Annotated in this window: 44 protein-coding genes, 4 tRNA genes and 2 pseudogenes (1 of these 50 running past the window's edge); 24 read left to right on the top strand and 26 right to left on the bottom strand. The window is 64.1% G+C overall.

Annotated features, from left to right (window positions below):
- The 3 genes from Q0T48_RS06885 to nirB form a co-directional block, all read right to left on the bottom strand.
- Positions 1-1,244, bottom strand: partial view of a nitrate reductase gene (locus Q0T48_RS06885; protein ID WP_295954237.1) — the 5' portion only. 1,558 nt of this gene lie to the left of the window's left edge; 1,244 of the gene's 2,802 nt are visible here — the first part of the coding sequence; it begins with the start codon at positions 1,242-1,244; its stop codon lies off the left edge, out of view.
- A 12-nt stretch (positions 1,245-1,256) separates the two neighbouring features.
- Positions 1,257-1,637 carry a nitrite reductase small subunit NirD gene (gene nirD / locus Q0T48_RS06880; protein WP_295954234.1) on the bottom strand — a complete coding sequence of 127 codons (381 nt, stop codon included), beginning with the start codon at positions 1,635-1,637 and terminating at the stop codon, positions 1,257-1,259.
- A gap of 66 nt (positions 1,638-1,703) precedes the next feature.
- Entirely contained in the window at positions 1,704-4,163 is a 2,460-nt protein-coding gene (gene nirB / locus Q0T48_RS06875) for a nitrite reductase large subunit NirB (RefSeq protein ID WP_295954231.1), read from the bottom strand.
- Positions 4,164-4,598: 435 nt separating this feature from the next.
- Here nirB and Q0T48_RS06870 point away from each other — a divergent pair, with 435 nt between their 5' ends.
- The 7 genes and pseudogenes from Q0T48_RS06870 (at position 4,599) to Q0T48_RS06840 (ending at position 13,327) form a co-directional block, all read left to right on the top strand.
- Positions 4,599-5,816 carry an ANTAR domain-containing protein gene (locus Q0T48_RS06870; RefSeq protein WP_295954229.1) on the top strand — a complete coding sequence of 406 codons (1,218 nt, stop codon included), beginning with the start codon at positions 4,599-4,601 and terminating at the stop codon, positions 5,814-5,816.
- A gap of 4 nt (positions 5,817-5,820) precedes the next feature.
- On the top strand, positions 5,821-7,572 hold the full coding sequence (locus tag Q0T48_RS06865; protein WP_295954225.1) for a bifunctional protein-serine/threonine kinase/phosphatase: 1,752 nt from the start codon (positions 5,821-5,823) through the stop codon (positions 7,570-7,572).
- Positions 7,573-7,639: 67 nt separating this feature from the next.
- Positions 7,640-8,020 (top strand): annotated as a pseudogene (locus tag Q0T48_RS06860) (hypothetical protein); the annotation flags it as partial.
- Positions 8,021-8,142: 122 nt separating this feature from the next.
- Positions 8,143-8,616, top strand: coding sequence for an EVE domain-containing protein (locus tag Q0T48_RS06855; protein ID WP_295954224.1), 474 nt, complete (start codon positions 8,143-8,145; stop codon positions 8,614-8,616).
- 9 nt (positions 8,617-8,625) lie between these two features.
- Positions 8,626-9,093 (top strand): effector binding domain-containing protein, encoded by a 468-nt coding sequence (locus tag Q0T48_RS06850; RefSeq protein ID WP_295954221.1) that lies wholly within the window; start codon positions 8,626-8,628, stop codon positions 9,091-9,093.
- Positions 9,094-9,168: 75 nt separating this feature from the next.
- Complete coding sequence (locus Q0T48_RS06845) at positions 9,169-9,855, top strand: YafY family protein (RefSeq protein ID WP_295954218.1); 687 nt, start codon at positions 9,169-9,171, stop codon at positions 9,853-9,855.
- A gap of 280 nt (positions 9,856-10,135) precedes the next feature.
- Complete coding sequence (locus tag Q0T48_RS06840; RefSeq protein ID WP_295954216.1) at positions 10,136-13,327, top strand: EAL domain-containing protein; 3,192 nt, start codon at positions 10,136-10,138, stop codon at positions 13,325-13,327.
- A gap of 225 nt (positions 13,328-13,552) precedes the next feature.
- On the opposite strand, the gene Q0T48_RS06835 is transcribed toward Q0T48_RS06840, so the two are convergent.
- The 3 genes from Q0T48_RS06835 to Q0T48_RS06825 form a co-directional block, all read right to left on the bottom strand.
- Positions 13,553-14,011, bottom strand: coding sequence for a chemotaxis protein CheX (locus tag Q0T48_RS06835; RefSeq protein ID WP_295954213.1), 459 nt, complete (start codon positions 14,009-14,011; stop codon positions 13,553-13,555).
- A gap of 3 nt (positions 14,012-14,014) precedes the next feature.
- Positions 14,015-14,386, bottom strand: a complete 372-nt coding sequence (locus tag Q0T48_RS06830) for a response regulator (RefSeq protein ID WP_295954210.1) — start codon at positions 14,384-14,386, stop codon at positions 14,015-14,017.
- 140 nt (positions 14,387-14,526) lie between these two features.
- A complete protein-coding gene (locus Q0T48_RS06825) occupies positions 14,527-16,527 on the bottom strand; it encodes an ATP-binding protein (protein ID WP_295954206.1) in 2,001 nt (666 codons plus the stop codon).
- Positions 16,528-16,753: 226 nt separating this feature from the next.
- Between Q0T48_RS06825 and ypfH the strand changes: the two genes are divergently transcribed.
- Positions 16,754-17,428, top strand: a complete 675-nt coding sequence (gene ypfH, locus Q0T48_RS06820; RefSeq protein WP_295954203.1) for an esterase — start codon at positions 16,754-16,756, stop codon at positions 17,426-17,428.
- Between the two features lie 3 nt (positions 17,429-17,431).
- Here ypfH and Q0T48_RS06815 read toward each other — a convergent pair whose 3' ends face one another.
- The 5 genes from Q0T48_RS06815 to Q0T48_RS06795 form a co-directional block, all read right to left on the bottom strand.
- Positions 17,432-18,268, bottom strand: a complete 837-nt coding sequence (locus Q0T48_RS06815) for an ABC transporter ATP-binding protein (RefSeq protein WP_295954200.1) — start codon at positions 18,266-18,268, stop codon at positions 17,432-17,434.
- A complete protein-coding gene (gene ntrB / locus Q0T48_RS06810; RefSeq protein WP_295954197.1) occupies positions 18,265-19,197 on the bottom strand; it encodes a nitrate ABC transporter permease in 933 nt (310 codons plus the stop codon). Before ntrB ends, Q0T48_RS06815 begins: the two co-directional genes overlap by 4 nt.
- An 11-nt stretch (positions 19,198-19,208) precedes the next feature.
- On the bottom strand, positions 19,209-20,453 hold the full coding sequence (locus Q0T48_RS06805; RefSeq protein ID WP_295954195.1) for a CmpA/NrtA family ABC transporter substrate-binding protein: 1,245 nt from the start codon (positions 20,451-20,453) through the stop codon (positions 19,209-19,211).
- Between the two features lie 459 nt (positions 20,454-20,912).
- Positions 20,913-23,078, bottom strand: a complete 2,166-nt coding sequence (locus tag Q0T48_RS06800) for a bifunctional diguanylate cyclase/phosphodiesterase (protein WP_295954193.1) — start codon at positions 23,076-23,078, stop codon at positions 20,913-20,915.
- Between the two features lie 200 nt (positions 23,079-23,278).
- Complete coding sequence (locus Q0T48_RS06795) at positions 23,279-23,926, bottom strand: ANTAR domain-containing protein (protein ID WP_295954190.1); 648 nt, start codon at positions 23,924-23,926, stop codon at positions 23,279-23,281.
- Positions 23,927-23,998: 72 nt separating this feature from the next.
- Here Q0T48_RS06795 and tsaD point away from each other — a divergent pair, with 72 nt between their 5' ends.
- On the top strand, positions 23,999-25,027 hold the full coding sequence (tsaD, locus tag Q0T48_RS06790; protein ID WP_295954186.1) for a tRNA (adenosine(37)-N6)-threonylcarbamoyltransferase complex transferase subunit TsaD: 1,029 nt from the start codon (positions 23,999-24,001) through the stop codon (positions 25,025-25,027).
- Positions 25,028-25,036: 9 nt separating this feature from the next.
- On the opposite strand, the gene Q0T48_RS06785 is transcribed toward tsaD, so the two are convergent.
- Positions 25,037-25,393 (bottom strand): Hsp20/alpha crystallin family protein, encoded by a 357-nt coding sequence (locus tag Q0T48_RS06785; RefSeq protein WP_295954183.1) that lies wholly within the window; start codon positions 25,391-25,393, stop codon positions 25,037-25,039.
- A 92-nt stretch (positions 25,394-25,485) separates the two neighbouring features.
- On the opposite strand from Q0T48_RS06785, the gene Q0T48_RS06780 reads away from it, so the two are divergent.
- On the top strand, positions 25,486-26,757 hold the full coding sequence (locus tag Q0T48_RS06780) for a branched-chain amino acid ABC transporter substrate-binding protein (RefSeq protein WP_295954181.1): 1,272 nt from the start codon (positions 25,486-25,488) through the stop codon (positions 26,755-26,757).
- On the opposite strand, the gene Q0T48_RS06775 is transcribed toward Q0T48_RS06780, so the two are convergent.
- The gene (locus tag Q0T48_RS06775; protein WP_295954177.1) at positions 26,754-26,972 is read right to left on the bottom strand and encodes a hypothetical protein; all 219 of its coding nucleotides are present in this window, start codon (positions 26,970-26,972) and stop codon (positions 26,754-26,756) included. The genes Q0T48_RS06780 and Q0T48_RS06775 overlap by 4 nt on opposite strands.
- A gap of 58 nt (positions 26,973-27,030) precedes the next feature.
- Here Q0T48_RS06775 and Q0T48_RS06770 point away from each other — a divergent pair, with 58 nt between their 5' ends.
- The 7 genes from Q0T48_RS06770 to Q0T48_RS06740 all read left to right on the top strand — a co-directional run bounded on the left by Q0T48_RS06770 (position 27,031) and on the right by Q0T48_RS06740 (position 29,996).
- Positions 27,031-28,188: a pyridoxal phosphate-dependent aminotransferase gene (locus tag Q0T48_RS06770; protein WP_295954175.1), complete on the top strand. Its 1,158-nt coding sequence runs from the start codon at positions 27,031-27,033 to the stop codon at positions 28,186-28,188.
- Positions 28,189-28,289: 101 nt separating this feature from the next.
- Positions 28,290-28,365, top strand: a tRNA-Gly gene (locus Q0T48_RS06765).
- 93 nt (positions 28,366-28,458) lie between these two features.
- A tRNA-Cys gene (locus Q0T48_RS06760) sits at positions 28,459-28,532 on the top strand.
- A 66-nt stretch (positions 28,533-28,598) separates the two neighbouring features.
- Positions 28,599-28,674 (top strand) — tRNA-Gly (locus Q0T48_RS06755).
- Positions 28,675-28,864: 190 nt separating this feature from the next.
- Positions 28,865-28,949, top strand: a tRNA-Leu gene (locus tag Q0T48_RS06750).
- Between the two features lie 47 nt (positions 28,950-28,996).
- Complete coding sequence (locus tag Q0T48_RS06745) at positions 28,997-29,218, top strand: hypothetical protein (protein ID WP_295954173.1); 222 nt, start codon at positions 28,997-28,999, stop codon at positions 29,216-29,218.
- 142 nt (positions 29,219-29,360) lie between these two features.
- Positions 29,361-29,996 carry a DUF6806 family protein gene (locus Q0T48_RS06740; protein WP_295954171.1) on the top strand — a complete coding sequence of 212 codons (636 nt, stop codon included), beginning with the start codon at positions 29,361-29,363 and terminating at the stop codon, positions 29,994-29,996.
- On the opposite strand, the gene Q0T48_RS06735 is transcribed toward Q0T48_RS06740, so the two are convergent.
- From Q0T48_RS06735 to Q0T48_RS06720, 4 genes are all read right to left on the bottom strand, one after another.
- Complete coding sequence (locus Q0T48_RS06735) at positions 29,997-31,379, bottom strand: efflux transporter outer membrane subunit (protein ID WP_295954169.1); 1,383 nt, start codon at positions 31,377-31,379, stop codon at positions 29,997-29,999. It lies immediately after the preceding gene.
- Complete coding sequence (locus Q0T48_RS06730) at positions 31,369-34,479, bottom strand: multidrug efflux RND transporter permease subunit (RefSeq protein ID WP_295954167.1); 3,111 nt, start codon at positions 34,477-34,479, stop codon at positions 31,369-31,371. The genes Q0T48_RS06735 and Q0T48_RS06730 overlap by 11 nt, the downstream gene beginning before the upstream one ends.
- 106 nt (positions 34,480-34,585) lie before the next feature.
- The gene (locus Q0T48_RS06725) at positions 34,586-37,675 is read right to left on the bottom strand and encodes an MdtB/MuxB family multidrug efflux RND transporter permease subunit (RefSeq protein ID WP_295954164.1); all 3,090 of its coding nucleotides are present in this window, start codon (positions 37,673-37,675) and stop codon (positions 34,586-34,588) included.
- An 18-nt stretch (positions 37,676-37,693) separates the two neighbouring features.
- On the bottom strand, positions 37,694-39,190 hold the full coding sequence (locus tag Q0T48_RS06720) for an MdtA/MuxA family multidrug efflux RND transporter periplasmic adaptor subunit (RefSeq protein WP_295954162.1): 1,497 nt from the start codon (positions 39,188-39,190) through the stop codon (positions 37,694-37,696).
- A 222-nt stretch (positions 39,191-39,412) separates the two neighbouring features.
- Between Q0T48_RS06720 and Q0T48_RS06715 the strand changes: the two are divergent.
- Positions 39,413-39,874 (top strand): annotated as a pseudogene (locus tag Q0T48_RS06715) (GNAT family N-acetyltransferase).
- 18 nt (positions 39,875-39,892) lie between these two features.
- Positions 39,893-40,336 (top strand): VOC family protein, encoded by a 444-nt coding sequence (locus tag Q0T48_RS06710; RefSeq protein WP_295954158.1) that lies wholly within the window; start codon positions 39,893-39,895, stop codon positions 40,334-40,336.
- 24 nt (positions 40,337-40,360) lie between these two features.
- On the opposite strand, the gene Q0T48_RS06705 is transcribed toward Q0T48_RS06710, so the two are convergent.
- Positions 40,361-41,248, bottom strand: a complete 888-nt coding sequence (locus tag Q0T48_RS06705; RefSeq protein WP_295954155.1) for a LysR family transcriptional regulator — start codon at positions 41,246-41,248, stop codon at positions 40,361-40,363.
- Between the two features lie 128 nt (positions 41,249-41,376).
- On the opposite strand from Q0T48_RS06705, the gene Q0T48_RS06700 reads away from it, so the two are divergent.
- Together Q0T48_RS06700 and Q0T48_RS06695 are read left to right on the top strand one after the other, a co-directional pair.
- A complete protein-coding gene (locus tag Q0T48_RS06700) occupies positions 41,377-41,760 on the top strand; it encodes a DoxX family protein (protein ID WP_295954152.1) in 384 nt (127 codons plus the stop codon).
- The gene (locus tag Q0T48_RS06695; protein WP_295954150.1) at positions 41,757-42,611 is read left to right on the top strand and encodes a pirin family protein; all 855 of its coding nucleotides are present in this window, start codon (positions 41,757-41,759) and stop codon (positions 42,609-42,611) included. The genes Q0T48_RS06700 and Q0T48_RS06695 overlap by 4 nt, the downstream gene beginning before the upstream one ends.
- A gap of 9 nt (positions 42,612-42,620) precedes the next feature.
- Here the strand turns inward: Q0T48_RS06695 and murI are convergent, their stop codons facing one another.
- Both murI and Q0T48_RS06685 read right to left on the bottom strand, forming a co-directional pair.
- A complete protein-coding gene (murI, locus tag Q0T48_RS06690; RefSeq protein ID WP_295954147.1) occupies positions 42,621-43,460 on the bottom strand; it encodes a glutamate racemase in 840 nt (279 codons plus the stop codon).
- Complete coding sequence (locus Q0T48_RS06685) at positions 43,457-45,007, bottom strand: fumarate hydratase (protein WP_295954144.1); 1,551 nt, start codon at positions 45,005-45,007, stop codon at positions 43,457-43,459. The genes murI and Q0T48_RS06685 overlap by 4 nt, the downstream gene beginning before the upstream one ends.
- Before the next feature lie 268 nt (positions 45,008-45,275).
- Between Q0T48_RS06685 and Q0T48_RS06680 the strand changes: the two genes are divergently transcribed.
- The 3 genes from Q0T48_RS06680 (at position 45,276) to Q0T48_RS06670 (ending at position 52,361) form a co-directional block, all read left to right on the top strand.
- Positions 45,276-47,219 (top strand): alkaline phosphatase PhoX, encoded by a 1,944-nt coding sequence (locus tag Q0T48_RS06680; RefSeq protein ID WP_295954143.1) that lies wholly within the window; start codon positions 45,276-45,278, stop codon positions 47,217-47,219.
- Positions 47,220-47,289: 70 nt separating this feature from the next.
- Complete coding sequence (gene fumC, locus Q0T48_RS06675; RefSeq protein WP_295954141.1) at positions 47,290-48,675, top strand: class II fumarate hydratase; 1,386 nt, start codon at positions 47,290-47,292, stop codon at positions 48,673-48,675.
- Positions 48,676-48,851: 176 nt separating this feature from the next.
- The gene (locus tag Q0T48_RS06670) at positions 48,852-52,361 is read left to right on the top strand and encodes a metallophosphoesterase (RefSeq protein ID WP_295954138.1); all 3,510 of its coding nucleotides are present in this window, start codon (positions 48,852-48,854) and stop codon (positions 52,359-52,361) included.
- Between the two features lie 42 nt (positions 52,362-52,403).
- On the opposite strand, the gene Q0T48_RS06665 is transcribed toward Q0T48_RS06670, so the two are convergent.
- From Q0T48_RS06665 to Q0T48_RS06640, 6 genes are all read right to left on the bottom strand, one after another.
- Positions 52,404-53,054, bottom strand: coding sequence for a TetR/AcrR family transcriptional regulator (locus tag Q0T48_RS06665; RefSeq protein WP_295954135.1), 651 nt, complete (start codon positions 53,052-53,054; stop codon positions 52,404-52,406).
- A 39-nt stretch (positions 53,055-53,093) separates the two neighbouring features.
- Positions 53,094-53,933, bottom strand: a complete 840-nt coding sequence (locus Q0T48_RS06660; protein ID WP_295954128.1) for an alpha/beta hydrolase — start codon at positions 53,931-53,933, stop codon at positions 53,094-53,096.
- A gap of 85 nt (positions 53,934-54,018) precedes the next feature.
- On the bottom strand, positions 54,019-54,912 hold the full coding sequence (locus Q0T48_RS06655; RefSeq protein WP_295954124.1) for a sugar phosphate isomerase/epimerase family protein: 894 nt from the start codon (positions 54,910-54,912) through the stop codon (positions 54,019-54,021).
- Positions 54,909-55,871, bottom strand: coding sequence for a VOC family protein (locus Q0T48_RS06650; RefSeq protein ID WP_295954121.1), 963 nt, complete (start codon positions 55,869-55,871; stop codon positions 54,909-54,911). Before Q0T48_RS06650 ends, Q0T48_RS06655 begins: the two co-directional genes overlap by 4 nt.
- Positions 55,872-55,885: 14 nt before the next feature.
- On the bottom strand, positions 55,886-56,632 hold the full coding sequence (locus tag Q0T48_RS06645; RefSeq protein ID WP_295954118.1) for an ABC transporter ATP-binding protein: 747 nt from the start codon (positions 56,630-56,632) through the stop codon (positions 55,886-55,888).
- Positions 56,633-56,634: 2 nt separating this feature from the next.
- Positions 56,635-57,393, bottom strand: coding sequence for an ABC transporter ATP-binding protein (locus tag Q0T48_RS06640; protein ID WP_295954115.1), 759 nt, complete (start codon positions 57,391-57,393; stop codon positions 56,635-56,637).
- Between the last annotated feature and the right edge of the window lie 116 nt (positions 57,394-57,509).

Genomic DNA, 57,509 nt, shown 5'->3' with positions numbered 1-57,509 from the left:
CAGGCGATCCACAAGGCCTTGATTTCACCGTCAGCGGCGGCCTGGAACATCTCGATGGCGGTTTTGCCGGGCTTGGATGGCACATCGGCCACGCCCCACAGCGCGGCGACTTCGGCGCGGTGCGCGGGGTTGGCCAGGTCGCGGTGACCGCTGAGCAGGTTTGCCATGCCACCCACCTCGCGCCCGCCCATGGCGTTGGGCTGGCCGGTGAGCGAGAACGGGCCCGCGCCGGGCTTGCCGATCTGCGCGGTGGCCAGATGCAGGTTGATCAGCGCAGCGTTTTTGGCCGTGCCGCTGCTGGACTGGTTCATGCCCATGCAGTACAGGCTGAGCGTGGCTTTGCGACGCTGCGGGTCGCCTGATGCTCCCGTGGCAAACCACTGGGCGGCCTGGTGCAGCGCCTCTTTGGTGATGCCGCAGATCTGCGCCACCAGCTCGGGCGTGCAGTCGCGCACCGTGGCTTTCAGGGCCTCGAAGTCGTTGGTGTGGGCTGCTATGTAGGCGGCATCTGTCCAGCCTTCCCACAGCATGATGTGCAGCATGCCGTTGAACAGCATCACGTCGGTGCCGGGTTGGATGGGCAGGTGCAGGTCGGCTATCTCAGCCGTGTCGGTACGGCGCGGGTCGGCCAGGATGATCTTCATCGCCGGGTTCGCGCGTTTCGCGTCTTCGATGCGGCGAAACAGGATGGGGTGCGCCCAGGCCGTGTTGCTGCCGACGATGAAGATGCACTGCGTGTGGTTCACATCGTCGTAGCAGGCCGGGGGCGAATCCGCGCCCAACGTGGTTTTGTAGCCCGCCACCGCGCTGCTCATGCACAGGCGGGAATTGGTGTCCACGTTGTTGGTGCCGATCAAGCCCTTGGCCAGCTTGTTGAAGACGTAGTAGTCCTCGGTGAGCAACTGGCCCGAGATGTAGAAACCCACTGCGTCCGGCCCATGGTCGCGAATCACTTGGGCGAATTTGCGCGTGGCCATGCCCAGGGCGTGGTCCCACGAGACGCGCTTGGGTGCCTGGCCGCGCTGCAGCCGCTGCATGGGGTGGAGCAGGCGGGTTTGCATCGTCACCGCCGCCGTGGCGGTGTGGTGCAGGGTGGATCCCTTGGTGCACAGGCGGCCAAAGTTGGCCGGGTGGTCGGGGTCGCCGCGCACGCCGGTGATTTGCGCGCCGGTGGATTCGATGATCACGCCGCAACCGACACCGCAGTACGGGCAGGTGGACTTGGTTTCTGTGGGGCTGGTCATGGAGCGGGAGAGTTAGGCAGATTGCAAAAGTTTTGGTCCAGCAGTGGGAGGCACACATTCCAGGGCCAGCGTGGCCAGCTCTTCGGGCATCAGGTGCACATTGCCGTTGTCCACCTTGACGCTGAACTTGGGGGTGCAGCCCACGTCGGGCTCGCGCACGCAGCCGTCTTGCAGGTTGATGTTCCAGTTGTGCAGCGGGCAGGCCACGCTGGTGCCGAAGACGATGCCCTGGCTCAGCGGGCCGCCTTTGTGCGGGCAGCGGTCGAGTACGGCAAAAATTTCGTCCTGGTCGTTGCGGAACACGGCCACGTCCATGCCCTGGGCGCGGGTCACGCGGCGGGCGCCGAGTACGGGGATGTCATCGACGCGGCAGATGATTTTCCATTCGCTCATTTTGCTATTCCTTTCGTAGCTGCTAGCGCAGGTACTGCCTGCGCCAGTTGTTGATTTTTTATAAATTTAGGCGGGCAGGGCGGTGAACTGGCGCGTATCCACTTGCGCGTCCTGGAAGTCAAACCAGGGATCGGGCTCGCCATCCAGCGCAAACTGCAGGCGTTCCCACAGGGCTTTGCGGCCGGCGTGGTCTTCCAGAATGCGCTGCTTGATGTGCTCCATGCCGACCCGGGCCACGTAATGCACGGTGCGCTCCAGGTACCAGCCCTCTTGCCGGTACAGCTCGCAGAACGCGCCGGTGTATTCCAGCACTTCGGCCGAGGTTTTCACCTTCACCAGAAAGTGCGCCACCTCGGTCTTGATGCCGCCATTGCCCGCGACATACATCTCCCAGCCCGAATCCACGCCGATCACACCCACGTCCTTGATGCCCGATTCGGCGCAGTTGCGCGGGCAGCCCGACACCGCAAACTTCACCTTGTGCGGGGCGTACATGCGCCACATGGCACGCTCCATGTCCTTGCCCATTTGCGTGCTGTCTTGCGTGCCCATGCGGCACCACTCGGAGCCCACGCAGGTCTTCACCGTGCGCAGCGCCTTGGCGTAGGCGTGGCCGCTGGGCATGCCGATGTCTTTCCAGACGTTGACCAAATCCTCTTTCTTCACGCCCAGCAGGTCGATGCGCTGGCCGCCGGTGACCTTGACGGTGGGGATTTTGTACTTGTCCACCACGTCGGCAATGCGGCGCAGTTCGCTGGCGCTGGTCTCGCCGCCCCACATGCGCGGCACCACCGAATAGGTGCCGTCCTTCTGGATGTTGGCGTGGCTGCGTTCGTTGATGAAGCGGCTTTGCGGGTCGTCTTTGGCCTCTTTGGGCCAACTGCTGATCAGGTAGTAGTTGACGGCCGGGCGGCAGGTGGCGCAGCCGTTGGGGGTCTTCCAGCCCATGCTGTTGAACACCGTGGCGACGGTGAGAAATTTGTTTTTCACAATCGCATCGCGCACCGCCTGGTGGCCCTGCTCGGTGCAGGCGCAGATCGCTTTGGTCTTGGGCGTGGCCGAATAGTCGCCGCCCGCGGTGAACATCAAAATCTGCTCCACCAGACCGGTGCAGGAGCCGCAGGAGGCGCTGGCCTTGGTGTGCTTTTTCACCTCTTCCAGGGTGAACAGGCCTTTTTCCTTGATGGCCTTGCAGATGGTGCCCTTGTTCACGCCGTTGCAGCCGCAGACCTCGGCGCTGTCGGGCATGGTGGCGGCCTTGCTGTGGCCCTCGTGGCCGGTGTCGCCGATGTTCGATTCGCCAAACATCAGCCTGTCGCGCACCTCGCCGATGCTGCGGCCATCGCGCAGCAGCTTGAAGTAGTAGCTGCCGTCCACCGTGTCGCCGTACAGGCAGGCACCGATGAGCTTGTCGTCTTTCAGCACCAGCTTTTTGTAGACCCCGCCAAACGGGTCGCTCATGACGATTTCTTCTGTGCCTTCGCCGCCGGTGAAGTCGCCCGCGCTGAACAAGTCAATGCCGGTGACCTTCAGCTTGGTGGAGGTCAGCGAGCCCATGTAGCGGCCAATGCCGAACTCGGCCAGGTGGTTGGCCGCCACCTTGGCCTGCTCGAACAGCGGTGCCACCAGGCCGTAGGCAATGCCGCGGTGGGCTGCGCATTCGCCCACCGAGTAGATGCGGCCATCGGTGACGGTCTGCATGGTGTCGTTGACCACGATGCCGCGGTCGATGTGCAGGCGCATGCTGGCGGCCAGCTCGGTGTTGGGGCGGATGCCCACGGCCATCACCACCAGGTCGGTGGCAACCTGGGTGCCGTCCTTGAATTTGACGGCGGTGACCCGGCCTGGCGCACCGTCGATATCCGGTCCACCCAGCAGCTCTTGCGTGTGCGCGCCGAGCAGAAACTTGAGGCCGCGCTCTTCCAGCGACTTCTGCAGCAGCTTGCCCGCCACCGCGTCCAGCTGGCGGTCCATCAGCCAGGGGTTGGTGTGCACCACGGTGACTGTCATGCCGCGCAGCATCAGGCCGTTGGCCGCCTCCAGGCCCAGCAGGCCGCCGCCAATCACCACCGCGTTCTTGTACTGGGTGGCGGTGGCAATCATTTCGTTGGTGTCGGCAATGTCGCGGTAGGCGATCACGCCCTTCAGGTCCTTGCCGGGGATGGGCAGGATGAAGGGATTCGAGCCGGTGCACATCAGCAGGCGGTCGTATTCGGCCTCGACCACGCTGCCGTCGGGGGCTACCGCGCGCACCACGCGGTTCACACGGTCTACCTCGGTGACTTTTTTACCGGCGTGCAGGGTGATGTGGTTGTCGCTATACCACTCCCAGGAGTTCAGCACGATCTCGTCCAGCGTCTGCTCACCGGCCAGCACGGGCGACAGGAGGATGCGGTTGTAGTTGGGGTGCGGCTCGGCACCGAAGACCGTGATGTCGTACAGGTCGGGCGCCACCTTGAGCAGTTCTTCAATCGTTCGCACACCGGCCATGCCGTTGCCAACCATCACCAATTTGGATTTTTTCATCGAAGATACTCCAGAAATGCTTTGAAGTTGCAGTGCTAAACCGGGGGCCTTAGCGCAAGCTGTATGCCAAATCCAGAAAAATATCCAGGACCGGCGACGCTGCAGTGGCATAAAAAAACAAGAGTGAAAAATACGAATTTGCCGAAGCCAAATCGGAAAAATTGGCTTCAAGCCAGACATGCTGAAAAGCACATCCTTGGGAAACACATGCGTGCACACGGCGTTGTGTGCGGGCTCCGCTGCGCATTGGCGGCGGCTGGGCGCTTCGTTACGCCCGACGTAAACAATGCAAAACTTGTGCCATATGATTGGCCGCCTTCTGGTAGGCCCCCCGTGGATCTGCCGTGCGGCGGCCCGGGCTTCCAATTCCTCTCTAAGTGGTTGATTTGCATGACATCTGTGTTGTTTTTTGGGGCGAAACTGGGGAGTGGGGTGGTGCAGGCTGCCCACCTGCAAGCCGCCAGCCTGGACCTGCTGGGCGAGGTCACAGAGCGCAATAAGTTGGTGCACGGTGTGGTTCGGCATGCACCAGATGTGCTGGTCTGCGAGTTGGCCCGCCCGGATGCGGCCTTCTTCAAGCTTATCCAGACCCTGGCCGACACCGCCCCCTGTGCCGTGCTGCTGTTCACCATGGATGCCGATGCCGAGCACATCCAGAGCGGCGTGGCCAGCGGCGTGCACGCCTACATCGTCGATGGCTACGCCCCGCAGCGCCTGCGCGCGCTGGTGCAGCTGGCCCAGGCTCGCTTCCAGCACGAGCACGGCCTGCGCCAGGCGCTGCAAGATGCGACCACCCGCTTTGAAGAGCGCAAGGTGGTAGACCGCGCCAAAGGTATCCTGATGCGCGCCCGGCATCTGTCGGACGACGATGCCTTTCGCATCCTGCGCACCGCCTCCATGCACACCAACCAGCGCCTGGGCCAGGTGTCGCAAAGCATCGTCTATTCGGCCCTGTACGCCGATGGGGTGAACCGCGCCGGGCAGTTGCGCATGCTGTCGCAGCGCTTGGTCAAGCTGTATCTGCTGCAGCTGGCTGGGTGCCCACAGCGCACGTTGCTGCAAGAGTCCATCCAGCGCGTTGATGCCAATTTGGCGCTGCTGGGCAAAAGCCTGTCGCAAGCCACCTTTGGCGACCTGGTGGAGCGGGCAGGGCAGACCTGGGCCCGCTTGCAACAGGCCCTGCAAGCCCCGCCCAAGGCGGCCACTACCCAGGCCACCCAGGCCACCCAAGCCATCGACGCACTGGCCGAGCAGTTGCTGCAAGAAGCCGAACGCCTGACCGCTGCGCTGGAGAGCTCCGGCGGTGCCCCTCCGCTGCACATCCTCAACACCGCAGGCCGCCAGCGCATGCTGTGCCAGCGCTTTGCCAAATGCGCGCTGCTGGGGCCCACGGTTGCAGCCGCCATGGTCGAGGCCCAGCTTGCTTTTGAGCAGGCGCAAACCTACCTGCAGCAAGTCCCGCTGGGCACGCCCGAAATCCGCCGCCTGTTAGAGGCCGCCGCTTTGGGTTGGCAGCAGTTGCAGGCAGGCAGCGCTGAACTGCAGCGCCCGGCAGGCCTGGAGCGTCTGGCGCAGGCCAGCGAAGATTTACTCGACGTGTACGAGCAGCTGTCCAACCAATTTGAAACCAGCATGCAGATGCTGATGGGGTAGCCAGGTGGCATTCCAACTCGATATCGGTTTTACGTCGCTCGCAGGCACCAAGCCCGTCAACGAAGACTTTTGCGCCGCCATGCTGCCCGAGGCGGGCCAGGTGGACATGGGCTGCATCGTGGCCCTGGCCGATGGCGTGAGCACCGGCGGCATGGGCAAGGAGGCGGCGCAAACCACGGTGACCAGCCTGGTGCGCGACTACTACTGCACGCCCGAGACCTGGGACACCACGGTCGCGCTGGACCGCATCATCGGTGCGCAAAACGCCTGGCTGGCGGGCATCAACCGCCGCCGCAAACCGGCCCTGGGCCTGACCACGCTGACGGCCGTGGTGCTGCGCGGCCAGTCATATACGGTGGCCCATGTGGGCGATTCGCGCGCCTATCTGCTGCGCGGTGGCCTGTGCACCCAGTTGACCCACGACCACGTGCCCGACCACCCCGACCTGCGCCACCAGTTGCTGCGCTCAGTGGGTGTGGACGACCGGCTGGTGGTGGACTACTTTCAGGGCGACCTGCAGGTGGGCGATGTGTTTGTGCTGGTCACCGACGGCGTGCACGGCGTGCTGGACGATGCGCAGATGGCGTTGCTGGCCCGCGGGGATGATGCCAAAACCGCTGCCGAAACCTTGGTGCAGGCGGCCCTGAAAGCGGCCAGCCGCGACAACATCACCGCCATCGTGGTGCGCGTGCTGGGCCTGCTGGATGCCACGCTGGAAGACGAAAACCGCGCCGCCCGTGCGCTGCCCATCCCCGGCCCGTTCCGCGTGGGCGACCATCTCGACGGCCTGACCGTCACCGCCCCCGTGGCAGACAACGGCATCAACGTCGTCGTCCAAGTGCGCCACCCCGGCACCCAGACCCTGTACGCCCTCAAAACCCTGCACCCCAGCCGCGCCCACGACCCGCAAGAGCGCGCCATGCTGGCCCACGAAGCCTGGCTGGCCAAGCGCATGGGCTCCAGCCGCGCGGCCGAATACCTGGTGGCCTTGCACGACACGCACCCCGTCAACAGCACCACCGGCCAGGCCGCCAGCGCCTTCTACCTGCTGTACGACTGGCACGGCGGCGAAACCCTGCAGCAGATGCTGGACCGGCAGAATAAGTTCACCGTCCACCAGGCCGTCAGCGCGGCCCGCCAGGTGGCCCTGGCCCTGGGGCGGCTGCACCAGCAAAACGTCATCCACCGCGACATCAAACCCGCCAACCTGCACCAGGGCGAAGATGGCGTGCTGCGCCTGCTCGACCTGGGCGTGGCCCTGAGCGGCCGCGAGCCCGAAGCCATGCGCAAACTGCACGCGGGCACGCCCAGCTACGTGAATCCCGAGCAATGGGGCTTTAGTGCCTTCGGTGGCGACGCGGTAGAGGAACTGCCCACCACCCAAAGCGACCTGTTCGCCCTGGGCGTCACGCTGTACCAGCTGCTGACCCACAAGCTGCCTTATGGCGAAGTGCTGCCCTACCAGGTGGGCCGCTACTACCGCGACCCGATCCCGCCCAGCCGCCACAACCCCGAAATCCCCATCTGGCTGGACCACGTGGTGCAAAAAGCCGTGGCCCGCGACAAGCGCCTGCGCTTCGAGACCGGTGAAGAGTTTCTGCTGGCGCTCGAACGCGGCGCATCCCGCCCCTTGTCGGCCCCCGCCCCCTCGACACTGTTGCACCGCGACCCGACCTCGGTGTGGAAACTGGCCCTGGTGGTCTCGCTGCTGTTGAATTTCTTGCTGGTGTTCTGGCTGCTGTTCTTGCCGAAGTAAGGGTTTAAGCCTTTTCGGGCATTTGCGTAGGATCTACCTGCGCGAGTAGCTATGGTTATGGGAGCGTATGGGCCTGCCCTGGATGCCTACTGACACACCGTTGTCAGCAGCAGGCGGGCACCATGCAGGTCTTCTTCAACTGCACCGAAAGGCCCACCCCATGTCCAACCCCAACGCCCCCCTCAGCGCCATCAGCTGGTTCGAAATTCCCGTCACCGACATCGACCGCGCCCAGCCGTTTTACGAAACTGTTCTGGCCCAAACCCTGCACCGTGAAGTCTTCCCCATGGGCGGGCAGAGCTACACCCTGGCCATCTTCACCGCGCCGGACGAGGGCGTGAAAGGCTGCCTGCAAAGCGGGGCCGACACACCGAAAGCCAGCACCGACGGCACCCTGGTCTACCTGGACTGCTCGCCCAGCATCGACGCAGCCCTGGCCCGCGCCCAAACCCTGGATGCCAAGATGCTCAAACCCAAAACCGCGCTGCCGCCTGGCATGGGTTTCATCGCCCACAACAAGACCCGGACGGCAACCGCGTGGGCCTGCACTCCCTGGCCTGAGGATCCGCCATGGACCGTTTGCCCCAAAACTGGATTGCCGTGGCCAGTGCCCAGCATGCCCGGCGCGGCTGTGCGCCCAGCTTTGGTCCGGGCTACATGCAGGTTTGCCACGGCAAGGCTGCGCCGCTCAAGCGGGTGCGGGCGGGCGACCGGCTTGCCTACTACGCGCCCACGCTGACCATGGGCGGCAAGGACCGGCTGCAGTGCTTTGTGTCGATCGGCTTGGTGCTGCAAGGCGAGCCTTATAGTTTCGATATGGGTGGCGGCTTTGTGCCGTTTCGCAAGGACGTGGAGTACGTGGCAGCACGGGAGGCGTCCATCCTGCCGCTGGTGCCGCATTTCGAGTTTGTCGAGTCCCCACAGCGCTGGGGTTATAAATTCCGCTTTGGCTTGTTTGCCATCAGCGACCATGACATGCGGCTGATCGCCCAGGCCATGCAGGCCGATATGGGTTTGCTGCATTTAGACTCCGCCCCTCTTTGAAATGGCTTTATGACCCCTCACCTCATCCACCGCGACCAGCCCCTGCACCTGGCGGGCATCACCACCCGCACCACCAATGCGGTCGAGTTTTCACCCGCCACGGCCAAGATCGCGCCGCTGTGGCAGCGGTTTTTCTCGGAACGGGTGGCGCAGTCGGTGCACGGCTACACGCCGCAGTCGGCTTTGTACGGCGTGTACAGCGGCTATGCATCGGATGCCATGGGCGCGTTCGACCTGAGCGCTGCCGTGCTGGCCACCGAAGTGCCCGAGGGCCTGGATACCGTGACCGTGCCCGCCAGGCCCTACCTGGTGTTTGAGGCCCAGGGCCCTATGCCGGCCACCGTGATTGCGCTGTGGGCGGCGGTGTGGCAATACTTCCAGGGTGAACCTGCTTACGCGCGCCGCTATGCCAGCGACTTTGAGGAATACAGCGGGGAAGGGCGGATTGCCATCTCCATCGGTGTGATGCTGCCCTGAACTGAATTGCTATATTTTCAATAGCTGATGGCGTAGGTTCCATATGCGCTAGAGGCCTAAAAATTTTATAAAACCATGCGCCGTGCCGACCGCCTTTTTCATCTGGTGCAGTTGGTGCGTGGGCGGCGTTTGTCCACCGCCAGCTTTTTGGCAGAGCGGCTGGAGATCTCCGAGCGCACGGTGTACCGCGACGTGGCCGATTTGCAGCGCCAGGGCGTGCCCATCAAGGGCGAACCGGGCGTGGGCTACCGCTTTGGCGCGGGTTTCGAGCTGCCACCGCTGATGTTCAGCCAGGACGAGGCCAAGGCCTTGGTGGCGGCGGTGCGCCTGTCGCAGCCCTGGCTGGATGCACCGCTGGCTCTGGCGGCCGAGGATGCGCTGGGTAAGATGCTGTCCATCTTGCCACCCGCCGCCCGCGCCGCCGCCGAAAGCCTGGCCCTGTACGCGCCGCCCGCCAGCTACAACGGCCTGACGGCCCCGGTGCGCGCGCATCTACAGACCCTGCGCGAGGCCATCGGCCTGCGCCGCAAAATCCACATGGACTACTTTGACGCCAAGGAGGCCAGCAGCCAGCGCACGGTGCAGCCGCTGGGCTGTTTTTACTGGGGCCGCACCTGGACGCTGGTGGCCTGGTGCGAGGCGCGGAAGGATTTTCGCAGCTTCCGCGTGGACCGCATGCAGAGCGTGGCGGTGCTGGACACGCCGTTCCGCCCCGAGGCGGGCCGCACCCTGGCCGACTTTTTGCGTACGGTGGCGTGTTAGTGTGTTGCGTGGTGAGCTTTTAGGCCTGCTGCACTTTTAGGCGCTACTGGCGCAGGCGGCATCTGCGCTACAGGCCTCAATCTTTTGAAAATGGGAGGCTTGGCTGGATGCGCTGGTGGGGTCTCTGGCTGGGCCTGTGCGCGGCATGCGGTTACAGTTCGACTACGTCGATTCACATCGTAACTTCTTGAGGTTTTGAGTCCGCGGCCCATGCACTGGTTACCCAGGGCACAGGCTTGGTACTGACCGCACCCAACGGAGAGGTTTTGCATGGATTGGAATGTTGAGTAGAGATATTGCCGCGCTCCGGGTTTTTCCGTGGCGCTCGCTGAAAACCCGCATCACGTTGAGCACCCTGGCGATCTTTCTCGCGGGCATCTGGTCGCTGTCTTTCTACGCCAGCGATGTGCTGCGCGACGACATGACGGCCATGCTGGGCGAGCAGCAGGTGGCCGCCGTCAGCGCCGCCGCCGTGGCAGTGGACAGCGAACTGGACCAGCGCTTACGCCCCCTGGCCACCTTGGCCACCATGCTCACCCACACGTCGCCCGCGCAATGGGGCGTGCTGCAAAGCTACCTGGACACGCGCCCGGTGCTGGTCAGCCTGTTCAACGGCGGCTTCATTGTGTATGGCCTAGATGGTCTGCCCATGCATGCCGACGGGCTGCCTGTGGGTCTGGTGCCCGGCCCGCCGGTGGGGCAAGATGCCATCCAGGCGGCGTTACAACGGGGCGAGTCCAGCGTGGGCCACCCCAGTTTCTACCCCCCGTTGCAGGCCCCGGTGTTCCCGGTGGTGGTGCCCATCGTCGATGCCGAGGGCGCAGTGGCGGGCGTGCTGGTGGGGCTGACTAATCTGCACCGGCGCAACTTTCTGGACCGCATCACCGACAACCGCTACGCCAAAACCGGTGCCATTTTGTTCACTGCGCCGTTGTCGCGGAAAATCGTCACCGCCAGCGACAAAACCCGCATTCTGGAGGCCCTGCCCGCACCGGGTGCCGACCCGGTCACCGACTACATGCTGCAAGGCCACGAGGGCTTCAACCTCATGCACAACCGCGCGGGCATGGAGGTGATGGTGTCCAGCAAGCTCATTACCGAGTCGGGCTGGACAGTCGCTGCCGAGCTGCCCACCGACGTGGCTTTTGCGCCCATCCGCACCATGCAGCAGCGCATGCTGCTGGCCACGCTGGGGCTGACCCTGCTGGCCGGTGTGCTCACCTGGTGGATGCTGCGCCGCCAACTGGCGCCGATGCTGGAGGCCGTGCACACCCTGGCCCGCCTGGCCGACCCGGCCCAGCGCGAACTGCCCCTGCAGCCGCTGGCCATCCAGCAGCAGGACGAGGTGGGCGAGCTGATCGGCGGGCTCAACCACCTGCTGGCCACGCTGGGCCAGCGCGAACATGCCCTGCGCGACAGTGAGGAGCGCTTTCGTACCCTGGTGGAATGGTCGCCCGAGGCGGTGGTGGTGCACGTCAAAGACCGCATCGTCTATGCCAACCCGGCCGCGGTGCTGCTGTTTGGTGCCACCGCGCCCCAGGATCTGGTGGGGCGGCTGATGGCCGATCTGCTGCACCCCGAGTCGCTGGCGCTGGCCCACCAGCGCGCGCGCTACGTGGCCCAAAGCGGCCAGCGCGTCGGCTTGGTGGCTTTGCGCTTTTTCAAGCTGGATGGCACGCTGATCGACGTGGAAGTGCAGGGCACGCCGATCCAGTTTGACGGAGCCAAGGCGGTGCACACCGTGCTCAGCGACATCACCGGACGCAAGCTGGCCGAGATTGAGCTGCGCATCGCAGCCACAGCTTTCGAGTCGCAGCAGGGCATGCTGGTCACCGACGGCAACTGGCAAATTTTGCGGGTCAATCAGGCGTTTTGCGACATCACCGGCTATTCGGCGCAAGAGGCTGTGGGGCGTACCCCCTCGGACCTGTTGCGCTCGGGTCTGCACGATGCGGCTTTTTTTGAGGCCATGTTGGCCAGCCTGGAGCGCACTGGCACCTGGCAGGGCGAAATCTGGGACCGGCGCAAAAACGGCGAACTGTTTCCCGGCTGGTTTGCCGTTACCGCCATCAAGGACGAGCACGGCCAGGTGACCCATTACGTGGATACCTTTACCGACATCACCGACCGCAAGGCCGCCGAAGACCAGATCCAGAACCTGGCCTTTTTCGATCCGCTGACCGGCCTGCCCAACCGCCGCCTGCTGATGGACCGCCTGGCCCTGACCATGGCCAACCACGCCCGCGACAAACGCAGCGGTGCGCTGCTGTTTGTCGACCTGGACAACTTCAAAACCCTGAACGACAGCTACGGCCACCACATGGGCGACCTGCTGCTGCAAGAGGTGGCCAGGCGCCTGTCCACCTGCATCCGCAAGGGCGACACCGTGGCCCGGCTGGGCGGCGACGAGTTTGTGGTCATGCTGGAAGACCTGGGCCAGCTGCCGATGGAGGCCATCACCCATGCCGAGGCCGTGGGCGAAAAAATCCTGGCGGTGCTGAACCAGAACTTTCTGCTCGGCAATACCGTGCACCACAGCACGCCCAGCATCGGCATCACCCTGTTTGGCGAGATGGACGAGGGCATTGAAGAACCCCTCAAGCGCGCCGACCTGGCCATGTACCAGGCCAAGGGCGCTGGCCGCAACACCCTGCGGTTCTTCGACCCCCACATGCAGGCCGTGGTGACCGCCCGCGCCGCGCTGGAAATGGGCCTGCGCGAGGCGCTGCTGGGTAACCAGCTGCAGCTGTACTACCAGCCCCAGGTGGTGGGCGAATGCCAGCTGACCGGCGTGGAAGCTCTGGTGCGCTGGCAGCACCCCGAGCGCGGCATGATTCCCCCGGCCGAATTCATTCCGCTGGCCGAAGACACCGGGCTGATCCTGCCGCTGGGCCTGTGGGTGCTGGAAACCGCCTGTACCCAACTGGCCCGCTGGGCCTGCCAGCGCGCCTTGGCGCACCTCACGGTGGCCGTCAACGTCAGCCCGCGCCAGTTCCAGCAAAGCGACTTTGTCGACCAGGTGCTGGCCGTACTGGCCCGCACCGGTGCCCGCCCGCAGCGCCTGAAGCTGGAGCTGACCGAGAGCATGCTGGTCGCCAACATCGAAGGGGTGATCACCAAGATGGACGCGCTCAAGGCCGTGGGCGTGGGCTTCTCGCTGGACGACTTCGGCACCGGCTACTCGTCGCTGTCGCACCTCAAGCTGCTACCGCTGGACCAGTTGAAGACCGACCAGGGCTTTGTGCGCGACATCCTGACCGACCCCAACGATGCCGCCATCGCCAAAATGGTCATCGCCCTGGGCGACAGCCTGGGCCTGGCCGTGATGGCCGAAGGCGTAGAAACCGAAGCCCAGCGCCTGTTCCTGGCCCACCAGGGCTGCCACGCCTACCAGGGCTACCTGTTCAGCCAACCGCTGCCGATTGCGGAGTTTGAAGCGTTCGTAGGGACGATGGCGCGGATGCGGGGGTGAGTTAGATAGATGCTACAAAATAAAGAGCTACTACCGTAAACCATGTAAGCGCTAGAGGCATAAAAAGCATAAATCCATCACAAAGACACCCGTTCCAGAGACCGCGCGGATCTGGCTCCGCCAGGCCGCTGCTGTTGCCCCCTGCATGTCGCATCGGTTTTTGCAAACCGATGCGAGGGGGGTGGGCAAAAGATGCGAAGCACTGCAGCCTGGGGGTGCGCTTAATTACTCCCGCCGCTCCATATCCACCAGCACCAGCGCCGGTTGGTGGTTCCAGCGCAGGGTGATGGCGTAGGGGTGGAGGCGCACGGTGGGGTGCAGGTCGGCGCTACCCTGGCGGGTGGTGGGTACCGAAATTTTCAAGCCCTCGCCCAGCGCTTTGCGGGCATTGCCGGCCAGGGTGTTGGCGATTTCGCCGACGGCATCGAGCAGGTTGGCATCGCTGAAGTCGGTGGCGTGCTGCAGCACCAGCAGCTCGCGCAGCAAGGGGCTGGGCATGGAGACCAGCACCTGGCCGTGGTAGCTGCCCGAGAACTGCACGGTGCCGGTGAATTGGTGGCTGGGCACCGGGGCGGTGCCCAAAAAGGCCGAGGTGATCTGCGGTGTCTGGGCGGTGGTGGTGTCGAAGTAGCGGCGCACCGAGTCGACGAAGAGGCGGAGTTCGCTGTCGGACAGGGTCTGCATGGCTCAGTGCCCCTCCACCATGTCCAGCAACGCCAAACGCAGCTCGTCGTCGGTAAAAGGCTTGGCTACAAAGCCGCGTGCGCCGAGCTTCAGGGCGGCGATGGCGGTGGCTTTGTCGTTCAGCGCGCTGACCACCAGGATGCTGGTGTGGGGCAGCAGGCGCAGCATTTCGCGGATGCATTCCACGCCGTCCATCTCGGGCATGGTCAGGTCCATGGTGACCACGTCGGGCTGGGTGGCTTTGGCGATGCGCAGGGCCTCCACGCCGTTGCGGGCCAGGCCGACGAGCGCGATTTTGCCCAGACCACCGGCTTGCACGATCTTGCTGATGCGCGTGCGGATCATGTTGGAGTCGTCTACGACCAAAAGGCGCATATTTGGCTCACCCCCAGGCTGCAGTGCTGCGCATCTTTCGCCAACCCCCTTGCAGGGGGCAATACCAGTGGCCCGGCAAAGCCGGTTCCACGGTATTCCTGGAAGGCGTGCGTTCTGTCTGTTGCGTGGTGGGTGTCATTTCAAACTTCAAATCGAACCGTTATTTCTGTAAATTCCCCGGGCGTGGAGGCCAGCGTCAAGCGTCCGCCCAGGCGCTGCACGTTGGCCTGTACTACGTCCAATCCAATACCACGACCGGCATGTACATCGGCCGCGTCGGCGGTGGAAAAGCCGGGCTTGAAGATGTGGCCGATGATCTGGCGGTCGTCGAAGCTCTCCAGCTGCAGGGCGGTGTACCAGCCCAGTTCGAGCAGCTTTTGCCGCAGGCTGCTGGCGTTCAGGCCCCGGCCATCGTCCCGCACACGCAAGATCCATTCCGCACCGCTTTTGCCCAATTGCACTTCCAGCCGACCAGCGGCGGCCTTGCCGGAGGCCTGGCGGGTGGCGGGTGCCTCGATTCCGTGCACTACGGCGTTGCGGGCCAGCTGGGTGCTGATTTCGCGCACCAGATCGGCCGCATCGGCACCCAGCTCGCCGTGGTGGTCCATCTGCACCACGGGGGCAATGCGTTTGCCGAGGGCGCTGGCGGTGTCCAGGGACAGCCGGGTCAATGCGGCGTTCAGGCCGATGCCCGACAGACGGCTATTGCGCTGGATGCCCGCCAGGCTTTTCAGCGCCGCCATCCGGGTCAGCAGCGCCTCCAGCGGCAAGGGCAGGGCCAGCAGCGGGTCGCCGCTTATGTCGTCGAGGTTTTGGCCGCGGGCCAGCAGCAGGGCGGACTCGAAGGCATGTGCCTGGTGTACCAGCGAGTCCAGCCCCAGCGCGCCCGCGTCGCCTTTCAGGGCGTGGATGCGGCGGGCGGCCTGGTCCAGCGCATGCCGCAAGGCGGGCTTGCCCTGGGCACTGCCACGCAGCAGGTCGTTGATCTCCAGCAGGCTGGCCTCGGAGCGGGCGACAAACTGGCGCAGCAGGGCCGGGTCGGTCTCGCAGGCGGCCAGCAGCAGGGCCAGCTCTTTTTGCGAGCGCAGGCGTTCGGCCTGCAACTGGGTTTGCAGCAGGGTGCGGTCGGAAATGTCTTGCACCGTGACCAGCACGTGGTGGATGACCGCGCCTGCGCGCACCCGGTTAAACCGAAAGGCCAGAGTGCGGGGGACGGCCTGCCCGAGCCGGTTGGTGACCAGCGCGTGCACCTCCAGCAGCGGGTTGATGTCTTGCACCAGCGCCTCTTTGACGTGCGGGGCAAACAGCAGCGCCACGTAGTCTTGGGCATCCTGCAGGGCCTGGCCGTCCACCATGTGGGCCAGCAGGTCGAAGAAGCCTTCGCCAGGCTGCAGCGGGCGGCCAAACAGCACCTGGGCCGATTGCGATACCTGCGAGCCGAGCCGGAAGTCCGGGGTGATCAAAAACAGGCCTTCGCGCACGCTGGCCAGGATTTCGCGGTTCTCACGGGTCACCGCCTCCATGCCCGCGTCCAGGCGGCGCAGGCGGCGCAAAAACTTGAACAGGATGAAGGCAAAGTTCAGCAACGCCAGCACGATGCCCGCCGTCTGCACCTGGCGCAGGGTGGTGGCGCGCTGGGACGCGGTGGCTTCCAGCGCGCTGGTCAGGCGGTTCATCAGGGTCAGCAACTCCAGGTTGTGGGCCTGGGCGTAGGCGCTGGCGGCCTGTAAGGTAGCCGGGTTGGCCTGGCCGTTCAGTACCTGCGACAAGGCCTGCTGGAACGGTGTCCACAGGGCCTGGGCCTGTTGCAACGCCTGGACCGCTACCGGGCCTTCGGCGGCTTTTAAAAACACCGGCTGGCCGCCACCGCTGGGCAAGATGGCACCGTGCTGAAAGCCCTGCAGCGTCGCGTCGAACAGGCTGACGGCATCGCGCAGCTCGGCCAGGTCCTGGCTGGCCGACAAGCCTTTGGCGCGCGCCGACTCCACCGCCAGCAAGGCTTTGGCCGTGCGCTGCGACAGCATGCGCTGGCGGCCGGCCAGGTTGATGCTGCGCGCGTCCTCGCTGATTTGGTACGAAATGGCAAAGTTCAGCACCAGCACGCCCAGGTCAAACAGCAAGAACAGCGCTACCGCCAACACGATGCCTCGGTATTTTTCAGAAGAAAAAAGGCTGCTAGCGCTTGCTGTATCTGTAGATGTAGCTACGTTTTTGGTAGTGATGGGATGGATGAGAATGCGGGACATGCACAGAGCAGGCAAAAACAGGGCCAGCCCGCGGACCACCGGCTGCACCAGAAAGGGTCGGCCTGTACGCACCGTGGGCGGGTTTAACATGCTGGGCTGCCCATTTTTCTGAATCCACTCCATGCCCGCATCCCTTACCGTCCAAATGCCCGCCAGCGCGCCGCGCCAGTTGTTTTTGTTGTTCCATGGCGTGGGCGGCACGCCGCACAACCTGGTACCGCTGGGCCAGCGGCTGGCGCTGGATTTCCCGCAGGCGGCGGTGGTCTGCGTGGCCGGACCGGATGTGTCAGACCTGGGCGCTGGATTCCAATGGTTCTCGGTGCAGGGCATCAGCGAGGACAACCGGGCACAGCGCATTGCCGACACCATGCCGCGCTTTGTAGCGACCGTGCGCGGCTGGCAGCAACGCACCGGGTTGACGGATGCCGAGACGGCGCTGGTCGGTTTTTCGCAGGGCGCCATCATGGCGCTGGAAGCCACGCAGCTAGGGGAGTCGCTGGCGGGCCGCGTGGTGGCGCTGTCGGGGCGGTTTGCCCAACTGCCGCAGCAGGCATCGGCCACCACCACGCTGCACTTCATCCATGGCAAGAACGACGAGGTTGTGCCCTACGGCCACACTGTCGCCGCCGCCGAGCGGCTGGTGCGCCTGGGCGGCGACATCACGGCCGATGTGATTCCCTTCCTGGGGCATGCGGTCAATGAGGCGGTGGTGGAGCTGCTGGTTGAACGGCTGAAGGGCCATATCCCCAAGCGCATCTGGGCGCAGGCCGAGCAGAGCGCCCTACCGCAATCCTGAAGCTCAGGCCGTGATCTTCTCGACGTGCGCCTGGCGGGTGTACAGGAAGTCGATCACCGCCTTGCGGTAGCCCTGGTAGTTGCTGCTCTCGGCCAGTTCCACGCGGTTGCGCGGGCGGGGCAGGTCCACGCTGAGCACCTCGCCGATGGTGGCGGCGGGTCCATTGGTCAGCATCACGATCTTGTCGGACAGCAGCACGGCTTCGTCCACGTCGTGGGTCACCATCACCACCGTGCTCTGGGTTTTTTGCACGATGGCCAGCAGCTCGTCCTGCAGCTTGGCGCGGGTCAGTGCATCCAGCGCGCCGAAGGGCTCGTCCATCAGCAAGACCTTGGGCTCCATGCTCAGGGCGCGGGCAATGCCCACGCGCTGCTTCATGCCACCCGAGATTTCGCCAGGGCGTTTTTGCGCCGCGGCGGTCAGGCCCACCAGGGCCAGCACCGCGTCGGTGCGGGCTTTGAGCTGGGCCTTGTTTTCCGACGCTGCGCCAGTGGATTTATTGGCCGCGCCGAAGACGCGCTCTACCGCCAAATACACGTTCTCGTAGCAAGTCAGCCAGGGCAGCAGCGAGTGGTTCTGGAACACCACGGCGCGCTCGGGGCCGGGGCCCTTGATCTCGCGGTTGGCGCACAGCAGCGTGCCGTTGGTGGGTTCGGTCAGGCCGGCAATCAGGTTCAGCAGGGTGGACTTGCCGCAGCCCGAGTGGCCGATCAGCGCCACAAACTCGCCCTTGGCAATGGTCAGGTTCACGTCGCGCAGGGCGGGGAAGATGCCCTTGGCGGTCTTGAAGGTCTGCTCCACGCCCTGGATTTCGATGTACTTGGTGTTCAGGGAGCTCATGACTTCACCTCTTCAAAAGTAAATGCGGTTGCGAGTTTGATCAGCGCGTATTCCAGCATCAGGCCGACGATGCCGATGACGAAGATGGCGATGATGATGTTCTTGACGTTCAGGTTGTTCCACTCGTCCCAGACCCAGAAGCCGATGCCCACGCCGCCGGTCAGCATCTCGGCGGCCACGATCACCAGCCAGGCGGTGCCCACGGCCAGGCGCACGCCGGTCAGCATGTAGGGCAGCACGGCGGGGAACAGGATCTTGGTGACGATCTTCCATTCGCTCAGGTTCAGCACGCGGGCCACGTTCATGTAGTCCTGCGGCACGCGCTGCACGCCCACCGCGGTGTTGATGACCATGGGCCAGATCGAGCAGATGAAGATGGTCCAGATGGCCGCCGGGTTTGCACCTTTGAACACCATCAGGCCGATCGGCAGCCAAGCCAGGGGCGACACCGGGCGCAGCAGGCTGATCAGCGGGTTGAACATGCGGCCCAGGAACTCAAACCGGCCGATCGCAAAGCCCGCCGGAATGCCCACCAGCGCCGCCAGACCAAAGCCCAGCGCCACGCGCTGCAGCGATGCCAGCACGTTCCAGCCCACGCCCTGGTCGTTCGGGCCCTTGCGGTAGAACGGGTCGCTGAACAGCACTACGGCCTGCTGGAAGGTGTCGTAGGGCGAGGGGATGTTGCTGGCGGTGGTGATGGACACAATCGCCCAGATGCCGATCAGCAGGCCCAGGCCCAGGATGGGCGGCACCACCTGGCGCCAGAAGCCGCGCCAGTCAAAAGGTATTTTGGGGGTCGCCATTTTTACGTCTTTCAGGGTACTAGCGCTTGTATCCATTGTGGCGGTAGCTATCATTTTTGGAGCAAGCGGACTGTCGGCGGCATCCAACGATGCACCGCGCGGGGAATGGAATACGGCACTGACCATGGGGTTCTCCTTCAGGCGTGGACTTTGAAGCTGTCGGCGTACTTTTTAGGGTCTTTGCCGTCCCACACCACGCCGTCCATCAGCTTGCTGCTGCGCATGTCGCTTTTGGGCAGGGGCGTGTTGCTGGCGGCGGCGGCCTGCTTGTAGATGTCGATCTGGTTGATCTGCTTGGCCACGGCCAAGTAGTCGGGGTGGTCTTTCAGCAGGCCCCAGCGTTTTTGCTGGGTCAGGAACCACATGCCGTCGGAAAGGTAGGGGAAGTTGACCGTGCCTTCGTTGTAGAACTTCATGTAGTTCGGGTCGTCCCAGGTCTTGCCCAGGCCGTTTTGGTAGCGGCCCAGAATGCGCTGGTTGATGGCATCCACGCTGGTGTTCACGTAGCTCTTGTCGGCGATGGTTTCGGCCATCTTGTTCTTGTTGGCCAGGCCGGAGTCGATCCAGCGGCCAGCTTCCAGGATGGCGGCGGTGACAGCGCGGCAGGTGTTGGGGTTCTTCTTGACGAACTCGGCGGTGGTACCCAGCACCTTTTCGGGGTGGTCCTTCCAGATGTCTTGGGTGGTGGCGGCGGTGATGCCGATGCCGTCGATGATGGCGCGGTGGTTCCAGGGCTCGCCCACGCAGTAGCCGTCCATATTGCCGACGCGCATGTTGGCCACCATTTGCGGTGGCGGCACGGTGATGACCTTGGCATCTTTGATCGGGTCAATGCCGTTGGCGGCCATCCAGTAGTACAGCCACATGGCGTGGGTGCCGGTGGGGAATGTCTGGGCGAAGGTGTATTCGCGCTTCTCGGCGGCCATCAGCTTGGCTAGGCCGGGGCCATCGACCGCGCCTTTTTCAGCCAGCTTTTTGCTCAGTGTGATGGCCTGGCCGTTCTGGTTCAGGGTCATCAGCACGGCCATGTCTTTCTTGGGGCCGCTTTCACCCATGTGCACGCCATAGACCAGGCCGTACAGGGCGTGGGCAAAGTCCAGCTCGCCGTTGACCAGCTTGTCGCGCACACCGGCCCAGCTGGCTTCCTTGCTGGGGATAATTTTCACGCCATATTTTTTGTCGATGCCCAGCACCGAGGCCATCACCACGCTGGCGCAGTCGGTCAGGGGGATGAAGCCGATTTTGACTTCTTCTTTTTCGGGTTTGTCGGACCCGGCGGCGTACACCAGGGCGCGCAGGGCAGGGCTGACACCCACGGCACCCACGGCGGCGGTTTGCAGCACCGAGCGGCGGCTGAGTTTGGTTTTCAAGAGATCGGTCATCAAAGGGCTCCCATAAAAGAAATTTCAAGTAAGGCACCTATCCAGGCCCCAAGCAACGCAGTGAACAAGCCTTCCAGAAACACCGCAGAACTGGCTTTGCCAGGCTGCTGGTGTTGCCCCCTGCAAGGGGGTTGGCGGAAAGCGCTTGCGCTGCAGCCTGGGGGTGAGCAATACCCCAGAACGGAAAAAGGCGTCCTCACCGCGCAGCGCGCTGCAAATTGCAGCCTCTAACGGGTGGGGACGCCTTTGTCCGAATACGTGGCGCTTCGCACCCGCCATTGGGTGCTAGCTGCCATGGGACCATCGGTGGTCTTGCTTCTGTTATGCAAGCACCGTGCCAGCAACTTTACAATCTGCGTGCTATTGAATAAATAGCTGCTAGTGCAGGTGAATACTGCGCTAGCGGCCTATTTTATTTGTAAGTAAAGGTTTTGCACTGTTTGTGTGCGGTGCACCATTTCAGCGGCTGGGGTGTTTCACGGTAGGCGCGCGGATGAAGCCACCGTCTTGCGCCAGCAGTTGGCAAAAGGCGGTGTTGGCCATCGGCTTGGCCAGCAGGTAGCCCTGGAATTCGTCGCAGCCCTGGCCGCGCAGCAGGTCGAACTGGGCCTGGTTTTCCACACCTTCGGCGACCACGGTTTTACGCAGGTTCTGGCACAGCCCGACCATGGCGCGGGCGATCATGGCTACGTCGTCATCGAACTCGATGTCGGTGATCAAAGAGCGGTCGATCTTCACCGTGTCCAGCGGCAGATGGCGCAGGTACGACAGGCTGGAGTAGCCGGTGCCAAAGTCGTCCATCGCCACCCGAAACCCCTGCGCCTTGAAGGCATTGAGCACACTGATAGCGCGTGCGCTGTCGTCCAGGAACACGCCTTCGGTGATCTCCAACTCCACGCGCTCGGGCGGCAGGCCGCTGTCGCGCACCAGCGCGGCCACGCGCAGCACCAGGTCGTCGGCCAAGAACAGCCGGGCCGACAGGTTGACGGCGATCACCAGGTGCGCGCCTTGCGGCCCGTCCCACAGCGCGGCGGCGGCAAAGGCCTGGCGCAAGATCACGTCGGTCAGCTCGCCAATCAGCCCGGTTTCCTCGGCAATCGGGATGAAGCGGTCAGGCCCCACCATGCCGATGCTGCCGCTGTGCCAGCGGGCCAGGGCTTCCACGCCCACGATGCGCCGGTGCTGGTCTACCTTGGGCTGGTAGGCCACGGAAAATTCGTTTTGCTCCAGCCCCACGCGCATGGCGGTGGCCAGGTCGAGCCGCTCGTCGGCCACCTTGTTCAGCTCGGGGGTGAAAAACTGGAAGTTGTTGCGGCCGCGCTCCTTGGCGGCGTACATGGCTACGTCGGCGTGCTTGAGCAGGCTTTGCGCGTCCTCGCCGTCCTGCGGGTACAGAGCCACGCCCATGCTGGCACCTACCTGGAACTCGCGCCCCAGCAGGCTCACCGGCTGGTTGATCTGCTTGAGCACGCGCTGCAGGTGCGAGATGACGCTGTTGGCGCGGAAGTGTTCGTTCAGCAGTAGCACAAATTCGTCGCCGCTGTGGCGCGACACGGTGTCGCTGGCGCGCACGCAGTTGCGCATGCGCTGGGCAATCTCGACCAGCAGCTGGTCGCCCGCGTCGTGGCCCAGGCTGTCGTTGATCAGCTTGAAGTGGTCTAGGTCGATGAACACCACGGCCAAAAAATGGCCCATGCGCTCGGCGTGGGCAATGGCCGGGCCGATGCGGTCGCGCAGCAGGTTGCGGTTGGCCAGGCCGGTCAGGCCGTCGTAGTTGGCTTGGCGCTCCAGCTGTTTGCGCTGGCTGCGGCGCTCGGTAATGTCTTGCACTGTGCCTTCGAAGCAGATGAAGCCGCCCTGGGCATCGCGCACGCTGTGGGCGTTTTCCGAGATCCAGATGGTGCTGCCGTCGCGCCGGTAGACCTCGGACTCGAAGTTGCGCACCTCGCCGTGCGCCGCCATCAGCTTTTGGAAGCGCTCGCGCCGCTGCGGCTGCACGTACAGGCGGCGGTCGATGTCGGACAGGTCGGTAATCAGCTCCTCGGCAGAAGCGTAGCCGTACAGCCGGGCCAGCGCCGGGTTGGCCGACAGATAGCGGCCTTCTTGTGAGGTCTGAAAGATGCCTTCGCGCGCGTGCTCAAAGATTTGCCGGTAGCGGGCCTCGGCATGGGCCAGCGCCTCCAGGGTCACAAAGCCCTCGGTCACGTCTTCGATAAAGCCCTCCAGCACCTGCTGCTCGCCTTCGTCGATCACCATCACGCCTTGCTCCTTGACGCGGCGCACGGCCCCACTGCGGGTTTGGATGGCGTAGTGCACGGTGAAGCGCTGCTCGGCGGCCGCGGCGGCCAGAATCTCGGCCCGCACGCGGCTACGATCGTCCGGGTGGGTGATGCGCTCCCAGGACACGGTCTGGTTGTCGATCAGTTCCAACGCCTGGTAGCCGGTGAGCTTGTAGCAGCCCTGGCTGACGAAGCGGATGGTCCAGTGTGCGTCCGGCAGGCAGCGGTAGGCCATGCCTTCCAGGTTGTTGACCAGAGTGTCGAGGACCTTGTGCAGATTGACCGACCTTGCCAGCAGGGGGCTGGAGTGGTGCGAGCGGGCAACGGGGGCGGGGGCGAATTCCATTTCCAGGGGGGCGGGCGACAGAGACTGCATAAAAAAGGTCGAGAACAAGAATGGGCATGGCCACCCTGGAGTGGAACATTCTTGCTATGAAATAAGTAGCTGCTGGTGCAGTCAGTTACTGCGCTAGAGCCTTATTTTATTTCAAAAGATTATTGAAGACAAAATTGTGCACCGATTGTGTGCGCTGTACTATTTGCGGTTTATCCCAGCAGGTCGGCCACGTCGAGGATGCGCTGGGCCACATCCACCAGTTTCAGGCTCTTGTCCATGGCGGCTTTGCGCAGGCGATCGTAAGCCTCTTGCTCGGACAGGCCCTGGCGCTGCATCAGCAGGCCCTTGGCGCGGTCGATCACCTTGCGGTTGTGCAGCTCGGTCTTGTGGCCGTCCAGCTCTTGGCGGGTGTCGGCCAGCTCTTTGCGCAAGGCCTGTTCGTGCTCGAAGCGGGCCATGGCCACGTCCAAGATGGGGCGGATGCGGGCGGCTGACAGCCCGGCCACGATGTAGGCCGACACGCCCGCAGCCACCGCGTCCTTGACGTGCGAGGTGTCGTCGTCGTTGGTAAACATGACGATGGGGCGGCGCGTGGTGCGGGTGGCCATCACCACGTGCTCCAGCGCGTCGCGGGCTTCGCTTTCGGCATCGACAATCACCATGTCGGGTTGCAACTGGGCCAGGCGTTCGGTCAGGTACACGTCGGCAGGTAGGCTGGCAACCAGGTTGTAGCCGTTTTCCAGCAGACCAATGCGCAGCGCCCGCGAGCGCTCGGCCTGCAGCAGCGCGGCATCGTCCTGGGGGTCCAGTACGTCCAGATCGGGGGCAATCACTACGATGCGTAGAGCTTCATTCATGGGTAAAAACCCGCAAGATTCGCGCCAAGATGGTGCAGCCTACACTTGCGGACAGACTGATTAGGAACGCTTGTGTTGGTATTAGGTATTGAATCATCGTGTGACGAAACCGGAATTGCGCTGGTGCGCGCCGACGGCCCGGCTTTGCCCGTGCTGCTGGCGCACGCCCTGCACAGCCAGATTGAAATGCACCAGGCCTACGGCGGCGTGGTGCCCGAGCTGGCCAGCCGCGACCACATCCGCCGCGTGCTGCCGTTGACCCGCCAGGTGCTGATTGAAGCCGCCCACACCCTACAAGACGTGGACGTGGTGGCCTACACCCGCGGCCCTGGTTTGGCGGGCGCGCTGCTGGTGGGTGCAGGCGTAGCCTGTGCGCTGGGTGCCGCCTTGGGTAAACCGGTTCTGGGTGTGCACCATCTGGAAGGGCATTTGCTGTCGCCGTTCTTGAGCGAGGACCCGCCGGAGTTTCCGTTCGTGGCGCTGCTGGTGTCGGGCGGCCACACCCAGTTGATGCGGGTGGACGGCGTGGGCCGCTACGAGATGCTGGGCGAAACCATCGACGACGCGGCGGGCGAGGCATTCGACAAATCCGCCAAGCTGATGGGCTTGGGCTACCCTGGCGGCCCGGCCTTGTCGCGCCTGGCAGAGCAGGGCGATCCGGCGGCCTTCAAGCTGCCACGGCCCCTGCTGCACAGCGGCAATCTGGATTTTTCGTTTGCCGGTTTGAAAACGGCAGTGATGACACAGGCCAAGAAACTGGGCGACGACCTGGAAGCGCGCAAAGCCGACTTGGCCGCCAGCACCCAGGCGGCGATTGTCGAAGTGCTGTTGAAGAAATCGATGACGGCCCTGCAACGTACCGGCCTGCGCAGGCTGGTGGTGGCGGGCGGGGTGGGGGCCAATAAGTCCCTGCGCAACCAGCTGAATGCCGTCTGCGCCAAGGGCGGTATCCGCGTGCACTACCCCGAGCTGCATTTATGCACCGACAACGGCGCGATGATCGCCATGGCCGGTGCCATGCGCTTGCAGTCGGGCCTGCAGGCACCCACGCGGGCTTACGCTTTTGACGTGAAGCCGCGTTGGCCCTTGGACTCGCTGTAATGACCCGGTTTAGTTGATGGTCAGGTTGGAGACGTTGCTGACCGGAGCCTTCTTGGCTAGCTTCAAGGTCAATACACCGTTCTCCAGCCGTGCATCGCTGGCTGACACGTCGATGTCTTGCGGCAACTCGTAAGCGGCCTTGTAGCTGCGCGGTGCATCGGGTTGGCTTTCAATGCGCACGACACTGCCTTCGATGCCGATGGACAACTGCTCTTTGGCAATGCCGGGCACGTCGAACTGCAGGCTGTAGGCGTGTTCGTCCTGGGTGATGCGGTAGCCCGCAGAGCGCTTTTTGTCGAGCAAGTGGTGCAGGGCGCGCAGGTTGTTGTGGCGGGCAAAAGCGGGGTGGGTAGCTGCGATAAACATGGTGGACTCCGTTTACATTACGCGGCGCTCACATTGATTGCCGCTTGGATCACATCTGCGTGCGCCGCCCTCCATTTCAAGGAAGTTTTTAGATGTTTAAGTTTCGACGTGCGCTCTTGAAATCGTGCGCTGTGGCGCTATGTGGCCTGGTTTTTCTCTCGGCACAAGCGGCCCCCGCGCCCATCAAGTTGGCCCTGGTCGAAGGTCTGAGCGGCCCGTTTGGCAACGGCGGTGAGGCGGTGTTCCGCAACCTGGTTTGGGCGGTGGAGCGCGTCAATGCGCGCGGTGGTGTGCCGCTGCCTGACGGCAAGCACCTGCTGGCGCTGGGGCGCTTTGATAGCAAGGGCCAGAACGAAGAAGCCCTGTCGGCCCTGCGCGCAGCCATCGACGACGGCGCGCAATACATCCTGCAAGGCAACTCTTCCGCCACCGCCGCCGTGCTGATCGATGCGATTAACAAGCACAACGACCGCGAACCCGCCAAGCGCGTGCTGCTGCTCAACTACGCGGCGGTAGACCCCACGCTGACCAACGAGAAGTGCAGCTTCTGGCACTTCCGCTTTGACGCGCACGCCGACATGCGCATGGCCGCGCTGATGGCGGTGTTTAAAGACGATGCAGCCGTCAAAAACGTCTACATCCTGGGCCAGGACTACAGCTTCGGCCAGGCCGTGGCACGCGAGGCCAAGCGCCAACTGGCCCTGCAGCGCCCCGACGTGCGGGTGGTGGGCGACGAACTGCACCCGCTGGGCCGCGTCAAGGACTTCATCCCCTACGCTGCCAAGATCAAGGCCAGTGGCGCGCAGGCCGTCATCACCGGCAACTTCGGCAACGACCTGACCCTGCTGGTCAAGGCCGCGCGCGAAGTGGGTTTTGAGGGCAAGTTCTACACCTTCTACGGCAATGCGCTGGGGGCCCCGGCGGCGCTGGGCGAGGCGGGCGTGGGCAAGGTCATTGCCGTGGCCGATTGGCTGCCGAACACGCCCACGGCGCAGAGCCAGGCTTTTGTGCAGGCCTTTCGCCAGCGCTTTCCCAAGCCTGCCGACGACTATCTGCACATGCGCATGCAGCTGATGGTCGAGGCGCTGGCCCAGGCTGTTGAGAAGGCCGGTACTACGGATTTGATAGCTGTCGCAACAAGCTTGGAGAGCGCTAGCGTCAGTTTGTATGGTCAGACCGGTCGCATGCGTGCCGCTGACCACCAGTTCCAGCAGCCCCTGGCCGTGGGCACCATGGACCGCCAGGGCACGCCGGGTGTGCCGTTCGATGTGGAAGGCTCGGGCTACGGCTTTCGGATCATCAAACAAACCAGCGCCGCCCAGGCCGAGATGCCCACCACCTGCAAGATGGTGCGACCCGGCTAACGCGTATAGCCTGCGCAGGCCCCGGCGTTGGGGCGGCCCTTGCATTCGCGCAGCAGGCGGCGGCTGCGCTCGGCCGTGCTCTCGGAAGAGTCTTTGAGGATGCGGACTTGGGAGCCGGCTTTGGCTTTTTTGGTTTTGGCAAAGCTGGGTGTCGCTATCGCAAAAACGACTGCCAACAAGCAGCAATACAAGGTACGGGAAGCCATGGTGTACATCTCCAAATGGGGCGAGTGTGGACCCGCATAATCACGCTTCCACACATCCTATCCCTCTATGCGCCAAGCCATTCTGAATCTCGAAGAATCCAAAATCCGTGAAGTCGCCAATGCGGGCATGGGGCGCAGCGACGTGCTGGCCTTCTGGTTCGGCGAAAGCGATGAAGTCACGCCCGATTTCATCCGCCAGGCGGCCATTGCCTCACTGCAGCAGGGCGAAACCTTCTACTCCCACAACCTCGGCCTGCCCGAGTTGCGCCAGGCCGTGGCCGATTACATGGGCGGGCTGCACGGCCCCATCGGTGCAGACCGCATCGCCATCACTTCCGGCGGTGTCAACGCCTTGATGCTGGCCATCCAGATGCTGGTGGACGCGGGCGACGAAGTGGTGGCTGTCACGCCGGTCTGGCCCAACCTCACCGCCCAGCCCACCATCCTGGGTGCACGGCTGCGCTGCGTCGCGCTGCAACCGCAGGCCGATGGTGCCTGGGCGCTGGACATGGCCCAGTTGCTGGCCGCCGTTACGCCCGCCACCAAGCTGCTGGTGCTTAACGCCCCCAACAATCCCACCGGCTGGACGCTGACCCGCGCCGAGCAGCAAACCATCCTCGACCACTGCCGTCGCACGGGCACCTGGATCCTGGCCGACGAGGTCTACGAGCGCCTGTACTACGCGCCCAGTGCCAACGGCTGCGCGCCCAGCTTTCTGGACGTGGCCGTGCCCGAAGACCGGCTGGTGGTGGTGCACAGCTTTTCCAAAAGCTTTTTGATGACAGGCTGGCGGCTGGGCTGGCTGGTCATGCCCGCCAGCGCCACGCCGCACATGGGCAAGCTCATCGAATTCAACACCTCGTGCGCCAGCGTGTTCGTGCAGCGTGCCGGTATCGCCGCCTTGCAGGGCACCGACAACATCACGCCGCGCGTGGTGGCGCATCTGAAAACCTGCCGCGACACGCTGGTGCCCTTATTGCAGGCCGTGCCCGGCGTGCGCGTGGCCCCGGCGCAGGGCGGTATGTACGCCTTCTTCCAGCTGGCAGGGCACCCGGACTCTTTGGTCACCGCCAAACGCCTGGTAGCCGAAGCTGGCCTGGGCCTGGGCCCCGGCAATGCCTTCGCTCCTGAGGCCCATGGCTGGCTGCGCTGGTGTTTTGCATCCAAAGATCTGTACCGATTGGAGCAGGGCGTGGAAAGGCTCAAAAAGTGGGCTATAATTTGAGGCTTGGTGCGGCGTACTTAAAGTGCAAAGCAACAAGCGACAAGAGCCCAGGTTCAAGTCAAAATTAGCCCAAAGTCATGTTATGATTTCAGGCTGAAAACGCGGGAGTAGCTCAGTTGGTAGAGCGCAACCTTGCCAAGGTTGAGGTCGAGAGTTCGAGACTCTTCTCCCGCTCCAAATTGGTAAAAAGGGAAGCTTCAGGCTTCCCTTTTTTACGAGTTTCGAGCTTGTTTGGTTAAACAAAATAAGCGGTGAAAAAGTTGTGAGTGTGGCGCGATAACAAAGCGGTTATGTACCGGATTGCAAATCCGGCTAGCCCGGTTCGACTCCGGGTCGCGCCTCCAGAATTCAAAATTTGGTGAAATCCGGATTTTGTATAAAAAGTCATGCTAGAATGCAAGGCTTGAAACGCGGGAGTAGCTCAGTTGGTAGAGCGCAACCTTGCCAAGGTTGAGGTCGAGAGTTCGAGACTCTTCTCCCGCTCCAAATTGGCAAAAAAGGAAGCTTAGGCTTCCTTTTTTTATGCCCGTTTGTTTTTGCGTTTTACGGCAGTGAGCACCTGACTTTCAGAGTCAAAACCACCCTCCCTGCGGGTTACAATGCAGCTGTTTTTCAGCTTTGGTGCGACGAAATATGAGGCCCATCCTCTGGTCCCGGCCCTGAGGTTGATGCAGCTGGCTCGGTGGTGTAATTGGTAGCCACAGCAGACTTAAAATCTGCCGACGCAAGTCGTACCGGTTCGATTCCGGTCCGAGCCACCAGTTTTGCATTTTCGCGTGGCGATAATGCTGGATTTGCCCAAAATCCCATGGAACACGACACACCCCAACCGCTAGAAGAATACGTGCCCGGCGTGGCCAATGGCCACCATTACATGGCCAAACTGTGCCACTTTGCGGATGGGCCGTGGTCCATCGAGGTGGTCCACGTGGAAGGGCTGCCACCTCTGGGTGATAGCGACAAAAGTTGGCCCACGCGCGAGGAGGCGGTACAGGCAGCCCAAGCCATGGTGGCTGCGCTGGCGCACTGACATCCGCTTACGCACGTAAAATCCCCAGGTTCCAAATCCACCACAGACGACGGCGCTTTTCCTTTGGCCGATTCCCCAAAGCTTTGTGTCCCTGCTCCTCGCGCTGGTTTTCAACCCCCTTAAAAGCGCCTAATATCTCTCTATGCCTCGTTACAACGCCCCCTTTGAAATCCACGTGCACGGCCAAGTGCCTTTGCGCACCGACGTGACGTTCCAGCAAGTCCAGGAAGCGCTCAAGCCGCTGTGGAAATACGCCGGAGCCAAGTCCCTGGCCGATGCCGCGGGCAGCGCCTACGAAGAAGAGCCAGGCATCCAGTTCGACGCGCCCGAGCACATGTTGCAGATGTGCTGGACGGTGCCGGGCGACGAAGATTTCAAACAGGCGCTGGACGAGATGTGCATGAGCCTGAACGAGCTGGCCGAGCGCGGTGCGTCTATTGAGATCACCTTCTACGACACCGACTTTGACGAAGAAGACGAAGAAGCCACCGACGATTCACGCGATGACTTCATGATGCTGTTCGTCGGCCCCACGCCCGCGGCCATCATGCAGGTGCAGCGCGATCTGCTGGTGCAGGATGTCATCAACATGATGGAGCGCCACTTCGACGCGTCCGAGCTTAACGGCATCGTGCGCGAAATCGACGTACTGTTCACCCAGCGCTTCGATGCTCTGGTGAATTCGCTGGAACTGGGCAAGCCGCCCCGTGGCCCCGGTGGTTCGGGTGGAGCCGGTGGCCACGGCGGCGGCGGTCGCCGCCCGCGCCACCTGCATTGATTACGAGGGCGCGTTCCAGCGCCCGGCAATGTTTTTCAACAATTGGTTGGTAGCCGCCAAACGGCGGTTTTGCACGTCCAGCAGGCTGCGTTCACTGGACAGTGCCGTGGCCTGCGCCACCACCACGTTCAGGTAGCTCACCGTACCGCTCTGGTACTGGTTTTTCACAATCTCCAAAGACCGGTTGGCGGCCGCCAAGGCTTCGGTTTGCAGCGCGGCTTCCTGCTGCAGGCTGCCGGCCACCACCAGGTTGTCTTCTACCTCTTGCAAGGCTGTCAGCACGGTCTGCCGGTAGCTGGCGGTGGCGGCATCGGTGCTGGCCCGGGCGGAATCTACATTCGACTGGCGCAAGCCGCCATCGAACGCTGCCAATGCCAGCGCGGGCCCTACCGACCACAGCAGGTTCGGCGCGCTGACCAAGTTCGCCAAGCCACTGCCTTTGTACCCGGCGCTGGCCGACAGCGTGAGCGCGGGAAAGAACGCGGCCTTGGCCACGCCGATCTGCGCGTAGGCCGCGGCCACGCGGCGTTCTGCCGCCGCGATGTCGGGGCGGCGCTCCAACAGGTTGGCGGGTAGCTGGTCCGGTACCTCTGGCGTGTTGGGCAGAGCGGCGGTACGCGGCAGGCTGAATTCGGACGGTGCCAGGCCCAGCAGCACCGCCAGTGCATGTTCCAGTTGGGCGCGAGAGCTATCGGATTCGATCCGTTGGGCCGACGTGGTTTTCAGCTGGGTTTGCGCCTGCGCCACGTCGTCGGCCGAGGCGACTCCGCCCTGGTAACGGTTTTGTGTCAGCTCCAGAGAGCGTTGGTAGGCCTGCATGCTGCGCTCCAGCAGGGCCGATTGGGCTTCGGCGGCGCGCAAAGAGAAGTAGGTTTGCGCCACCGTGGCTTGCAGCGACAGGCGGGCGGCGGCCAGGTCGTCCTGGCTGGCCTGCACGCGGGCCTGGTCGCCGGTGACGGCACCCGAGAGCCGTCCCCACAGGTCCAGCTCCCAACTGGCGCTGCCGGTCAAGGCCACGCTGTTGGCCGCCGGGCTGGTGGGCGAGGCGCTGCGGGTGGCTGTCAGGCCCGCACCCAGCGTGGGCGACAAGGCCGCACGGCTGCTGCCCAGCGCGGCCTGTGCCACGCGGATTTGCGCGGCGCTGGCCAGCAGGTTCTGGTTCTGGCCCACCTGGGTTTGCAAGCCGTTGAGTACCGGGTCGTTGAACAACTGCCACCAGTCGTCCGGCACGGCGGCGGCCTGCGGGTTGGCGGTGTGCCACAGGCCAGTCTCTTTGAAGGCGTTGGCCGTGGCGGGCAGCTTGGGGGCCTGGTAGGGCGGCGTGGTGCTGCAGGCGCTGAGCAACAGCGCCCAGCCCAGCACAGGGATCAATTTAGGCAGCATCGCTAGCCCTCCGGAGTGAGATAAAGGCGGGCCAGTGCAGGCTATGCCCCCAGGCGCGCAGCCGGTCCATGCCGACATAGACCACGGGCGTGGTGTACAGCGTGAGCAACTGGCTCAGCACCAGGCCGCCCACCACGGCAATGCCCAGTGGCTGGCGCAGCTCGGCCCCGTCGCCATGGCCCACGGCCAACGGCACGGCACCCAACATGGCGGCCACCGTGGTCATCAGAATCGGTCGCAGGCGCAGATGGGCGGCGCGGTAGATGGCCTGGGCGGCACTGACATGCTCCGAATGGCGTTGCCGCGTGATGGCGAAGTCGATCATCATGATGGCGTTCTTTTTGACGATACCGATCAGCAAAATTACCCCGATCAACGCGATGATGGAAAACTCGGTGTGAAAGGCTTCCAGCGCCAGCAGCGCCCCCACACCGGCCGAGGGCAGGGTGGACAGAATAGTGATGGGGTGGATCAGGCTCTCGTACAAGATGCCCAGCACCAGGTAGATGGTGACGATGGCCGCCAGAATCAGCAGCGGCTGGCTGTCTAATGAACTTTTCAGCGCCTGCGCCGTGCCTGCAAAGCTGCCGCGTACCGACACCGGCACACCCAGTGCGGCCACGGCGTTGTTCACCGCATCGGTGGCCTGTGACAGCGACACGCCCAGCGGCAGGTTGAAGCTGACCGTGCTGGCCGGGGTGCCGCTCTGGTGGTTGACCGACAGTGGCGTATTGGTCAGCTCCACCTTGGCAAAGGCCGCGAGCGGCACCTGCGCGCCGCTGCCGGAGGTGAACAGCAGGCTGCGCAGCGACTCGGCGCTTTGCAAAAACTCCGGCGCCAGCTCCATCACCACCCGGTACTGGTTCAGCGGGTTGTAAATCACCCCCACCTGGCGCTGGCCGAAGGCGTTGTTCAGCGTGGTGTCTACCGTGCTGGCGCTCAGTCCCAGGCGGGCCATGGCATCGCGGTCCATCACCACCGAGGTCTGCAGGCCGTTGTCTTGCTGGTCGCTGTTCACATCCACCAGCTCGGGCAGTTGCGACAGGGCGCGGCGGATGCGCGGCTCCCAGGTGCGCAGGTCGGCCAGGTCGTCGGCCTGCAAGGTGTACTGGTACTGGGCGTTGGCCTGGCGGCCGCCGATGTTGATGTCTTGCACCGGCACCAGGAACAGATTGGCACCCGGCTCGTGCGCCAGCTTGGTACGCAGCCGGGCCACCACCTGGTCGGCCGACACGTCGCGCTGGGCCAGGGGTTTGAGCGTCATGAACATGTTGGCGGTGTTGCGCTGGCCGCCGCCGGTGAAGCCGGTCACGCTCTCCACCGCCGGGTCTGTGCGCACTACGTCCATGAAGCGCACCAGCCGCTGCTGCATGAACTGGAACGAGGTGCTCTGGTCGGCGCGGATGTTGCCATTGACGCGGCCGGTGTCTTGCTGCGGGAAAAAGCCTTTGGGGATGGCACCGTACATGTGGATATTGAGCACCACCACGCACAGCAGCGCCACCAGGGCGATGGGTTGGTGGCGCAGCGTCCAGGCCAGCGAGCGCCGGTAGCCGCGCAGCAGCCGCTTTTGTAGCCGACCCGCCCATACCGCCAAGCGGCCGGGTTCCTTTTGGACAGGGGCGTGCCGCAGCAGCGCCGCGCACATCATTGGCGTGGTGGTCAGCGACACCACCATCGACACCAGAATCGAGGCCGACAAAATCACCGCAAATTCGCGGAACAGCCGCCCCACGATGCCGCCCATCAGCAGAATCGGGATGAACACCGCAATCAACGACAGGCTGATGGACACCACGGTAAAGCCGATCTCCCGCGTGCCCGCCAGCGCTGCCTGCAGGGCCGATTTACCGCGCTCCATGTGGCGCGTCACGTTCTCCAGCACCACGATGGCATCGTCCACCACAAAGCCGGTAGCCACCGTCAGCGCCATCAGTGACAGGTTGTCCAGCGTGTAGCCCAGCAGGTACATCGCGCCAAAGGTGCCCGCCAGCGATACCGGCACGGCCACGCTGGGGATCAGTGCTGCGCGGGCATTGCGCAGGAACAAAAACACCACCATCACCACCAGCCCGATGGAGATGGCCAGCGCCCGCTCCACCTCGCGCAGCGAGGCGCGGATGGTGGGCGTGCGGTCCATCACCACCTGGAGATTGATGGCAGGCGGAATGGACGCCTGCAGGTGCGGCAGCAGGGCGCGCACTTTGTCCACCGCGTCGATGATGTTGGCACCGGGCTGTTTGAACAAGATCAGCAGAATCGCCGGCTTGCCATCGCTGACCCCGTAGTTGCGTACATCTACTACGCTGTCGAGCACCTGGCCCACGTCCTGCATGCGTACTGCGCTACCATTTGTGTAGCGGATGATCTGCGGCGCAAATTCGGCTGCGGTGCGCGCTTGGTCGTTGGCACCGATCTGCCAGTTGCGTGTGCCGTCTTCCACCGCGCCCTTGGGCCGGTTGGCATTGGTGCTGGTGATGATTTGGCGCACGGTGTCGAGTGCAATGCCGTTGGCCGCCAGTTTGTTCGGGTCCAGCTCGACCCGCACCGCAGGCAGCGCACCGCCGCCAATGTTGACCTGGCCAATGCCGTCGATCTGCGCCAACCGCTGGGCCAGCACGGTAGAGGCCGCGTCGTACATCTGCCCGCGCGTCAGCGTGTCGGAGGTCAGCGACAGCAGCATGATGGGCGAATCGGCCGGGTTCACCTTGCGGTAGCTGGGGTTGCTGGGCATGCCGCTGGGCAGCAGGGTACGGGCCGCGTTGATGGCCGCCTGCACATCCCGCGCCGCGCCGTTGATGTCGCGGTTCAGATCAAACTGCAGGGTGATGCGGCTGCTGCCCAGCGATGAGTTGGAGGTCATCTCGGTCACGCCGGCGATGGCGCCCAGGGCCCGCTCCAACGGCGTCGCCACCGTGGCCGCCATGGTGTCCGGGCTGGCACCGGGCAGGGACGCGGAGACCGAAATGGTGGGGAAATCTACCTGCGGCAGCGGGGCCACCGGCAGCAGCAGAAAGCCGATGACCCCGGCGATAGCGATACCCAGGGTGAGCAGGGTGGTGGCGATGGGGCGGTGGATGAAGGGGGCGGAGAAGTTCATCGCGGCCCCATCGATAATTTAAAGAAAATAGGCCTCTGGCGCATATGGTACCTACGCAAGTAGCTATTTATTCCATAGCAATGCACGCAATGAATGGCTGACTGCATCACGCCGTCCTGGTGTCGCGGCGGGCGCGCCAGCGTTGTGCCATGCTGGCAAAGCCCAGATAGATCACCGGCGTGGTGAACAGCGTCAGTAACTGGCTGACGATCAATCCACCCACCATCGTCACGCCCAGCGGATGGCGCAGCTCGCTGCCCACGCCGGTGCCCAGCATCAGCGGCAAGGCCCCCAGCAGCGCGGCCAGCGTGGTCATCAAAATCGGCCGAAAACGCAGCAAACACGCCTGGTGGATGGCCGCACGCGGGCTTAAGCCCTGCTCGCGCTCCGCGTCCAGCGCGAAGTCGATCATCATGATCGCGTTCTTCTTGACGATGCCGATCAGCAGCACGATGCCGATGATGGCAATGATGTCCAGGTCCAGTCCGAACACCAGCAGCGCCAGCAGCGCGCCCAGCGCCGCCGAGGGCAGGGTGGACAGAATCGTCACTGGGTGGATGAAGCTCTCGTACAGCACGCCCAGTACGATGTACATGGTGACGATGGCCGCCAGGATCAGCAGCAAGGTGTTGTTCAGAGATGCCTGGAAGGCCAGCGCCGCGCCCTGGAAGCTGGTCTCGATGCTGGCCGGCAGTTGCAGCGCCGCCTCTTCGGCTTGGATGGCGCTGACTGCATCGCCCAGCGAATGGCCGGGCGCGGTGTTGAACGAGATGGTGGCCGACGGAAACTGCCCGGCGTGGTTTACCGCCAGCGCGGCGGATTTTTCCAGCACCTGGGCCACGCTCGACAGCGGCACCTGCACGCTGTTGGCACCGGTCACATACAGCTTGGACAGCGCCTGCGGCCCCAGCCGGTCGTGCGGGCCGACCTCCAGCACCACGCGGTACTGGTTGGACTGGGTGTAGATGGTGGAAATCAGCCGCTGGCCAAAGGCGTTGTACAAGGCGGTATCGATGGCCGCTACCGTCACCCCCAGTTGCCCCGCTGCGATGCGGTCGATCTCCACATAGGCTTGCAGGCCCTTGTCTTGCACGTCGCTGCCCACGTCGGCCAGTTGCGGCAGGCTGCGCAGGCGCTCCAGCAGCGCGGCGGCCCCGGTGTTGAGTTCGTCAAAATTGGGCGATGACAGCAGGAACTGGTACTGGGTTTTGGAGATGCGGTCCTCGATGGTCAAGTCCTGCACCGGCTGCATATACACCTCGATGCCCGACACCTTGCGACTCGCATCGCTCAGGCGGCGCAGGATGGTGCTAGCCGACGCATCGCGTGCGGCCTTGGGCTTCAGGTTGATCAGAATGCGGCCCTGGTTCAACGTGGTGTTCACCCCGTCCACCCCGATGAAGGACGATACGCTCTGCACCGCGCTGTCTTGCAAAATCACCGCGGCCAGCGCCTGCTGCCGGTCGGCCATGGCGGCAAACGAACTGCTCTGCGCCGTCTCGGTCATGGCCTGGATCACGCCCGTGTCTTGCAGCGGGAAAAAGCCCTTGGGCACCACGAAGTACAGCCAGCCGGTCAGCACCACCGTCAGCCCAAACACCAGCAGCGTGCCTGCCTGGCGCGCCAGCACCCAGTCCAGCGCCACGCCGTAGCGGCGGATCAGGCTGTCGAAAAATGTGCCGGTGGCCTGGTAGATGCGGCCATGGCTTTCCTCGGGCGTGTGCTTGAGCAGGCGGGCGCACAGCATGGGCGTAAAGCTCAGCGACACCACGGCCGAGATCAGGATGGACACCGCCAGCGTGATGGCGAATTCATGGAACAGCCGGCCCACCACATCGCCCATGAACAGCAGCGGAATCAGCACCGCAATCAGCGAAATTGTCAGCGAAATGATGGTGAAGCCGATCTGCTTGGCCCCCTTGAGCGCGGCATCAAACGGCTTCTCGCCTTGCTCCACGTAGCGGGCGATGTTCTCGATCATCACGATCGCGTCGTCCACCACAAAGCCGGTGGAAATGGTCAGCGCCATCAGGGTCAGGTTGTTGATCGAAAACCCGGCCAGGTGCATCACGCCAAAGGTGCCCACCAGCGACAAGGGCACGGCCAGGCTCGGGATCAGCGTGGCCGAGCCGCTGCGCAAGAACACAAAAATAACCGCCACCACCAAGCCAATCGCCAGCAGCAGCTCCATTTGCGTGTCTTCCACCGAGGCGCGGATGGTCACTGTGCGGTCGGTCAGGATCTGTACGTCCAGCGAGGCGGGCAGGGTGGCCTGCAGCTTAGGCAGCAGGGCCTTGATGCGGTCGGCGGTGTCGATCACGTTGGCACCGGGCTGGCGCTGGATATTCAGGATGATGCCGGGCACCTTGTTGGCCCAGGCGGCCAGCCGGATGTTTTCGGCATCGTCGACCACGTTCGCCACGTCCTTCATGCGGATGGCCGCCCCGTTCTTGAAGGCAATCACCAGGTTGCTGTACTCGGCGGCGGAGCGCAGTTGGTCGTTGGCATCGATGGTCGAGGCGCGTAGCGGGCCGTCGAAGCTGCCCTTGGCCTGGTTGGTGTTGGCCGCGGCAATGGCGGTGCGCACATCGTCCAGCGCCAGGCCCACACCAGCCAGCTTGCTGGGGTCGGCCTGGATGCGCACGGCAGGGCGGCCACCCCCGGCCAACGCCACCAGGCCCACGCCTTCGACCTGCGACAGCTTGGGTGCCAGCCGGTTTTCCACCAGGTCGTGCACGCGGATCACCGGCAGCGAGGGCGAGGTGATCGCCAGTGTCAGGATCGGTGCGTCCGCCGGGTTCACTTTGCTGTAGGTAGGCGGCATGGGCAGGTCGCTGGGCAGCAGATTGCTACCCGCGTTGATGGCGGCCTGCACCTGCTGCTCGGCTACGTCCAGCGACATTTCCAGCGAGAAGCGCAGCGTGATCACCGAGGCACCGCCCGAGCTGGTGGACGACATCTGCGCCAGCCCCGGCATCTGGCCAAACTGGCGCTCCATCGGCGCGGTGACCGACGAAGTCATCACGTCCGGGCTGGCACCGGGGTACAGCGTGGTGACCTGGATGGTCGGGTAGTCCACCTCGGGCAGGGCCGATACCGGCAGCAGCCGGTAGGCCAGCAGCCCGGCGATCAGGATGGCCAGCATCAGCAGCGATGTGGCCACCGGGCGGAGGATGAAAAGTCTGGACAGGTTCATGGCGCGGCGAAGCTCGGCTTAACTACCGGAGGCTTCTTTTTGCCGGCGTTGTTCGCGCCTTTGTTCGATGAAGGCTTTGCGTTCGTCAGGCGACATTTTCAGGAATTTGTCTTGCTCTTCCTGCGGCAGGCGGTCCAGCCAGCGGGGGCGCTCCTCGGCGGTGGCCTCGCTGGCGGGAGCGGTTTTCTGTGTGGCAGCAGGTGCTTCTGATTTTGTAGCTGCTGGTGCAGACACTGCCTGCGCTGGAGCCGTATTTGTTTCAGATTTTTGGCGCTTGCCGGTATCGGCTGCCGGGGCGGCAATAATCTCCACCTTGGCACCTTCGCGCAGGCGGTCGGCCCCGTCGGTCACCACTTTCTCGCCCACCGAGATATCGCCCCGCACGCTAACTCCGTCGCCGTCGGTGGCACCCAACTGGATGCGGCGCACGGTGACGCTGCCGTCGTCCTTGACGGCGTACACATAGGTGCCCTGCGCGCCGCGCTGCACGGCGGCAGAGGGCACGACCATCGCGCTCTGCAGCGTACCCAGTTGCAGCACCACGTTGACAAACTGGTTGGGGAACAGCGCGCTGTCGGCATTGGCAAACTGGGCCTTGAGCTTGAGCGTGCCGGTGGTAGTGTCGATGGCGTTGTCGGTGCTGGTCACCTTGCCCACGGCCAGCTTGTTTTTGAGGGCCCGGTCCCAGGCCTCGACCACCAGTGGCGTTTTGGCGGCCAGCTTTTGGGTGATTTGCGCCACGTTCGCCTCGGGCACGGCAAACACCACATTCAGCGGCTGGGTCTGGGTGATGCTGACCAGCCCATTGACATCGCTGGTCTGCACCATATTGCCCACGTCCACCTGCCGAAAGCCCAGCCGCCCGCCGATGGGCGCGCGTACCTGGGTGTACGAGAGCTGCAGCTTGGCGCTGTCGACCTGGGCCTGGTCGGTCAGCACCGTGCCCTGCAGTTGCTTGACCAGCGCGTCCTGCGTATCTACCTGCTGCTTGGCAATCGAATCCTTGGCCAGCAAATCCTGGTAGCGGGCCAGGTCCAGTTGGGCGTTGCGCAGCTGGGCCTGGTCGCGCGCCAAGCTGCCCTGCGCCTGCGACAGCGCCACCTGGAAGCTGCGCGGGTCGATCTCGGCCAGCACCTGCCCGGCCTTGACCTGCTGGCCTTCGGTGAAACGCACCGCCTGCAGCACACCCGCCACCTGCGCCCGCACCACCGCGGTGTTGAGTGCGCTGATATTGCCGATGGCCGACACCAGCACCCGCACATCGTGCTGCTGCACGGCGGCCACCGACACCGGCTGCACATTGCTGGCCCCGCCAAAGCGCCGCCCGCCTGCAGCACCACCACCCGGCGCACTGGCCGACTTGGCTGGAGCTGCCACCGCGCTGGCATCCGCCGCGCTGTGGTGTTGCCCCCACCACCAACCGCCGCCACCAGCGGCCGCCACCAGCAAAACCAAGCCCAGATAGCCGGGCCCGGACAGGCCTGTTTGGGTGCGTATAAAAGTGCGTTGGGTCATGGTCGGGCAGAAGGGAAGAGGGTGGCGGGGCGCATACCGCGTGCATGTTAGCCGTTGCCCCCACGGGCTCCGCCCCGCGCGCCAGGCCTTTACTACGGATTTACCCCCGCGCCAACTTGCCTTACGCGTTGGCGGGAGTAGGTGCTACGGAATGCGTAGCTACTAGCGCAGGTGGAGTATGCGCTAAAGTGGTATTTTTAACCCTACTTCCACGCTCCACCGATGCTGATCCGCCCCGCCACGCTGCACGACCTGCCCGCCCTCGCGCCGCTGTTCGATGCCTACCGCCAGTTCTACGACCAAGTGCCCGATCTGCCGCGGGCCACGGCCTTCCTGCAGGCGCGCATGCTGAATGCCGAGTCCACGATCCTCGTGGCGCAGGGCGACAGCGCGGGCCTGTTGGGGTTTTGCTAGCTCTACCCCTCGTTCTGCTCGGTGGCGGCTGCGTTCATTTACGTGCTGTACGACCTGTTTGTGGCCCCGGATGCGCGCAAGTCCGGCGCGGGCCGGGCGCTGTTGCAGGCGGCGGAGCAGTTCGCGGCTAGCCAGGGCGTGGTGCGGATGGACCTGACTACGGCCAAGACGAATCTGGCGGCACAGTCGGTGTACGAGGCGCTGGGCTGGGTGCGCGATGAGGTGTTTTTTGCGTACAGCAAGGCCGTGGATGGCCCGGCTGCCGTTTAGCCAACTGAGGATTCCACCATGCCCGAAGTAACCGGTATCGACCACATCTACATCACCGTGTCCGACCTGGCGCGGGCCGAGCCGTTTTACGACCAGGTGCTGGTGGTGGCGCTGGGCTTTCGCAAGAACAAGTTTCCGCTAGCGGGCGATCCGCACATCCAGTACTTCAACCGGCATTTCGGCTTTGTGCTGCGCCCGGCGCGCAGTGTGGCGCCGCACGACAGCTATGCGCCCGGCTTGCACCACTTCTGCCTGCGCGTCGATTCGATTGCCGATGTGCATACGGTGGCCGAGCAGTTGCGTAGTGCGGGCATTGCGGCTACCGAGGCCCAGCTGTATCCCGAGTACGCGCCCGACTACTGGGCGACTTTCTTCTCCGACCCGGATGGCATCCGCCTGGAGGTGACCAACTACCGCCAGGAGCGGCGTGCGCGGCACGACCACTGGCCGTCTGAGGGCTGATTCGCTGGCCTGTTCTGCGATTGGCTAACCCAGGCCCATGCGTTGCACAGCCGCATCCACAAACGCGGTGACTGCGCGCGGGACCAGCTTGCGGCTGGGGTAGACCACATACAAGCCGCCGTTGGACTGCCCGTATTGCGGTAGTACTTCGCACAGCGTGCCAGCGCGCAGGCTTTGCGTCACTATGGTGATTGGCAGCAGGGCGATCCCCAGTCCTGCAACCGCCGCCTTCAGTTGCGCCTGCGCGGTGTTGGCGCTGAAGCTGCCTGTCACCTCCACCTGTTCCGGGCCCTGGGGGCCCTCTAGCCGCCAGAGGCCACGGCCCACGGTCTTGGACGCGCGGATACAGGCGTGCAGGGACAGATCTTCCAGCCGCGCTGGCGTGCCGCGCAGCGCCAGATAGGCCGGGCTGGCGACCAGCCCCGTGTGGTTGGTGCTGAGCCGGCGTGCCACCAGGCTGGAGTCGGGCAGCTCGCCGCCGCGAAACGCCACGTCGATGCCTTCGCGGATCAGATCGGCCCGGGCGTCGCTGAGCACAAAGTCCAGCTGCACAGCCGGATGCTCGCGCAGAAATTCCGCCACCCAGTCCACTAAAAAGAAGTCAAAAAAATCGGCGGGCACGGCCACCCGCACCAGGCCACTGGGCTCCTGCTGGGCTTCGGTCAGCTGCTGGGCGGCCTGCAGCAGCTCTTCCACCTGGGCAGCGCTGCGCTCGTACAGCGCCCGGCCGGCATCGGTGAGGTTCAGCTTGCGGGTGGAACGCTGTAGCAGGCGCACGCCCAAATGGTTTTCCAACTGCAGCACCTGGCGGCTCAGCGTATTGGGTGGCATGGACAGGCGCCGCGCCGCCTCGGCAAAACTGCCAGCCTGCACCACCTGCACAAACATCGCGATCTCGTTCAGGTCCAGCATGCAGGGTCTATTGCTCTTAAAAATGGATGATTCAAATCCTATTAAACCGTCTAGTCAAGGTCTCGTGCCGTACCTACTATCCAGTTCTGTGTTTTCTGGTTCTTACTTTTCACTGTTCAGGAGTTTTTATGGCCCTTTCTTCTACCGCCCAAAACCGCATCGTTTGGGGCGTTCGCATTTTTCTGGCGCTGGCCATGGGCGCGGCCGGTACGGCCAAGCTGGCCAGCCTGCCGCAAATGGTGGAAATTTTCAACCACATCGGCCTGGGCCAGTGGTTCCGCTCTTTCACCGGGGCGGTCGAGGTCGTCGGTGCGGTGCTGCTGTTGGTACCCGCCACTGGTCTGTTGGGTGCCCTGTGGGTGGGTGGCACCATGGTCGGGGCGGTCGCCACGCACCTGTTTGTCATCGAGGGCTCGCCAGTGGCGGCGATGGTGCTGGGGCTGCTGTGCGCGTTTGTGGTTTACCAGCTGCGGCCGGGCCAGCAGCGCCGTGCTGGTGCGGTGGCAGTATGAAGGCGGCGCTGGAATCCACGGTGGCCACCGGCCGCAAGGTGGCGCACCGCACGCGCGGCCATACGCATGGGCCCATCACCCGGCTGATGAGTCCATCGGACCTGGGCGAGTTGCTAAAACCGTTTGTGTTTCTGGATCTGTTTGTCAGCGACGACCCGGCCCAACTGGGCGGTTTCCCCATGCACCCGCACTCCGGCATCGCTACGCTGACCTACCTGGTGGCCGGCGGCATGGAGTACGCCGACAGCACCGGCCAAAGCGGCCAACTGCAGGCGGGCAGCGTGGAATGGATGCGGGCTGGTGGTGGCGTATGGCACACCGGCAAGCCCACCGACGATGTGCCCGCGCATGGGTTTCAGCTGTGGATCGCGCTGCCCGAGGCACTGGAGAATGCGCCGGCCGAAAGCCAGTACCTCAGCCCGGCCGCGCTGACGCACAGCGGCCCGGCCACGGTGCTGCTGGGGCAGTACGCCGGTGTCCGCAGTGCGATTGCGCACCCGGCCGACGCCACCTACCTGGCAGTGCACCTGCGCGCGGGCGAAACCTGGACCTACCAGCCGCCCGCCGGGCACAGCGTGGGCTGGTTGGCGGTGGACGTAGGTGCGCTGGACCTGCCCGAGCCCCTGGTCCGGGGCGACATGCTGGTGTTTGACCAGACGGAAGACCCCATCACCCTGCGGGCCCAGACCGATGCCGTGCTGGTGCTGGGCTCGGCGGTGCCGCATCCGCACCCACTGGTGTTGGGCCGGTATTCGGTGCATACCAGTGCCGAGGCCTTGCGCCGGGGCGAGGAGGGCATCCGCCAAGTGGCCCAGCGGCTGCGGGCAGAAGGCGTGTTGGGCCTGCGTTAAAGCAGGTTTTCAGAGCGCTGGGCTGCTGTCGATATGTACGTGCGCCGCCTGTGCGCCGTGCTGTGCCGGCAGGCCCAGCCAGCGCTGCGCTGCAGCCTGCAGCACCGCCGCTTCGCCGGTGGTGAGCAACTGCAGACCGCCGGGGCCGCTGTGCAGCAAACCGCCGGCTTCCAGCAGCTGACGGGTGCGCCGTGCCACTGGTTCGCCGGTGGACAGGATGCGCACCTGCGGGCCGACCAGCTGTTCCAGGTGCGCTTGCGCGAACACGTAGTGGGTGCAGCCCAGTACCAGCGTGTCGATTTCGCCCGGATTTAAGCCAAATTGGCCCATAGCACAGGTGTAGTCTGCACACAGTGCTATGATTTTTGAATCATCCTGGGTTTCCACGCTGCGGCTGATGGCATCGGCCAGGCCGTCGCAGGGCTGGACGACGAAGGTGGCCTGGTCTTGCAGGCTGGTGCGCAAGGCCTTGAATTTGGCGCTGGTGACGGTGCCGCGGGTGCCGATCACGCCCACGTGTTTGGTGTGGCTGGCGGCGGCTGCAGGCTTCAGCCCAGGCTCCACGCCCACGATGGGCAGGTCCGGGTGCTCGGCGCGGAGCAGGGCCACGGCCGCCATGGTCGCCGTATTGCAGGCGATGACCAGGGCCTTGATGCCGTGGGCTTGGCGCAGGTAGGTGGTGATGGCACGGGAGCGATTAACAACGTGCGCATCGTCGCGCTCGCCGTAGGGCGCGTAGGCGCTGTCGTCCAGGTAGACGAAATGCTCCAGCGGCAGGGCAGCCTGCAGCGCCTGTAAGACGCTCAAGCCGCCGATGCCGCTGTCAAAAACGCCTATGGGGGCATTCAAGCCGCCACAACTCCGATGTTCTTGAACTCGCCCGTGGCAATCCGTTTCTGCCACTCCGCCGGACCGGTGATGTGCGCGCTGGTGCCGCCTGCATCCACGGCCACGGTCACGGGCATATCCACCACGTCGAATTCGTAGATGGCTTCCATGCCCAGATCGGCAAAGCCCACTACCTTGGCGGTTTTGATCGCTTTGCTCACCAGGTAGGCGGCGCCGCCCACGGCCATCAGGTAGGCGCTTTTGTGCTTCTTGATGGCTTCGATGGCGACCGGGCCGCGCTCGGATTTGCCGATCATGGAGATCAAACCGGTTTCGGCCAGCATCATTTCGGTGAAGCCGTCCATGCGGGTAGCGGTGGTCGGGCCGGCCGGGCCTACGGCTTCGTCACGCACCGGATCAACCGGGCCGACGTAGTAGATGACGCGGTTGGTGAAGTCGACGGGGAGCTTTTCGCCCTTGCCCAGCATGTCCTGGATGCGCTTGTGGGCGGCATCGCGGCCGGTGAGCATCTTGCCGTTCAGCAGCAAGGTGTCGCCGGGCTTCCAGCTGGCGACTTCGGCCTTGGTCAGGGTGTTGAGATCGACTTTTTTGCTCTTGTTGTAGTCGGGCGTCCAGTTGACGTTGGGCCACAGATCGAGGCTCGGTGGGTCCAGGTAGACCGGGCCGCTGCCATCCATCACAAAGTGGGCGTGGCGGGTGGCGGCGCAGTTGGGGATCATGGCCACGGGCTTGCTGGCGGCGTGGGTGGGGTACATCTTGATCTTGATGTCCAGCACGGTGGTCAGGCCGCCCAGGCCTTGCGCGCCGATGCCCAGGGCGTTGACCTTCTCGAACAGTTCCAGGCGCAGGGCTTCAGTCTTGGTGAGTGCACCACCGGCAGAGGACTTGGCCTGCAGTTCGTACATGTCCAGGTCGTCCATCAGGCTTTGCTTGGCCATCAGCACGGCTTTTTCGGCCGTGCCGCCGATGCCGATGCCCAGCATGCCGGGCGGGCACCAGCCAGCGCCCATGGTGGGCACGGTCTTCAGCACCCAGTCGACCACCGAGTCGCCGGGGTTCAGCATGACCATCTTGCTCTTGTTTTCGCTGCCGCCACCCTTGGCTGCGACGGTGATGTCCACCGTGTTGCCGGGCACGATCTCGGTGTGGATGACGGCGGGGGTGTTGTCCTTGGTGTTCTTGCGGTCGAACTGTGGGTCGGCCACGATGCTGGCGCGCAAGGTGTTGTCGGGGTGGGCGTAGCCCTGGCGCACGCCTTGGTTGATGGCGTCGTCCAACGAACCGGTGAAGCCTTCCCAGCGCACGTCCATGCCGACTTTAAGGAACACGTTGACGATGCCGGTGTCCTGGCAGATCGGGCGCTGGCCGGTGGCGCTCATCTTGCTGTTGGTCAGGATCTGCGCAATCGCGTCCTTGGCCGCCGCGCTCTGTTCGCGGTCATAGGCGCGGGCCAGGTGGGCGATGTAGTCGGCCGGGTGGTAGTACGAGATGTATTGCAGGGCGGCGGCAATGGATTCGATCAGATCGGCTTGGCGGATGGCAGTCATGGGGGGCCTGGCTTGGATGTGGATGGGAAAGAAAGGGCAAACCCTCAGATTATCCCCTCTGCGGTGGCGGGGCAATGCAGCTTGCTTCGGGAAAACCGCATGCTATATTTTGCATAGCGGTGGGCGTAGGCTGTATATGCGCTAGAGGCTCTTTCTTTATAAATTCTGCAGAACGGGCTGGGCTGGGCAGGTGTCAAAAAATTGATATATCCCCTTCTTATGATCCGGCGAAAAGCCTGACCCATTCCCCACCCTCTGGACCCCCACCATGTCTGAAGCCACCCTTGCCTCGCGCCGCAGCGCCCTGAAATTTTTGGCCACTGCGCCCATGCTGCCCCTGGGCGCGTTTGCCACCACCTCGCTGCTGTCCGGCTGTGCCACCACCGTGCCGTCCAGCGCCGGTTTTGTGTCGGCCAGCTTCACCGGCATGGCCGCGCCCACCCTGGCCAATCCGGCGGCCATGGCCACCGTGGCCGTGGGCTCGACCCTGAACGTGGCCTACAGCGACAACAGCACCCGCAGCTTCAAGTTGGCCTACCAGCCGTTCTTTAACACCGGCGACATGGTGCCGGACGGCAAGGGCGGCAAGGTGCTGGCCGGTGGCTACGTGGATATCCGCAACCAGCCCATCCTGGACCGCTCGGTACCCGGCAAGGAGCGCCAGTTCTTCTCCGACTGCCCCGATGGCAGCTCGCTGCTGACCCTGTCCAATGCCAATGTGCCCGGCGTGAAGGGCAACACCGTCTTCGCCGTGGTGCAGTTCGAATACACCACCCGCGACCAAAAGGGCACCGATGCCTACGGCACGCTGCCGTCGCCCATCGCCGTGCTGACGCTCGACCAAAACCCCAAAACCGGCCAGCTCAGCCTGGTCAAGTACCACAACGTGGATACCTCCAGCGCCCACGGCCTGTGGATTACCTGCGGGGCCAGCCTGTCGCCCTGGAACACGCATTTGTCCAGCGAAGAGTACGAGCCCAACGCCCCCTTCATCGGCGAGGTGAAGCACTTCAAGGCCTTCAGCAAGAACGTGTTTGGCGACGAAAACAAAGCCAACCCCTACCACTACGGCCACCTGCCCGAAGTGACGGTGCACCCCGACGGCACCGGCTCCATCAAGAAGCATTACTGTCTGGGCCGCATCTCGCACGAGCTGATCCAGGTCATGCCCGACAACCGCACCGCGCTGATGGGCGACGACTTCACCAATGGCGGCCTGTTCATGTTTGTGGCCGACCGCGAAAAAGACCTGTCCGCCGGCACCCTGTACGTGGCCAGCCTGGACACCGGTTTCTCGGTGAACCCGGCAGCGCCCGCCGCCAGCGTTTACTGGGTCAAACTGGGCCACGCCACCAGCGCCGAGATTGAGCACATGGCCAATACCTTGAAGCCCGCCGACATCATGGACGTGCGCAAGGACGACCCCAAAGATGCCAGCTTCACCCAGGTATTTTTGAGCGGCGTGCCCAACTGGATCAAGGTGAAACCCGGCATGGAAAAAGCCGCCGCCTTCCTGGAAACCCACCGCTACGCTGGCCTGGTGGGCGGCACCATGGCCTTCACCAAGATGGAAGGCACCACCGTCAACATCAAAGACAAGGTGGCCTATTCCGCGCTGTCCTACATCCAGGAATCCATGGTCAAGGGCGGCAAAGGCTGGACGGCGGGCAGCGGCATCGCCTTGCCCAAAGCCCTGGTGGCCGGTGCGGTAATCGAGCACAAGCTGATGGGCGGCCAAAAGGACATTGTGGGCGAGGCCATCCGCAGCGACTGGGTGCCCACCGCCACTAAAACCCTGCTGGCCGGGGAAGACATCGCCGCCGATGCCATGGGCAACCTGGCCCATATCGACAAAATCGCCAATCCCGACAACCTGAAGTTCTCGGAAAAGCTGCGCACCCTGTTCATCGGCGAAGACACCAGCCTGCACGTCAACAACTACCTGTGGGCCTACAACGTCGACACCAAGGCCCTGAGCCGCGTGCTGTCTACCCCCGCCGGCGCGGAATCCACTGGTCTGCACGTGGTGGACGAGATCAACGGCTGGACCTACATCATGAGCAACTTCCAGCACGCGGGTGACTGGATTCCGGCCCTGCACGGCAAGGTACAAGCCACGCTGGACCCGCTGGTGCGCGCCAACTACAACGACCGCTTCGGCGCGGCGGTGGGGTATTTGACGGCCGACCCGATGGCGATCAAGCTGGGCTGATGTAGGCCGTTAGAGACGGGGTTGTTGAGAATTGCTATCATTTGAGCACCTCAACCCCGTACTTCGCCTTATGACCACCCGTACCGAACGCGACACCTTTGGCCCCATCGAGGTCCCCGCCGACAAGCTGTGGGGGGCGCAGACGCAGCGCTCGCTGCAAAACTTTGACATCTCCGGCGAGCAGCAGCCGCGCGAAATCATCCGGGCGCTGGCGCTGGTGAAGCGGGCTTCGGCGGTGGTCAACCAGGCGCTGGGCCTGCAGGACTCCGCCAAAACCCAGGCCATCGCCATCGCCGCCGACGAGGTGATCGCGGGCCACCACCCCGGTGAATTTCCCCTGGTGGTGTGGCAAACCGGCTCGGGCACGCAAACCAACATGAACGTCAACGAGGTACTGGCCAACCGCGCCAGCGAGCTGCTGGGCGGCGAGCGCGGGGAAGGGCGCTTGGTGCACCCCAACGACGACGTGAACCGCAGCCAGTCCAGTAACGACGTGTTTCCCACCGCCATGCACGTGGCGGCGGTAGATGCCATCACCCACAAACTGCTGCCCGCCATCGGCAAGCTGCGCGCCACGCTGGCGCAAAAATCGGCAGATTTCGACAGCATCGTGAAGATTGGCCGCACCCATTTGCAGGATGCCACGCCGCTTACCCTGGGCCAGGAATTCTCGGGCTACGTGGCCCAGTTGGACCACGGCGCGCGCCACATCCAGGCAGCCTTGCCCCACCTGTGCGAGCTGGCGCTGGGCGGCACGGCAGTGGGCACCGGGCTGAACGCGCCCAAGGGCTACGCCGAAGCGGCGGCGGCCGAACTGGCCCGGCTGACCGGCTTGCCCTTCGTCACCGCGCCGAACAAGTTCGAGGCCCTGGCGTCGGTGGACGCGCTGGTGCACGCTCACGGCGCGCTCAAAACCCTGGCCGCCAGCCTGATGAAGATCGCCAACGACGTGCGCTGGCTGGCCAGCGGCCCGCGCAGCGGCATTGGCGAGCTCAGCATTCCCGAGAACGAGCCCGGCTCCAGCATCATGCCCGGAAAGGTCAACCCCACGCAGAGCGAAGCCCTGACCATGCTGGCCGCCCAAGTGTTTGGCAATGACGTGGCCATCAACTTCGGCGGCGCGTCGGGTAACTTCGAGCTGAACGTGTTCCGCCCCATGGTGGCGCACAACTTTCTGCAAAGCGTGCGCCTGCTGAGCGACGGCATGGTCAGCTTCAACGACCACTGCGTCGTCGGCATCGAGCCCAACCGCGAGCGCATCACGGCATTGGTCAACAGCTCGTTGATGCTGGTGACCGCACTGAACACCCACATTGGCTACGACAAGGCCGCCTATATCTCCAAAAAAGCCCACAAGGACGGCAGCAGCCTGCGCGAAGCCGCCGTCGCCTCGGGGCACGTGACGGGCGAGCAGTTTGACCAGTGGGTGGTGCCGGGGGATATGGTGGGGCGTTAAAATACATTTGCTATATAAAATATAGCAAATAGCGTAGATGGATATTGCGCTAGAGCCACTTTTCATTAAAATTATGGCAGCCCGGGCTGGTGGTGTAAACGCCCATGCTTTCGGGACTATCCAGCGCCCGGTTGCTGCTCCACAATAGATTCCCCGATTCCTCACAAGGGGGCTGTATGGTGGCGCGCAACAGGCTGCGTATTCTTCATATTTCCGATCTGCATCTGGGCAAAGAGGCCGCGTCTGGCTGGCGCATGCGCCGCGTGATGGGCCGCACGTGGACCGAAAACCTCGTGCAGCTGGCAGCAGACGGGCCGATTGACCTGGTGTGTTTTACCGGGGATCTGGCGCAATCCGGGCAGGTCGGGCAATACGCCGAGGCAACACAATTTGTAGAAGAACTGCTGCGCATCCTGAAAGTGGACCGGGAGCGCTTCTTCTGCGTGCCGGGCAACCACGATGTAGACCGCTCAGTTAACCCACCCGCTTGGAAAAAGCTGCGGGAGCTGGCTTGGCGGGCCGATGGGCAAGAGTTCTCCCGCTGGATTGCCGGAGGCAAGCCTCCCCTGGGTTTTCAAAAAAGCTGGCCCGATGCCGTGCTGCAACGCCAAGATGCCTACCGTGCCTGGTTGGCATCGATGGGGCTGGGCCGTTTTTTGCCCGGTCTGCATCCCCGGCTGGGCTACCGCGTGTCGCTCGACCTGGGGCTGGATGTGCCGCTGCATATCGTCGGCCTGGACAGTGCCTGGCTGGCGGGCGACGACAACGATGCCGGTCGGCTGCGGATCACCGACGAGCAGGTGGGGCGCTTGCTGACAAATGGCGGCAAGCCTTTGCCGGGATGGTGCATGGCCCTGGTGCACCACCCGCTGACCGATCTGGCCGATGGCAGCCTGGTGCAGGGCCTGCTCAGCCACTACGGTGTCAGCCTGCTGCTGCACGGCCACCTGCATGCCCCCAAGCTGGCTCGCTGGAGCAGCCCCGGTGCCCATCTGCAGATTGCCGCTGCGGGCTGCTTGTACGAGCACGACCGCTATCCCAATTGTTTCCAGGTGCTGGACGTACAGCTGCCCGCTGGGCAAGGCATTGCACTGCAGCAACTTTGGGCCCGTACCTGGTCTGCTAATGGGTTTTGGCACAACGACAACGGGTTGTACCCCGGCAGCGTCGATGGCCGGCTGGCCCTGGTTGCGCCCATCCTGCCTGCCGCGCAGTTCATTCCAGGAGAGTTTGTGGGCCGCGCCGACGAGCTGGCCCACATCGGCAAAGCCTTGCTGACCCGCCCTGGCCCGGCCCCGGTGCGCGCGGTCCAGTGCTGCGTGGTGGAGGGCATGGCCGGTGTGGGCAAGACCCGGTTGGCCGAGCATTTTGTGCGGCACCACTGGATGCCCGCCCTGGGAGCGTCTGCTGATGCCGATGCCAATAACTACTACCAACGCCTGCTGCTGGACCCGCTAGCGCCCCCGCCGTCTGCGATGGAACTGGGGCAGCAACTGGCCGACCGCCTGCGCAGCGCAGGGCCGCCCGACACGCTGTGGGCCCGGCTGGGGGCTGCGTTGCAAGCCGGTTCCGGTGGCCATGGCTGCCTGCTGTTGGTTGAAAACGTGGACAGCGCAGCACAGGCCAGCGCCGTGGGCGAGCTGGTCAATTGGCTGCCCGGCTGCCCCATCCTGGTCACCGCGCGGTACACGGGCCTGGGCAGCGGCGCGGGGTGGACCCGCATTCCTTTGGGATCCCTGCGGGACCGTGATGCGTGTGCGCTGCTGATGTCCGAAGTGGAGCCGAGCGGTCATCCACTCACACCTGCCGAGGCGGTTGAGCTGGCGGGCCAGCTCGGCAACCTTCCGCTGGCGTTGCACATTGCGGCCAGCCACCTTAGCCTGGGCTTGGCACCCCAGGCGTTCTGGGACGCGCTGCGGCGCGAGGGCCTGGGGCTGGAGCCGGCGCATCCTGGCGATCCACGGTTGACCACCAACCGGGCCCGGGCCATCCTCCGGTCGTCGTTTGCGCTGTCTTGGCGGCAATGGTGCGCGGGCCGCGGTGCCGATCCGCTCTGGCAACAGGCGCTGGTCGCCCTGGCGCACGGCCCGGCGGCAAAAACCGGGCTCACTTTGTCTGCGGCCATCGCCGGACTTGACGAAGCCGCATACCGGCTTTTTGCGCCTGGCGCTGCCCGACTGAGCCTGTTGCAGTACACGCCCCAGGGCCAGACCAGCCAGCTCCATCCATTGCTGGCCGAGTTTTTGCGCGGGCAACCCGGACCTGATGTGGCCACCGTGCGCGATCGTTTGACGGCCTGGTTCATGCCACGCTTGCCAGAAACCGGTAACGCGGCCCAGGGCCTGGCCTGGAGGCAGCTCTGGGACGAGTCCGAGGCCTTGGCGTACTGGCTGGCTTTGCTGCCACCGGATGCGGCGCTGGCGGCGGAACGCGCCGGTTCGGCATTGGCGGTGGGCCAGGGGCCGTATGGCACGTGGCAAGCGCTGTGCGAGCGCTTGATCCTGCACTTTGCCCTGGAGCCCGACCATTTGAGCGGCTTGTGGTGGACCTTGGGCCAGGTCGCTCTGCGCAGTGGCGACCCGGTGCGGGCGTTGGAGGCCGCAGATGCCAAGGCCGTGCTGGACTTTGCGCGGGGGGATGACCGGGAGTGGGCGTTGGCCCGTGGCACGCGGGCCGATGTGCTGTTCATGCAAGGCGCACTGGACGATGCCCTGGCTATTTGGCAAAACGAGCTGTTGCCGGTGTACCAGAGGCTGGGCGACGAGAGCAGCTGGGCGTTGACGCGGGGCCGGATCGCCGATGTGCTGGAACGCCAAGGTGATCTGGGCGGCGCGTTGAAGATCCGGCGGGACGCGGTCTTGCCGGTCTTTGCGAAGCTGGGCGACCCGCACAACCTGGCCCTGGCATGGGGCCAAATTGCCGATGTGTTGTTTGAACAGGGCGACTGGGTCGAGGTGTTGCGCATCCGGCGCGAAGAAGAATTGCCCATTTACGAGACGCTGGGTGACGTGCATTCGCGGGCGCTGACGCTGGGCCGGATTGCCGATGTGCTGCAGGCGCGTGGTGATCTGGACGAGGCCTTGCGGGTCCGGCGTGAAGAGGAGCTGCCGGTCTATGAAAAGCTGGGTGACGTGCACGCCAAGGCGGGAACCCTGAGCCAGATCGCCGACGTGTTGCAGGCGCGGGGCGATGGCGACGCGGCGCTGAAGATCTGGCGCGAAGACGTGTTACCGGCGTTCGCGCATCTGGGCGATCTGCGTTCGCGGGCCGCCGTACTGGGCAAGGTGGCCGACGTGCTGCTGCAGCGTGGTGATGTCGACGGGGCGCTGCGGATACGGCGTGAAGAGCAACTGCCGGTGTACCAGGCCTTGGGCGATGTGATGGCACGGGCGCAGACCATGGGCCGAATCGCTGAAATACTACAGATCCAAGGGGAACCGGATGCGGCAGTGCGGATGCTGCGTGAAGAGGCCTTGCCGGTGTATGACCAGTTGGGCCAGCGGCACGAGCTGTTGGTGGCGCGGTGGCTGCTGCTAAGAGGACGCATAGCAGACAGAGCCGAGGCCTCGATATTGCTGGTACAGGCTTATGGTGCAGCGCGTGAGCTGCAATTGCCGATGGCGGAGCAGATTGCCGGTTTCTACGAGGATGCGTTTCAGACCCCGTTGCCAGTGGCTGGCGTGTAAGCCAAGCCGTCTTTCGCCTTTGGCCAAATAACGCAGTCGCGGTTACCGCTGCACATACCGCAGCAGCATCTCCACCACGTTCTCGCGCCGCTGGGCCGCGGCTTCGGGGCTGTCCATGTCGCGCTGGAAGATCAGGGTGAAGGTGTGGCTGTTGGACACGTTGAAGAAGCTCAGGGCGCTGATCGACATGTGCAGATCCACCGGGTCCAGGCCGGGGCGGAACACGCCTGCGGCCACGCCGCGCTGGTAGACCGCTTTGACACCGTCGATGGCGGTGGCGTTGAGCTGCTGGATGGTGGTGCTGCGGGCCAGGGAGGCACCGCGCTGGATGTTTTCGTTCATTACCAGGCGCACAAAATCGGGGTTGGCGCGCTCGTAGTCCACGGTGAAGCCGACCAGGGTGCGCAGGGCTTCGATGGGTTCCAGGTCTTCCAGGTGCAGCGCGCTCTCGATGGTGCGGATGCGGCTGTAGGCATCTTCCAGCACCTTCAGGTACAGGCCTTCCTTGCTACCAAAGTAGTAGTAGATCATGCGCTTGCTGGTGCGCGTGGCTTCGGCGATCAGGTCGATGCGGGCCCCGGCAAAGCCTTTTTCCGAGAACTCGCGTGTGGCCACGGTGAGGATGTCGGCCCGGGTGCGCTCAGGGTCGTTGGTACGGGATTCGGATTTGGGGGCGGGGGCTAGCACTTTCATAGCGGGGAGTGTAGGAGATAGCGATCGGTTGTTACCTCGCTAACGACCTAAGGCCGTGTGCAGTGCGGCGTTGAACGCCTCGGCGCGCTCGTACTGCACCCAGTGGCCCGCCTGCTCCACCAGTTGCAGCGACTGGAAGGTGGGCGCGGCCTGCAGCGCGGCGGCCAGCGCGTCCAGCCGCCCTAGGTAGAGTGCGTCCTCGCGCCCATAAATGGCCCACACCGGGCAACGCACCTGCTGCAGGGCCAGGGACAGCACATCGGTGTACGACAGGCGGCGGCCAGGGATGCGGTCGCGCAGCACGTTGGCGATGTGCAGGGCCAGGGTGTCGGCATCCACGCCTGCCGGGTCGAACAGCATCAGCGCCGTGAGGTTGTGGCGGTGCCGGGCTTCGCGGGCCACCGGGTCGGGCAGGTGCCGCCAGGCTTTCAAGGGCACGGTATTGCGCTGCACCATGCCCAGGGCGGGCGCGCCGACCAGCACCAGGCGGGCCACGCGCGCTGGATAGGCCTGGGCCAGAAAGCCGCCGACCATGCCGCCGAACGAAAAGCCCACCAGGTCCACTGGTGTGTCGCCCAGCAGTTGCTGCAAACCTGCCTCCAGCGGCAGGGGCAGGGCGTCGGCATCGCTGCCGTCGGTGGGCAGGTCGGAGTCGCCAAAGCCGGGCAGGTCGGGCACCCACACCTGCCGTCCGGCATCGACCAGGCTCTGGATGTTGCGCAGCCAGTGCGTCCAGCTGCCGCTGCCGCCGTGCAGCAACAGCACCGGCGGCTGGCTGCCGGGTGCCCCCCAAACATGCCATACGGTGTGGCCGTCGCCGCAGGGCGTGGTGTGCTGGGTGGCGCGGGCGCGCAGGTGGGCGATGTCGGTGGTGGGCATGGATGCTATGCAAATAAGAGCTGCTCACGCTAGTGGAATAAGCGTGAGAGCCTTATTTTATGCAAAGAAACGGAGGCCCTTGGGTTCAGCTGCGTTGTTTCAGCCGCATGTCATTCGGCAATGGCGTAGACCGGCGTAGCACGTCTTCGCTGAGCCACAGCGCACTTTTGCGGGCGCGGGCGGCCACCACGGGCAGGGGCAGGTTGACATAGTCGTCGTTGAAGACTTCAAAGCTGTAGTCGCCGCGGTAGCCTAGGCGGTCGAGCTTGAGCACCAGGTCCACCATTTGCTCGCTGTGCACGCCTTCACCGGGGAACACGCGGTAGGTGCGGGCGGTGGTCATGCGCTCTTCGAATGTCTTGGTCTCCTGCCACATGAAGTCGGCCAGTTGCACCAGAAAGATCTTGCTCGGGTCCAGGTAGTCGATCTCGTCCAGCGAGGTCTTGGCGGCCACGATGTGGTAGCCGTCGATGCCCAGGCCCAGGTTGGGGCAGTCGGCGCGGCACACCACGTCCCAGGCGGTGGTGAATTCGTTCACCGTGCGGCCCCACGATAGGCCCTCGTAGGCGATACGGATGCCCAGCGGCACGGCCAGCATGGCCAGCTTGCGCAGGTCGCGGGCGATATGGTCCAGATCCTGGCTGGCGTGCGGCGAGGTGCTGGAGCAGGCCAGCAGCACCTTGCAATCCAGCGCCGCGCACATCTGCAGCATGGCCTTGGCGATGTCGATCTTGTACTCGTGCAGGTGGCCGCTGAGGCCCTCAAAGTCGCGCAGCACCTGGAAGCCGGTGCCGCGCAGGCCGCTGGCCTTGACCTCGGCCACCGCTGCCTCCATGCCGTCCGGGTGGCCAACAATGTCGTTGGCCTTGAGCATCACCTGGGTAAAGCCCGCGTCCACCATGGCCTTGAGCTTGGCCTTCAAAGGCCCGGCCAGGGTGATGGTGTCCATGCCGAAGCCTTGGATGGCGTGGTCTTTCATGCTGTGGCCCCCTCGGGGGGCAGCGAAGACACGGAGTGCGCAGCGTGGGGGCCCGTCTTCTCGCTATGCACGAGCTCGAATACGACAGACCCCAGGTAGGTCTTGGTGATCGCCCCCCGGCTTTCGGTATGGGTTGCCTGCGTTTCCACAAACTCCACGCCGAGTGCGCGCAAGGCCTTCACCGCCTCCAGCACGTCGGGCACGCCCAGGCCGATGCGCTGCAGGCGTTCATCCGCATCGTGCACGTTCAGCTCGGGCTCGATCAGTTGCAGCATGAAGCTGTTGGCGGCTTCCAGCGCCGGGCTGCGCAGCAGGCTGCCCTTGGGCATGATGCCGAAGCGCTCTTCGTCGGGGATCAGGGCCATGCCAAACAAGGCGTTGTAGAACTCGATCCAGTCGTAGCTGCGCTCCGGGCCGATGTACTGCACCACACCAAAGAAGTGCAGCCCGGTTGTGGCTGCGGGCTTTTGGTTAACCGACGGAATGGGGATGAAATCCACGTCGTAGATGGAGAAGTCTTTGTAGCGGTCCACAAAGTAGATGCGGCTGCCGCCCGCGCCGTGGATGGCGGGGATGTTCAGCTCCATCACCTCGGCGTGGGTGGGGACCTCCCAGGCACCGCGCTCGCGCACGTAGTGGTAGGCGGCACGCGCATCGCGCACCCGCAGGGCGATGGCCGAGATGGTGGGCGATTCACTGCCGTGGCCTGCGGCCTGCGCGTCGCTGGGGTGGCCGTTGACCACGATGTTCAAGCCGCCCTGGCGGTACAGCTGGATCTCGCGCGAGCGGTGCCGCGCCACCGGTTTGAAACCCATCATTTCCAGCACCTGGCCCAGCGCCTGCGGCTTGGGCGTGGAGTACTCGATGAACTCGATACCGTCCAGCCCCAGCGGGTTGGAGGCATCGCTGAACGAGGCCTGCAAGGGCTCGCGGCTGGGGTTGGCGAGTAAATCACTCATGGATTAAATGCTCCTTAAATAGTAGCTGCTTGTGCAGGTGCGGCATGCGCTCCACCCAAAAATAGGCGCTCAATATGCGGGTCTGCAAGCAATTCGGATGCCGGTTTTTGCAGCACCAGGCGGCCAGACTCCAGCGCAATCGCTTCGTCGGATATTTTGAGCGCACTTTTCACGTTTTGTTCCACCATCAGCACCGTGGTGCCCTGGTCGGCCAGTTTGCGCAGCAGTTTGAACACATCTCCCACCACCATGGGCGACAGGCCAATGCTGGGCTCGTCAATCAGGATCACCTTGGGGCGCAACAGCAGGGCGCGGCCAATCTCCAGTTGCTTTTGCTCGCCGCCCGACAAGGCTGAAGCCATGCTGTCCATGCGCTGCTTGACGCGCGGGAAGAACTCCAGCACCTCGGGGATGCGCTGGTGCGTCAGTTCCTTGCCGATGGTGATGCCACCCAGCTCCAGGTTTTGCCACACCGTCAGCTGGCCAAACAGGTTGCGGCCCTGCGGCACAAAGGCGATGCCCTGGGCCAGCAGCTCCTTTTGCGTCAGCCCGACCACGCTTTTGCCATACAGCTTGATTTGCCCCGAGCGCGGTTTGAGCAGGCCAAAAAGGGTTTTCAGCACCGTAGACTTGCCCGCGCCGTTGGGGCCGAGCAGCAGGGTGATGGAGCCGGTCTGGGCCTTGAAGCTCAGGTTGTTCAGGATCATGAAGTCCTTGTACCCGGCCACCACGTCATTGAATTCAATACAGGTGTCGCTCATTTTCATGCTCCCAGGTAGGCATCTAAAACCTGTTTGTTGCCACGTATTTCCGCCGGTGTGCCGATGGCCATCACCTTGCCTTCGACCATCACCATGATGCGGTGGCACAGGTCCATTACGAAGTCCATGTTGTGCTCGATGACCACGAAGCTGCTTTTCTTGCCGCTGGCCGGGTTGCGGTTCAGGTCTTTCAGCAGGGTAGAGATGCCGCCGACCAGGCTGGGGTTCACGCCTGCGCAGGGTTCGTCCAGCAGCACCAGGTCGGGCTCGCTCATGAAGGCCATGGCGATATCCACCAGTTTTTGCTGGCCGTAGCTGAGTTCACCGGCCTTTTTGTCGGCCACGTGCTCGATGCGAAAGCGCTTGATGAGCGCATCGGCCTTGGCACCGAGTCCCGAGTCGCTGGGCGCGAACATGCGGCTGAACATCGTGCCCTGGTGCTCCTGGGCGGCGACGATCAGGTTGTCGCGTACGCTCATCTTGCCGAACACCTGCAGGGTCTGGAAGGTGCGGCCAATGCCGCGGCGGTTCAACTCCAGCGGGCCGCACTGGGTCACGTCCTCGCCGTTGAGTTCGATCTTGCCGGTGTCAGGGGTGATCTGGCCTAGCATGCTGTTGAACAGCGTGGTTTTGCCGGAGCCGTTGGGGCCAATCACACCGAAGATTTCGCCGGGCTGGACTTCAAAGCTCACACCGCCCACCGCCTGGATTGCACCGTAAGCCTTCTTCAGGTCGGTGACTTTCAAAAGGGATTGGCTCATGGCTTGGCTCCTGCTGCAGCGCGTGCGGCGCTGGCTTCTTTGGATTGTTTCTTGGCCTTCATACGGTCGGGCAAGCTCAGCAGCCCGTCCGGCAGCCAGACCATCAAGATGACCAC

Origin of the sequence: Rhodoferax sp., assembly GCF_025354435.1 — a bacterium.
Classification (GTDB): domain Bacteria; phylum Pseudomonadota; class Gammaproteobacteria; order Burkholderiales; family Burkholderiaceae_C; genus Rhodoferax_B.
The sequence above is the reverse complement of the archived record's forward strand: the minus strand, read 5'-3'. Positions and strand labels throughout refer to the sequence as shown.

What these genes read in the sequence shown, in the direction of transcription:
- nirD (WP_295954234.1), bottom strand. Translation starts at nt 1,637, where the DNA reads ATGAGCGAATGGAAAATCATCTGCCGCGTCGATGACATCCCCGTACTC.
- nirB (WP_295954231.1), bottom strand. Translation starts at nt 4,163, where the DNA reads ATGAAAAAATCCAAATTGGTGATGGTTGGCAACGGCATGGCCGGTGTG.
- Q0T48_RS06855 (WP_295954224.1), top strand. Translation starts at nt 8,143, where the DNA reads ATGGACCGTTTGCCCCAAAACTGGATTGCCGTGGCCAGTGCCCAGCAT.
- Q0T48_RS06850 (WP_295954221.1), top strand. Translation starts at nt 8,626, where the DNA reads ATGACCCCTCACCTCATCCACCGCGACCAGCCCCTGCACCTGGCGGGC.
- Q0T48_RS06845 (WP_295954218.1), top strand. Translation starts at nt 9,169, where the DNA reads ATGCGCCGTGCCGACCGCCTTTTTCATCTGGTGCAGTTGGTGCGTGGG.
- Q0T48_RS06840 (WP_295954216.1), top strand. Translation starts at nt 10,136, where the DNA reads ATGTTGAGTAGAGATATTGCCGCGCTCCGGGTTTTTCCGTGGCGCTCG.
- Q0T48_RS06835 (WP_295954213.1), bottom strand. Translation starts at nt 14,011, where the DNA reads ATGCAGACCCTGTCCGACAGCGAACTCCGCCTCTTCGTCGACTCGGTG.
- Q0T48_RS06830 (WP_295954210.1), bottom strand. Translation starts at nt 14,386, where the DNA reads ATGCGCCTTTTGGTCGTAGACGACTCCAACATGATCCGCACGCGCATC.
- ypfH (WP_295954203.1), top strand. Translation starts at nt 16,754, where the DNA reads ATGCCCGCATCCCTTACCGTCCAAATGCCCGCCAGCGCGCCGCGCCAG.
- Q0T48_RS06815 (WP_295954200.1), bottom strand. Translation starts at nt 18,268, where the DNA reads ATGAGCTCCCTGAACACCAAGTACATCGAAATCCAGGGCGTGGAGCAG.
- ntrB (WP_295954197.1), bottom strand. Translation starts at nt 19,197, where the DNA reads ATGGTCAGTGCCGTATTCCATTCCCCGCGCGGTGCATCGTTGGATGCC.
- Q0T48_RS06805 (WP_295954195.1), bottom strand. Translation starts at nt 20,453, where the DNA reads ATGACCGATCTCTTGAAAACCAAACTCAGCCGCCGCTCGGTGCTGCAA.
- Q0T48_RS06800 (WP_295954193.1), bottom strand. Translation starts at nt 23,078, where the DNA reads ATGGAATTCGCCCCCGCCCCCGTTGCCCGCTCGCACCACTCCAGCCCC.
- Q0T48_RS06795 (WP_295954190.1), bottom strand. Translation starts at nt 23,926, where the DNA reads ATGAATGAAGCTCTACGCATCGTAGTGATTGCCCCCGATCTGGACGTA.
- Q0T48_RS06785 (WP_295954183.1), bottom strand. Translation starts at nt 25,393, where the DNA reads ATGTTTATCGCAGCTACCCACCCCGCTTTTGCCCGCCACAACAACCTG.
- Q0T48_RS06780 (WP_295954181.1), top strand. Translation starts at nt 25,486, where the DNA reads ATGTTTAAGTTTCGACGTGCGCTCTTGAAATCGTGCGCTGTGGCGCTA.
- Q0T48_RS06775 (WP_295954177.1), bottom strand. Translation starts at nt 26,972, where the DNA reads ATGTACACCATGGCTTCCCGTACCTTGTATTGCTGCTTGTTGGCAGTC.
- Q0T48_RS06770 (WP_295954175.1), top strand. Translation starts at nt 27,031, where the DNA reads ATGCGCCAAGCCATTCTGAATCTCGAAGAATCCAAAATCCGTGAAGTC.
- Q0T48_RS06745 (WP_295954173.1), top strand. Translation starts at nt 28,997, where the DNA reads ATGGAACACGACACACCCCAACCGCTAGAAGAATACGTGCCCGGCGTG.
- Q0T48_RS06740 (WP_295954171.1), top strand. Translation starts at nt 29,361, where the DNA reads ATGCCTCGTTACAACGCCCCCTTTGAAATCCACGTGCACGGCCAAGTG.
- Q0T48_RS06735 (WP_295954169.1), bottom strand. Translation starts at nt 31,379, where the DNA reads ATGCTGCCTAAATTGATCCCTGTGCTGGGCTGGGCGCTGTTGCTCAGC.
- Q0T48_RS06730 (WP_295954167.1), bottom strand. Translation starts at nt 34,479, where the DNA reads ATGAACTTCTCCGCCCCCTTCATCCACCGCCCCATCGCCACCACCCTG.
- Q0T48_RS06725 (WP_295954164.1), bottom strand. Translation starts at nt 37,675, where the DNA reads ATGAACCTGTCCAGACTTTTCATCCTCCGCCCGGTGGCCACATCGCTG.
- Q0T48_RS06720 (WP_295954162.1), bottom strand. Translation starts at nt 39,190, where the DNA reads ATGACCCAACGCACTTTTATACGCACCCAAACAGGCCTGTCCGGGCCC.
- Q0T48_RS06710 (WP_295954158.1), top strand. Translation starts at nt 39,893, where the DNA reads ATGCCCGAAGTAACCGGTATCGACCACATCTACATCACCGTGTCCGAC.
- Q0T48_RS06705 (WP_295954155.1), bottom strand. Translation starts at nt 41,248, where the DNA reads ATGCTGGACCTGAACGAGATCGCGATGTTTGTGCAGGTGGTGCAGGCT.
- Q0T48_RS06700 (WP_295954152.1), top strand. Translation starts at nt 41,377, where the DNA reads ATGGCCCTTTCTTCTACCGCCCAAAACCGCATCGTTTGGGGCGTTCGC.
- Q0T48_RS06695 (WP_295954150.1), top strand. Translation starts at nt 41,757, where the DNA reads ATGAAGGCGGCGCTGGAATCCACGGTGGCCACCGGCCGCAAGGTGGCG.
- Q0T48_RS06685 (WP_295954144.1), bottom strand. Translation starts at nt 45,007, where the DNA reads ATGACTGCCATCCGCCAAGCCGATCTGATCGAATCCATTGCCGCCGCC.
- Q0T48_RS06680 (WP_295954143.1), top strand. Translation starts at nt 45,276, where the DNA reads ATGTCTGAAGCCACCCTTGCCTCGCGCCGCAGCGCCCTGAAATTTTTG.
- fumC (WP_295954141.1), top strand. Translation starts at nt 47,290, where the DNA reads ATGACCACCCGTACCGAACGCGACACCTTTGGCCCCATCGAGGTCCCC.
- Q0T48_RS06670 (WP_295954138.1), top strand. Translation starts at nt 48,852, where the DNA reads ATGGTGGCGCGCAACAGGCTGCGTATTCTTCATATTTCCGATCTGCAT.
- Q0T48_RS06665 (WP_295954135.1), bottom strand. Translation starts at nt 53,054, where the DNA reads ATGAAAGTGCTAGCCCCCGCCCCCAAATCCGAATCCCGTACCAACGAC.
- Q0T48_RS06660 (WP_295954128.1), bottom strand. Translation starts at nt 53,933, where the DNA reads ATGCCCACCACCGACATCGCCCACCTGCGCGCCCGCGCCACCCAGCAC.
- Q0T48_RS06655 (WP_295954124.1), bottom strand. Translation starts at nt 54,912, where the DNA reads ATGAAAGACCACGCCATCCAAGGCTTCGGCATGGACACCATCACCCTG.
- Q0T48_RS06650 (WP_295954121.1), bottom strand. Translation starts at nt 55,871, where the DNA reads ATGAGTGATTTACTCGCCAACCCCAGCCGCGAGCCCTTGCAGGCCTCG.
- Q0T48_RS06645 (WP_295954118.1), bottom strand. Translation starts at nt 56,632, where the DNA reads ATGAGCGACACCTGTATTGAATTCAATGACGTGGTGGCCGGGTACAAG.
- Q0T48_RS06640 (WP_295954115.1), bottom strand. Translation starts at nt 57,393, where the DNA reads ATGAGCCAATCCCTTTTGAAAGTCACCGACCTGAAGAAGGCTTACGGT.